The organism is Bradyrhizobium aeschynomenes (genome assembly GCF_013178945.1).
GTDB lineage: Bacteria > Pseudomonadota > Alphaproteobacteria > Rhizobiales > Xanthobacteraceae > Bradyrhizobium > Bradyrhizobium aeschynomenes.
Genome location: NZ_JABFDM010000009.1, coordinates 56,381 through 114,051, shown reverse-complemented (window position 1 = coordinate 114,051; position 57,671 = coordinate 56,381). Strand labels below are relative to the sequence as shown.

The window sequence follows — 57,671 nt, the reverse complement described above, 5'->3', positions numbered from 1 at the left end:
CTCGAGGCCGGCATGCGCATCGACGTGATGGTCGTCGATGCCGTCCCCCGCGGTGTCGACACGCCGGCCGATCTCGAAACCGCGCGCCGGCTGCTGTCACAGACCTAAGCTGCTACAAGGCCCCACATGAGCAAGATCTTGAAAATCGCATTCCAGGGCGAGCCGGGAGCCAATTCCCACATCGCCATATCCGAGGCCTATCCGACCGCCGAGGCCATGCCCTGCCCGACCTTCGAGGACGCGCTGGCCGCGATCTCCTCCGGCGAGGCCGATCTCGGCATGATCCCGATCGAGAACTCGGTGGCGGGGCGCGTCGCCGACATCCACCATCTGCTGCCGGGCTCCGGCCTGTACATCATCGGCGAGTGGTTTCTGCCGATCCGCCACCAGCTGATGGCGCTGAAGGGTACCAAGCTCGCCGACATCAAGACCGTCGAGAGCCACGTCCATGCGCTCGGCCAGTGCCGCCGCATCATCCGCCAGCTCGGCGTCCGCCCGATCGTCGCCGGCGACACTGCCGGCAGCGCGCGCGACGTGTCGCAGCGGGGCGACAAGAGCGTTGCCGCGATCGCCTCGCGGCTTGCCGCAGACATCTATGGCCTCGACATTCTGGCCGAGGACATCGAGGACGAAGCCCACAACACCACCCGCTTCGTCGTGCTCGCCCGGGAGCCGCAATGGGCCGAGCAGAATTCAGGGCCGCTGGTGACGAGCTTCGTGTTCCGCGTCCGCAACCTGCCGGCCGCGCTGTACAAGGCGCTCGGCGGCTTCGCCACCAACGGCGTCAACATGACCAAGCTCGAAAGCTACATGGTCGACGGCAATTTCTTCGCCACGCAATTCTATGCCGACGTCGACGGCCATCCCGAGGACAAGGGCCTCGCGTTCGCGCTGGAGGAGCTGAAGTTCTTCTCGCGCGAGCTGCGCATCGTCGGCGTCTATCCGGCGCATCCGTTCCGCGCGACGTTCAGCGAGCGCCTGGAAAGCTAATTTGTTACGCCGTCATTCCGGGATGGTCCGAGGACCAGACCCGGAATCTCGAGCGCCGCAACTCACTGCGAGATTCCGGGTTCGAGGCCTGCGGCCCCGCCCCGGAATGACGGCGAATGTGGCATCTAGCCCTCGAGATAGGCGGCGAGCTCGGCTGGCGTGCCTGTCGGGAATGCGTCTTTCAAGTGATCGAGGAACGCCGACACACGCGCGCTCAACAGCCGACGCGATGGATACAGCGTCCAGAGCGCGACCGGCGGGGCGTCGAGATCGGCCCAGTGCACCAGACGGTCCGCCGCGATATCGTGGCTGGCGAGCGACAGCGGCAGGCAGGCTGCGCCGACGCCAGCGCGTACGGCATCGCGGACCATCATCAATGAGGACAGCCGCAGGACCGGATCGATCGCGATCCGCGATCGCCCGGTGAGGGTCGTCACCTCCCAGAACGACGTCTCGTCCGTGCTGCGGACAACAGCAGGAACGATCGCGTCAGGCGCCGGCCGGCCCAGCCCGGGACTTGCGACGACCACGAGCTGATCGCGCAGGAAGATGCGCCCGACCAGGCTGTCATCGGGGTCGGGATTGACCCGGATCACCAGGTCGTAGCCCTCCTCGACCATGTCGACCGCCCGGTCGTCGGTGATCACGTCCAGCCTGACTTCGGGATATCGGAGCGCAAATGCGGCGGCGAGCTTGCCCATCACGGTCTGCGAGAACAGCAGCGGTGCGCTGATGCGCAAGCGGCCGCGCGGCTTCTGACCGCCCGACGAAATCGCACCCACAGTCTCATCGAGCTCGGTCAGCAGCGCGCCCGTCCGCTCGAACAGCGCCCGGCCCTCTTCGGTCAGCTTCATCGCGCGGCCACCGCGCTCGATCAGCCGGATGTCCAGGCTCGCCTCAAGCTCCGCGACCCGGCGGGACAGCGTCGCCTTCGGCCGCCCGCTGGCCCGGGCGGCGCGGCCAAAGCCGCCGTGACGGGCGACGAGGGTGAAGTCGGCAAGCGCCAGCAGATCCATCTGTTCCACCAATGAGACGACCTGTCCAAATATAACGTCTATTGGCTCACATGTGGATCGCTATTTTCGGGGCATCGCTTCATCCAACCCGGAGAACCCACAATGACCATCCTCGTCACCGGCGCCACGGGCACCGTCGGCCGCCATGTCGTCGACCAGCTCGTCAAGCGCGGCGTCGATGTCCGCGCCCTCGTCCGCGATCCCGCCAAGGCCGATCTTCCGGCGGGTGTCGCCCTCGCCAAGGGCGATTTGCTCGACGTCGATTCGCTCCGCTCTGCCGTCTCGGGCGTGTCAACGCTGTTCCTGCTCAACGCCGTCACGCCAGATGAAATCACCCAGGCGCTGATTGCGCTCAACATTGCCCGCGAGGCTGGCATCGAGCGCATCGTCTACCTCTCGGTGATCCACAGCGACGTCTACGTCAACGTGCCGCACTTCGCCGGCAAGTTCGCGGTCGAGCGGATGATCGAGCAGATGGGCCTGAACGCCACCATCCTGCGGCCGGCCTACTTCATGAACAACGATCTCACGATCAAGGATGTCGTCACTGGCCATGGCGTCTATCCGATGCCGATCGGCGCCAAGGGTCTTGCCATGATCGACGCCGGCGACATCGGCGAGATCGCCGCCATCGAGCTGATCCGCCGCGAGCAGTCCGCAGCACCGTTGCCGCTGACGCGCATCAATCTGGTCGGCCCGGACACGCTGACCGGCGCGGACGCCGCCGCCGTCTGGTCCGAGGTGCTCGGGCGTCCGATCGGCTATGGAGGCGACAACGCCGCGGGCTTCGAAACCAATTTGCGGCAGGTCATGCCGAACTGGATGGCGTTCGACATGCGGCTGATGGCCGAGCGCTTCCTGAGCGACGGCATGGTGCCGGACGAGGGCGATGTCGCGCGTCTGACCGCGCTGCTCGGCCGTCCGCTGCGCTCCTATCGCGACTTCGTGGCCGAGATCGCCGCAGCCTGAGCCGAGCCGTTCTCATCATCAACCGAAATCGAATGCGGGGCGCTTCCACGAATGCGCCCTGCCTCACAAACGGAGGTCATCATGACCGATCAGAGTAGCAATGACGTCACCATCATCAGGTCCAACATCCTCGTTCTTGGCGGCACCGGACAGCTGATCATTCGCGACAGCGCGCCCCGCGATGCTCAACGACAGGCCGGGCGGCCAGGCGGTTCGTGCACTGACGGACCTCACCGGTGTCGATGGCGGCACGATCGGGCGGGCCGATGTCCGCGCGCTTCGTGGTGAACCAGGTGAGCGACGACAGTTTTCTGCGTCGCGCGCCGCTGATTACATGGTGAGCTGGACAAATAGCTACGCCGCCGCCTGCCGCTGCAGGCCGAAGGCGTCAGCCAGCAGGGTGTAGGAGCGCTTGCGGGCCTCGTGGTCGAAGATCGCGGTGATCACCATCAACTCGTCGGCCTGGCTCGCCGCGATCATCGGATCGAGCTTGGCGCGGACCGTCGACGGCGAGCCGACGAACAGCCGCGAGCGGTTGCGGGCGATCGAGGCGCGCTCGGCGTCCGAATACGGATAGGCCGCGGCCTCTTCCGGGCTCGGCAGCGGCAGGAACTGGCCGCGGTCGCGGCGGAGACGGTTGAGGTCCATCGACGACGCCAGCCGTTCGGCTTCAGCGTCGGTTTCCGCCGTCACCACGGCCACCGCCAGGATCGCATGCGGCTGCGAGCGCCAGCGCGAGGCGGTGAAATGGGCGCGATAATTGGTCATCGCGTCGATCGCATCGTGATTGGCGAAATGATGCGCAAAGCCAAAGCCCATGCCCATCTGCGCCGAGAGCTCGCTGGAATAGTCGCTGGAGCCGAGCAGCCAGATCGGCGGCAGCTGCGCATCGTCGGGCATTGCGATGACGTTGTTGTAGGGATGGCCGGCGGGAAACTCGCGCGTCTCCCACAAGGTCAGCTCATGCAGCCGCTCCAGGAAATCGTCGCCCTCGCGGCGATCGAGCCGGCTCCGCAGCGCATACGCCGTGGTGCCGTCGGTGCCGGGCGCGCGGCCCAGGCCGAGATCGATGCGGCCGGGGAATAGCGCCTCCAGCATCTTGAATCGCTCGGCGACCACCAGCGGCGCGTGATTGGGCAGCATCACGCCGCCGGAGCCGACGCGAATGTGCGTCGTCACGGCCGCGATCTGCCCGATCATGATGTCGGGCGCCGGGCTCGCCACCGAAACGAGGCTGTGGTGCTCGGCGAGCCAGTAGCGGACATAGCCGAGCTGGTCGACGTGTCGGGCCAAGTCGATGCTGTTGCGCAGCGCCGCTGAGGCCGGCGTGGCTGTGGTCGTGACGGAGAGGTCGAGGACGGAAAGCGGGATCATGGCTTCAACCTAGTGACTGCGTGGCGGCCCACAATGGCCGAACTGCGTCGGTGACCTGCCGGAAACGCAGAGATAACGGCTGGACAGGGAATGGGATGAACACCCTGTATACAGCGCAGAAATCCACCTGTCCCACCTCTGCATCCGCTTTCCAGCAATCAACTAACTCGTCATCATTTGATTTTACTTCATTTTCTCTGCCCACGATACGATCCACTCACGCCAGAAAAATGATCGTCAATCAATCGATTGTGGGCTAAATCCCATTTCCAGTGGGCTGTTTATTGCGACGCACTTCCCCTATCTTGGCACATCCGAGAGGTGAGCCCCCTCTCAAGTTGAAATTTACGCGCCATCGGGAACCTGCGCCGCCATGACCGACCTCGCCACCGCCATCACTGACGGACATTCCGCGATCATCCGGCCGAAGATCTCGTTCGAGTTCTTCCCGCCGAAGACCGAGGAGATGGATCGGACGCTGTGGACCTCGATCGAGCGCCTGGCGCCGCTGGAGCCCAGCTTCGTCTCGGTGACCTACGGCGCCGGCGGATCGACGCGCGAGCGCACCCACGCCACCATCGCGCGCATCCTGAAGGAGACCGCGCTGCTGCCGGCGGCGCATCTGACCTGCGTCGGCGCCTCGCGCCAGGAGATCGACGAGGTCGTCGACCGCTATCACGAGGTCGGCGTCCGCCACATCGTGGCGCTGCGCGGCGATCCGCCCGGCGGCATCGGCACGCCCTATCACACCCATGCCGAGGGCTATCAGACCTCGCCCGAGCTGATCGCCGGCATCAAGAAGCGGCATCCCGACATCGAGGTCTCGGTCTCGGCCTATCCGGAGAAGCACCCGGAGAGCCGCGACTTCGACGCCGATATCGACATGCTCAAGGCCAAGGTCGATGCCGGCGCGACCCGCGCGATCACCCAGGTGTTCTTCGACAACGATCTCTACTTCCGCTATCTCGACCGCGTCCGAGCCCGCGGCATCGACATCCCGATCGTGCCCGGCATCATGCCGATGCACAATTTCAAGCAGGCGCGCGGCTTCGTCACCCGCGCCGGCACGACGGTGCCGGACTGGCTGGCCGAGAAGTTCGACGGCCTCGACGACGATCCCGAGACCCGCAAGCTGGTTGCGGCGACCGTCGCCGCCGGCCAGGTGCACAAGCTCGCCAAGCATGGCGTCGACACCTTCCATTTCTACACCATGAACCGCGCCGACCTCGTGTTTGCGATCAGCCATCTGCTTGGCATCCGGCCGAAGTCCGTCAACAAGGTCGCCGCCTGATGTCCCCTCCTGTTTCCAATACGCGTACCGCCTTCCTGGCTGCAGCACGCCAGCGCATCCTGATCCTCGACGGCGCCATGGGCACGATGATCCAGGCGCTGCAGTTCGACGAGGCTGCGTTCCGCGGGCCACGCTTCAAGGATTTTCATCGCGACCTCCGCGGCAACAACGACCTGCTGATCCTGACGCAGCCGGAGGCCATCGAGGACATCCACGCGCAATACCTGCGCGCCGGCGCCGATATCGTTGCCACCAACACCTTTTCGGCGACGTCGATCGCACAGGCCGACTACGATCTGTCCGATATCATCTACGAGCTCAATCGCGAGGGCGCGCGGCTGGCGCGAAACGCGGCCACGCGTGTCGCGGCCGAGGATGGCAAGCCGCGCTTCGTCGCCGGCGCGATGGGCCCGACCAACCGCACCGCCTCGATCTCGCCCGACGTCTCCAATCCCGGCTATCGCGCGGTCACCTTCGACGATCTGCGCATCGCCTATGGCGAGCAGGCGCGCGGACTGCTGGACGGCGGCGCCGACATCCTGCTGGTCGAGACGATCTTCGACACGCTGAACGCCAAGGCGGCACTGTACGCCATCGCCGAGCTCTGCGAGGAGCGCGGCATCGACGTGCCCGTGATGATCTCCGGCACCATCACCGACAAGTCCGGCCGCCTGCTCTCCGGCCAGATGCCGGAGGCGTTCTGGAATTCGGTGCGTCATGCCAAGCCGCTGACCATCGGCTTCAACTGCGCGCTCGGCGCCGAGGACCTGCGCGCCCATGTCGCCGACATCGGCCGCGTCGCGGATACCTTGGTCTGCGCCTACCCCAATGCCGGCCTGCCCAACGAGTTCGGCCAGTACGACGAGACGCCCGCCTATATGGCGCGGCTGATCGGCGAGTTCGCGTCCGCCGGCCTCGTCAACATCGTCGGCGGCTGCTGCGGCACCACGCCGGATCATATCGCGGCGATCGCCGCCGCCGTCGCCCCGCACAAGCCGCGCGTCGTGCCGGAGATCGCGCCGCGGCTGCGGCTGTCGGGCCTGGAGCCATTCGAGCTGACGCCCGCGATCCCCTTCGTCAATGTCGGCGAGCGCACCAACGTCACGGGCTCTGCCAAATTCCGCAAGCTGATCACCGCCGGTGACTACACCGCCGCGCTGCAGGTCGCGCGCGACCAGGTCGAGAACGGCGCCCAGGTCATCGACGTCAACATGGACGAGGGGTTGCTCGATTCGGAAGCCGCGATGCGGACCTTCCTCAACCTCGTCGCCGCCGAGCCTGATATCGCGCGCGTGCCGGTCATGGTCGACTCCTCGAAATTCCACGTCATCGAGGCCGGCCTGAAATGCGTGCAGGGCAAGCCGGTCGTGAACTCGATCTCGCTGAAGGAAGGCGAGGAGAAGTTCATCCACGAGGCGAGGATCGCGCGCCGCCACGGCGCCGCCGTCGTCGTCATGGCGTTCGACGAGACCGGCCAGGCCGACACCTACAAGCGCAAGACCGAGATCTGCGCCCGCGCCTACAAGATCCTGGTCGAGACGGTCGGCTTCCCGCCGGAAGACATCATCTTCGATCCGAACATCTTCGCGATCGCCACCGGCATCGAGGAGCACAACAACTACGGCGTCGACTTCATCGAGGCTGTCAGCTGGATTCGCCAGAACCTGCCGCATGCGCACGTCTCGGGCGGCGTCTCCAATCTCTCGTTCTCGTTCCGCGGCAATGAGCCGGTGCGCGAGGCCATGCACTCGGTGTTCCTGTATCACGCCATCAAGGCCGGCATGGACATGGGCATCGTCAATGCCGGGCAGATGATCGTCTATGACGACATCGACCCCGAGCTGCGCCAGGTGTGCGAGGATGTCGTGCTCAACCGCGACCCCGGCGCCTCCGAGCGGCTGCTGGCGCTGGCGGAGAAATTCCGCGGCCAGGGCAAGCAGACCAAGGAGGCCGATCTCGCTTGGCGCGAATGGCCGGTCGACAAACGCCTCTCCCACGCGCTGGTGCACGGCATCACCGAATACATTGAGCAGGACACCGAAGAGGCGCGGGCCGCGTCGACGCGGCCGCTCGACGTCATCGAAGGCCCGCTGATGGCCGGCATGAACGTGGTCGGCGACCTCTTCGGCGACGGCAAGATGTTCCTGCCGCAGGTGGTGAAGTCGGCGCGCGTGATGAAGCAGGCGGTCGCCTATCTGATGCCGTTCATGGAGGCCGAGAAGGCCGCCAACAAGGGCCGCGCCAACGAACGCTCCAATGCCGGCAAGATCGTGCTCGCCACCGTCAAGGGCGACGTCCACGACATCGGCAAGAACATCGTCGGCATCGTGCTCCAGTGCAACAATTTCGAGGTCATCGACCTCGGCGTCATGGTGCCCGCGGCCAAGATCATCGACACCGCCAAGGCTGAGAATGCCGACATCATCGGCCTCTCCGGCCTGATCACGCCCTCGCTCGACGAGATGGCGTATCTCGCCTCCGAGATGGAGCGGCAGGGGCTGAACGTGCCGCTCTTGATCGGCGGCGCGACCACGAGCCGCGTGCATACCGCCGTGAAGATCGACCCGAACTACCAGGGCGGCCCGGTGGTACACGTCAACGACGCCAGCCGCGCCGTCGGCGTGGCCTCCTCGCTGCTGTCGGCAGAGCGCAAGGACGCCTATGCGGCCGACATCCGCGGCGAGTATCAGAAGATCGCCGCCGCGCATCTGCGCGGCCAGGCCGACAAGAAGCGGCTGTCGCTGAAGGACGCCCGGGCAAACGCGCCGAAGATCGACTTCGCCAAGACCAGGCCGGTGAAGCCGACCTTCCTCGGCACGAAGACTTTTGTGGACTACGACCTCGCCGAGCTCGTGCCCTATATCGACTGGACGCCGTTCTTCCAGACCTGGGAGCTCGCCGGCCGCTTCCCGGCCATCCTCGACGATGCCAAGGTCGGTGAGGCCGCGCGGGCGCTGTACGACGATGCGCAGAAGATGCTGAAGCAGATCGTCGACGAGAAGTGGTTTTCGGCGCGCGCCGCGATCGGCTTCTGGCCGGCCAACGCCGTCGGCGACGACATCGTGCTGTATGCCGATGACAACCGCAGCAAGGCGATCGCGACGCTGCACACGCTGCGCCAGCAGCTCGAAAAGCGCGAGGGCCGCTTCAACACCGCGCTGTCCGACTTCGTCGCGCCCGCGGGCTCCGGTGTGCCGGACTATGTCGGCGGCTTCGTCGTGACGACGGGGCTCGGCGAGGATGCGGTCGCCGACCGCTTCAAGAACGCCAATGACGACTATTCCTCGATCCTGGTCAAGGCGCTGGCCGACCGCCTCGCCGAAGCCTTTGCCGAACGCCTGCACGCCCGCGTGCGCCGCGAGTTCTGGGCCTACGCCCCGGACGAGACGCTCTCCCCCGACGATCTGATCCTGGAGAAGTACCAGGGCATCCGCCCTGCCCCCGGCTATCCGGCGCAGCCGGATCATACCGAGAAGGCGACCTTGTTCGAACTGCTCGATGCCGAGAAGACCGCCGGAGTCACGCTCACCGAAAGCTATGCGATGTGGCCGGGATCGTCGGTCTCGGGCCTCTATTTCGCCTCGCCGGAGAGCTTCTATTTCGGCGTCGGCAAGATCGAGCGCGACCAGGTCGAGGACTACGCCGCGCGCAAGGGCATGACGGTCGCCGAAGTCGAGCGCTGGCTGGCGCCGATCCTGAACTACATCCCGGCAAGGGGTGGACAGCCGACCGAGACGCCCCGCCCGGTCGCCTCGCCCGCGCCCGCCAACGACGCCGCCCCCGCCGAGCTCGCCAGCCACCCCGTGGGCTGCACCTGCGCGGTGCATCTGGCGTGGCGCAAGAAGGCGGTCGGCGCGTAGCTGCTCGCACTGCCTCCACACCCACCATCGTCGTCCCGGCGAACGCCGGGACCCATACCGCCGGATGCATCCGTAGTCCGCGGTGGTTGAGACCGAGCGCATCATTGGGCCCTGTGGTTATGGGTCCCGGCGTTCGCCGGGACGACACCTTTTATGACGCGCGGCCGTCGGTACACGACACGAAGCGTCGCAGACGTGCCTCCTCATCCTCGCCGCGCATTGCGCCCGAGTTGATCCGGCAGGTCCGCCCTCGAATTGATAGGAGGGCGCAGGGAAGGCCGGGAGCTCGCCGCCCCCATGGCCCGCCTGCAACAAGAAAAGCAGGCGGCAGTCACCACAGGTTTGGCTGAGACATCCCGGCCTTCCCTGCGCGATGGGCTTCCGCCTTATACGGGCTCTCCCCGGGGACCGGCTGTCTTGCCCCCGTCACCAGCGGATCATCACCACCGCCGGCTTGGCCTCAGCGTCGGGAGGCCAGGACCACACGATTTCGGCGTCCGCCGCCTGCCGTTCGTCCGTGCGAGACACACTGCGGCAGATGACGTCCATCGCTCCCCGCGTCCGACGTTCGTGACGATCGCGATCCGCCCCTCCAGGGGACACGGGATGCCGCATCTGGACATGAATTCCGTAAAAGCGAAATAGAAATCTTTTTGCGCTGGGGACTGGACAGGGCAAATAAGCCTGATACGGCTCATAAATCGGTTTTTCGGCGCACACGCCCGCCTGCCCCCCCGAAAGGCTCGCCGGCCTCCTGCGCGGCACGTGGGCTCCTTGACGCGAGGCCTGATTTGCCTCGCCGGGCACCGCCATGGCGCGCGTCAGAGCTTGCGCCGCCCGAACTCTCGGGCCGCGGGAGCATCGTGCTGTGGCCACGCCACGCTCGCCGGATCAGTGCCTCCAAAGCGATCGGCCTTCGCCGAGGAGGCCGCGATGAAGCGCGAGATCAGCCTGGCATGGGCGGCCAGTTGGGCGATGATGCGCGGGATGAGACTGGGGTTCGTGACACAGATGGCGACAAGGACGAACAGCCATGCCCAAAGCGGCGTCGAGTTCGACTTGCGGCTCTCGACTGCCGCAGACAGCTGATCGGACGCACCGGCTGTCCGCGGAGCAGCGAACGTACCGGACAAATTGCCGCCGCGACTCGCCGGCTGGCTCACTTCGGACGGATTCGCCGGGCCGGTCTTGGCCGGACATCTTCCGTCCGGATAGGACGAGCCGATGCAGAACGGACCGGACTGCGTGATGCGGGCCATCTCGACCAGGCTGGCCGGACTGTACAGATTGACGAGCGTGGAGAGGTTGCCGTCCTTCGGCCAATAGAAATAGACCGCGCCGAAACTGCCGATGACGAGCATGACGAAGACGAGGGGCGCCACGCCGATGACGTTGCGGCGCTCGTCGAGCTTCCGCTCCTCCCAGGCGATCGAGGCGTTGTGCCAGGCGCGAAACGTCTCGCGGTCAAACAGATACAGCATCAGGAGGTTGGTCTCGGGCTGCGCCGGCTTCTCCAACGGCCGGCCCGAAGCGTCGAGCGGATAGAGCGACAGGGCCGAGCGTGGACGGCGTCCGAAACGCGGCGCCGACGGCACACGGCTGTCACGCCGCCGTCGTGCCGGACTCATCAGCTCGCGGCCGAGCGCGGCGATGGCGTCGAGCCGCTCGGCGATGCTGGGATGGCTGCCGCCGGCGTGATCCGCAGGTCCGTCGAACAGGAGGCCCTCGACCCGCGCGCTGCCGTGGAACATGCCGCGACCGCCGATCTTGCTGATGGCGCTGAGCAGCGCTTCGGGAAAATGCGTGACCCTGATCGCCTCGCCATCGGCGATATGGTCGCGCCCGAGCTTCAGGCTGCGCCGCGCGGCGCCCGCGAGCCGCAGCGAGGTCACGGTCGCGATGCTGCTGGCGAGCAACAGCGGCAGCATCGGCGGCACCAGCACGGCCACCAGGATCTGGCGCCAGTGCTCGAAGCGCAGCGGATTGTTCATCTGCAGGATGACGGCGGTCCGCATCAACGCGTGATTCGCGGCGAGCAGCCTGGTGTCGCCATGACGGATATGCGACGCCTCATGCGCGAGCACCGCCGCCAGTTCGTCGTCGTCGAGCTGATCGAGCAGGCCGCGCGTCACCGCGATCAGACCCGCCTTCGGCCCCTCGCCCACGGTGACGGCGTTGGGCTCGCTCGCCTCGATGACGCCGAAGCGCGGCAGGCGGACTCCGAGCGCGGTGCACTGATCCTCGGCAATGGCGACGAAGCGCGGTTCCTCCTGGCGCGAGACCAGCCGCACGCCGAGCGTCTCCATTACCGCCTTCGCATGGCCGCGATACATCCACCAGAACATGAAGCCGGTGGCGAGCGCGATCGGCAGCGCGTAGCGGACGGCATAGCCGGCCGGGTTGGACAGGATGGTGTGCTCATGGTCGGCGACGAGCAGATAGATCGTCAGCGCGAACGTGCCGATCACCTCGAACGACACGACGTAGGCCAGCATCAGCAGGGCCGTGCAGCGCCGGTTGTAGGCGGCGTGCGTGACGTAGCCGTGGACGGCCATGGCGCCCGCTCCTCAACGCATCACAGGCTGATCTTGACCGGACCGGCGAACTCGGAGCGGCGCTCGCCGAGCGTGAACTTCTCGCGCACGGTGCTCCCGCACAGCCAGGCGATGACGTTGCTGGGGAACGCGCGGCGGACCGAGTTCAGCTCCTCCACCGCCAGATTATAGAACTTGCGCGCCGCCGTGATGCGCTCCTCGATCCGGATCAGATCGCTGCGCAGCGTGCTGTAATGCGCGGCGCTCGCCAGCGCCGGATAGCTTTCGCTGACCGAGAACAGGTTCTGCAGGACATTGGCGATCTGCGCGTCGGCCTGGATCACCGAGCCACCCCCTCCGGTGAGCGCCTCCAGCGCCTCGACGCGGGCCTCCAGCACGTTGCGGATCACGTCGTGCTCCCTGGTCGCGAAGGCGCGGACCACCTCGACGAGGTTGCCGATCAGCGCGTGCCGCTCGATCAAGAGCGCGTCGACATCGCCGAACGCCGCATCCGCTCGCTCGTCAAGCTGACCCAGCAGCGCGTGCTGCGCGCGGATCTTCAGCAGCAGCCAGAGCACCGCGCCGGCGAGCAGCCACGCCCACCAATAGTCCAGCGCGACGTTGGCGGCGCGGGTCATGCGCCCGGAGAAATCGATGGCCTGGAGAAAGTTCTCGACTGAAAAGGAAGACATGAAAGACCCCCGAGACGCGATTTTTCGGCAAGCTGTAAATCTATCCCCTCTAAGACTTTGCGCCGCAGATCGCTCAAGTTGTAGGGAGTTTCACATCCCGTTTGAGATTGCTCCCGGGCCATGCGTCCCGCTGGCGCACGGATGCCGGGCTGCCAAGGAGTAGTCGCGCTGTCTCCACACCACAGATGACCTGCGAACGCCCGGACGACCTCCGTAGCACGCGATCGGCTCACACTTCGGTCTGGGCCGCTGTCCCCTCCGACGTGTCCCCCGCGCCACGGCCGTCCCGAATGACAAAGCGCCACAGCGAACGGGGCCTGATACGGCGTGGACATCGCCGCTATAACCGGCTGAAATGAACCCCGGGGCGCTCGGGTGGTTTTGGTTCATGTCGTTGCAGTTCAGGCTTGCGTCGCGAAACCTGTTCCATGACAGGCTGCGCTTCATTGCGACCATCATCGGCATCATCTTCTCGATCGTGCTGGTGACCGTGCAGATGGGCCTCTATGTCGGCTTCCGCCGCATGGTGACGACCATGATCGACCATGCCCCGGCGCAGCTGTGGATCATGCCGGTCGGCACAAAATGCTTCGAGGATCCCTCGCTGCTCGACGAGCGGCAGCGGTTCCGGGCGCTGGCGGTTCCGGGGGTTGCCGAGGCGACGCCGCTGGTCATCGGCTATGCGCAATGGCGGCTGCCTCAGGGCACGACCACGCCCGTCTTCGTGGTCGGCTCGGAGCTGCGCGGGCTCGGACTGCATCCCTGGAACGTGGTCGAGGGCCGGCTCGACGATCTCTCCGTGCCAGGCGCGGTGGCGATCGACCAGACCTATTTCGAGCGGCTCGGCATAACAGGCGTGGAGCAGACCGCCGAGCTGCGCGACCGCAAGGTGCAGGTGATGGCCGTCAGCAAGGGCATCCGCTCGTTCACGACGACGCCTTACGTGTTCACCGATGTCGAGCGCGCGCGCAGCTACACGGGGACGCCCGCGAGCAAGGCGTCGTACCTGCTGGTGCGGCTGGCGCCCGAGGCCGATCTCTGGAAGGTGCAGCAGGGCTTGCGCGACAGTCTCGGCAATGTCGAGGTGCTGACCGCGAGCGAATTTCGCAACCGCAGCCGCTCGTTCTGGCTGTTCGGCACCGGCGCGGGCGCGGCGCTGTTCGCCGGCGCACTGCTCGGCGTGATCGTCGGCACGGTCATCGTGGCGCAGACGCTCTATTCGAGCACCAAGGACCACATCAACGAATTTGCCACGCTGCGGGCGATCGGCTCGTCCAGCCGCTACATCTACACGGTCATCATCTGGCAGGCGCTGCTCAGCGCCATCGTCGGCTTTGCTGGCGCGGCCGGCATCGGCAAGATCGTCGCGGCCGCGACCGCGGAATCAGCCCTGCCCGTGATCATGACGCCGATGCTGACCGTGGCGCTGTTCCTGCTCACGGTGACGATGTGCGTGGGCTCGGCGGTCGCTGCCATCGTCAAGGTGATGCGCATCGATCCGGCCATGGTGTTCTCGCGATGACCGACGTCGTGCTCGCGGCGACCGATCTCGTCCATCACCTCGGCCAGGGCGCCGGCCGGGTGCAGGCGCTGAAGGGCGTGAGCCTGGCGTTGAAGGGCGGCGAGCTGGTGCTGCTGATGGGGCCGTCCGGCAGCGGCAAGACCACGCTGCTGTCGATCCTGGGCTGCCTGATGACGCCGGACGCCGGCACGGTGCATGTCGGCGGCCACGCCGTCGCCGGGCTCGATTCCGAGGCGCTGGCAAAGCTCCGGCGCGAGCGCATCGGCTTCATCTTCCAGTCCTATCATTTGTTTCCCACACTGAACGCCGAGGACAATGTGCGGCTCGCGCTGGATGTGCGCGGTGAGCGCGCGCGGACAGCAAAGGCTGCGGCGCGCGAGGTGCTGGGCACCGTCGGTCTCGGCCACAAGCGCAAGTCGCTGCCGCGGGCGCTGTCCGGCGGCGAGCAGCAGCGCGTCGCGATCGCCCGCGCCATCGTCGGCAAGACCCAGGTCATTCTTGCGGACGAGCCCACCGGCGCGCTCGATACCGCCAATGGCCAGGCGATCATGACCTTGCTGGCAGATATCGCCAAGGATCCATCGCGCGCGGTGCTGGTGGTGACGCACGATCCGCGCATCCTGCCATTCGCCAGCCGCGTCGTTCATATCGAGGACGGCCGCATCGTGCGCGAGGAGGCTGTTACAGAATCGATGAAGAAGGTTTCGAACGCATGACATCGGCAGTTTCACATCGCGCCGCGCTCGGGCTGGCCGCGGCGGCCGTCCTCGCGCTCGCCGCTGCATCGGCCTGGGTCACGCCAGCGGCGCGCGCGGCCAATGCCCAGGAGGAGCGCTGGCTCGCGGTGGCGCCCGGCCGCGTCGAGCCGGCGTCCGGTCTCGTCAAGCTCGGCGCGCCCGTGGTGGCGCCGATCCAGGAGGTGCTGGTCAAGCCGAACGAGACCGTGTTCGCCGGCCAAGCGCTGCTGCGCCTCGCCGATGCCGAGGCCCGTGCCCAGCTCGCCAGCGCCGAGGCGCAGGCTGCGATGCGCAAGCGCGTGCGCAACAAGGAATCGACGCCGTCGGGCGCGGGGCCGCGGCGCCGCGCCGAGGATGGTCTCGCCGACGCGCAGGCCGCGGTGTTCGAGGCGCGCGTCGCGCTCGACAAGGCCGTGGCCGAGCGGCGCGCCGGACGCGGTGCCGATGGCGAGGTCGACAGCGCGCGCACGCAGCTGGCGACTGCGCAGGCCAAGCTGGACCAGCAGGCGGATGAGCTGCGCAAGGTGACCGCCGACGCGCCGCTGCCGATCAACGCCGAGGGCCAGCTCAACGTCGCGCGCAGCGATCTGCAGGCCGCGCGCGCGACGCTGGAGAAGCTCACCATTCGCGCGCCGCTGGACGGCACCGTGCTGCAGGTCAATGCCCGCGCCGGCGAGATCGCCTCGCCGCAATCGACGCCACCGCTGGTGCTGCTCGGCGACATGTCGTCGCTGCGGGTGCGCGCCGAACTCGATCAGCGCGATCTCGACAAGATCAAGCCGGGCCAGCAGGCCGTGGTCCGCTCCGACGCCTTCCGCGGCCGCGACGTCGCGGGCAAGGTCGCGGCGGTCGCGCCGCTGGTCGAAAGCAGCCGCGCGGCTGCGCTCAGCCAGCGCAACATGACCGATGTCGACGTGGTCGAGGTGCTGGTCGATCTCGCAGAGCCTGGCCCGTTCGCGGTCGGCATGAAGGTGGACGTGTACTTCAAGCCGTGACGGCGGGCCCGATCGCAGTGGCAACGACCGCGCGCTTGGCACAGGCCGGGATCGATCTGCTCCTTGCAATCATTTCGGGACGTTGCGCTCGAGATCCTCCAGCCACGCGGTGGCGTTGCCGTCCGAGGGCGCGCGCCAGTCGCCGCGGGGGGAGAGCGCGCCGCCGGCGACGACCTTGGGACCGTTGGGCATCGCCGAGCGCTTGAACTGGCTGAAGGCGAAGAAGCGCTTGAGGAACACTTCCAGCCATTTCCGGATGTCGCCGAGCGCATAGGCGTTGCGCTTGTCGTCAGGGAAGTGCGGCGGCCAGGCGCCAGCGCCTGCATCCTTCCAAGCGTGATGCGCCATGAAGGCGATCTTCGACGGGCGCATGCCGTAGCGCAGCGTGTAGAACAAATTGAAGTCCTGCAGCTCATAGGGGCCGATCGCGGCCTGCGTGCTCTGCGGCGTCTCGCCCTCCTTCACCGGCACCAGCTCCGGCGAGATCTCCGCCGACAGCACCGCCTCGAGCGTCCGATCGACATCGGCCGAGAACTGATGCGAGGCGATGACCCAGCGGATGAGGTGCTGGATCAGGGTCTTCGGCACGCCGGCATTGACGTTGTAGTGCGCCATCTGATCGCCGACGCCATAGGTGCACCATCCGAGCGCCAGCTCGGAGAGGTCGCCGGTGCCGAGCACGAGGCCGCCGCGATCGTTGGCGAGGCGGAACAGATAGTCGGTGCGCAGGCCGGCCTGCACGTTCTCGAAGGTGACGTCGTAGACCTGCTCGCCGCGCCCGAAGGGATGGCCGATGTCCTTCAGCATCTGCGTGGCCGCGGGGCGGATGTCGAGTTCGGCGGCGCTGACCTCGAGCGCCGCCATCAGCGCATGCGCGTAGGACTTGCTCTGCGCGCCCGTGGCGAAGCCGGGCATCGTGTAAGCGAGGATGTTGGTGCGGGGCAGGCCGAGCAGGTCCATCGCCTTGGCGGCGACGATCAGCGCATGCGTGGAATCGAGCCCGCCGGAGACGCCGATCACGATTCGCTTGGTGCCGGTGGCGCGCAGCCGCTGCGTCAGGCCGGCGACCTGGATGTTGTAGGCCTCGTAGCAATCCTGATCGAGCCGCGCGGGATCGCTCGGCACGAACGGAAAGCGCTCGATGCTGCGCATGAAGCCGATGTCGCCCTCGGCAGGCTGCAGCTCGAAGCCGATGCGGCGCCAATGCACGCCCGTGTCTTGCGCGCGCGCATTGTCGTCGAACGTTCCCATCAGCGCGCGCTCCTGGCGCAGCAGATCGAGATCGACGTCGGCGAAGATGGTCTGGCCGGTCTGGCGAAAGCGCTCGCTCTCGGCGAGCAGCACGCCGTTCTCGAAGATCGAGGTCTGGCCGTCCCAGGATAGATCGGTGGTGGATTCGCCGACACCGGCGGCCGCGTAGACATAGGCGGCGAGGCAGCGCGCCGAGGTCGACCGGCACAGCAGCGAGCGCGATTCGGCGCGGCCGACGGTGATCGGGCTGCCCGAGAGATTGGCGAGCACGGTGGCGCCGGCGAGCGCGAGCTCGGAGGCCGGCGTGACGGGAATCCACATGTCCTCGCAGATCTCGACGCCGATCACGAGACCGGCGACGTCGGCGGCGGCGAACAGCAAATCGGTGCCGAACGGCGCCATGGTCTCGGCCACTTCGATCATCTCGCCGCGGATGCCGGCGCCGGAGGCGAAGTGGCGGCCTTCGTAGAACTCACGATAGGTCGGCAGATAGCTCTTCGGAATGACGCCGAGCACCTCGCCGCGATGGATCACGACGGCGCAATTGTAGATGCGATGCGCGAAGCGCAGCGGCGCGCCGACGATCAGCACCGGCATCAGGTCATGCGAGGCTTCGACCAAGGTGAGCAGCCCGCGCTGGACGGCATCGAGCAGCGGATCCTGCTTGACGAGGTCCTCGATCGCGTACCCGGACAAGCACAGCTCCGGAAACACCGCGACCGCCGCGTTCTGGTCGTGACAGGCGCGCGCCGCGGCCAGGATCGCCGCCGCATTGGCTGTCGGATTGGCGACGCTGGAGGCCGTGACGCAGGCGGCGACGCGGGCGAAGCCGTGGCGGTAGATCGAATGGAAATTCATCGGGGCAGTCCATCTCCTGTCGTCTCACCATACGACATGTTCCATGACGGGAGCCATGACAAGGGCGGCAGGTCAGTACCACCGATCCTGCAGGCTGGGCCACCTTGCGGACACCAGCCATTTGATTTGCGCCGGCGGCCCGATGCCGGATAAGTCGGGCTCCGCCATTCGAGCAAACACATGAACCTGTTGGTCATCGGCTTCGGCTACTCCGCCCAGCGCTTCGTCGATCTCTACGGCAGCGGCTTCGCCCGCGTCACCGGCACGGTGCGCGGCGCTGACAAGCGCGCGCAGCTCGCGCGCTACGAGCTAGACCTGTTCGACGGCACGGCGCCCACGGCCGCGACACTGGCGACGGCCGCCGAAGCGGATGTCGTGCTGATTTCGGCGCCGCCCGGGCCTGGTGACGATCCGGCGTTGACGGGGTTCGGCGATGCCGTCACCAATGGTCGCGCAAGGCGCGTGGTGTATCTCTCCACGGTCGGCGTCTATGGCGACCACCAGGGCGCCTGGATCGACGAGGACACGCCGCTGGCGCCGGAGCATGACCGGGTGCAGGCGCGTGTCCGCGTCGAAGAGGATTGGCGGAGCCGGATCGGCGACCGGCTGGCGGTGCTCCGGCTCGGCGGCATCTACGGTCCCGGCCGCAACGCGCTGGTCGAGCTGCGCGCAGGCCGCGCCCGGCGCATCGTCAAGCCGGGCCAGGTGTTCAACCGCATCCATGTCGACGACATCGCCGGCGCCATCATGGGCGCGATCCGGCGCGAGGCCGGCGGCGCCTGGAACATCGTCGATGACGAGCCGGCGCCGCCCCAGGACGTCATCGCCTACGCCGCCAGCCTGATGGGCATCGCTCCGCCGCCGGAGCAGCCGCTCGACAGTGTGGAACTGTCGCCGATGGCGAAGAGCTTCTACGCCAGCAACCGGCGCATCCGGAACACCAGGGCCAAGCAGGACCTCGGCCTCCTGTTCGCCTATCCCACCTATCGTGCCGGGCTCGACGCGCTGTGGACGGCGGGCGAAGGGCGGAGCTGAGCGGCGAACCCGGTTCAGGGGACGCAGGCCGCGCGCAGCCGGCGCCCGATTGCGAGGTCGCAGTCGCCATGGCGAGCTGACCGACATGACGGGCGCGGCGCCGAGCTCCGACGGCGGCAGCGCTGAGATTTTGAAGGACGCCACGAAACCTTTCGCACCATCGGCGATTGCCACGAACAGAGATTGTCATGCGGGTTTGACGCGACTGGACGTCATGCACCCCTCACGCAAAGGATGTTCGACATGCAAGGCGATCAACCCATCAGCTGGCTCATGTTCTTCACGCTCGCCGCGACGATCATCATCGCCGCGGGCGCGTTCCTGGCGTTTCTGCGCTCGCGGCACAACCGTGAGATCGCGGCGGTCGCGCTCGAAGGCGATGGCCGCGGCCGAGGCATGGCGCCATCCGGCGCGCTGCCGGAGCTCGGCGGCATGTTCGTGCTCGCCTTGATCGTCAGCGGCCTTCTGGTGGCCGGTTATCAGAGCGGCGGCGCCACCCGCTTCGCCGGGGGCGACAAGCCGACGCCGGTGCCATCTGCACCGACCAACACCGACCGCGGCACGACGGTGGGCGCAGGCGCGGCGATCACTCCGCCGGAGGCGCCGACCATGACCCAGCCGGCGCGGCCTGGTCCGGACCTGAGGTCCGCCCCGGCATCGTCGCCCACCGGAGCCGGCCCCGAGAGCGGCGGCCATCCGGAGGCCAATCCACCGGCCCGATAAGAACCGACTCCCTGGAAAGCATGAAGGCCGCGCAATGCGCGGCCTTTTTTATTTCTATTCACTGGTGCGGATCACCCAGTTCAGATCGCGGCTGCGACCTTGTCGAGGCCGATGGTGCGGGCAAGCCGCCGGACTTCGTCCTTCTGGTCGTCGCGCAACTGCCAGAGTAGCGGCATGGCAGCCGATTTCAGCTGCTGCACTTCGTCCGAATCAGGATCGATCGTCACCGCGCCAGGCTTGGCGGCGCCCTGGCGGGCCGTATGAATCTTGCGCGCCACGGCGCGCAGCGCGCTCTCGACCGCCGGCCAGTAATATTCCTGGCTCGACGACAGCCGCAGCCGCTCCTTGATGCCGGCAATCTGGGTGTCCGACAGCAGCGAATAGGCCTTTTGCACCTCAGGCTTCAACGGTGCCGGGGCAGGCTCGCTGCGGGCGAGGATTTTGGATTTCGGCACCACCGGCTCGGCAGCAACGACCGCAGCGGCCGACGCCTTGGCCATCTCGGCTTCGGAGGGCGCATAGGCATAGGCCTGGCGCAGCGTCGTCTTGGTTGTGGAACCCTGCTGCTGCACCTCGGGAGCCGCAAGTGTGACCATGGCGAGCCGGTCACCCTTGGCGTCACGATTGGAGGTCGGGCTCTTCGCAACAACAGGCGGCATCATCGCACCAGCCGACGGCACGCTGTCCCGCATCAGGATGCTGGTCACGGCGGCACCTGCGATCAAGACGCCAAGCAAAGCGGCAAAAGCGATCGACTTCGTCACGCAAATCTCCGTATCCCGGCGGAAACACCGCACTTTGCCGAAAAGTGGGAGTTAATTAAGGCTTTACAATGCCACAGAAACACGGGGGCCACCATTCCGCCCTGTGTACATGACGGATAATTTTTTCTCACGCCGCGGAACAGAGTTCAGCGGGCATCTGAAGGTCGTAGGCGGCCTGGATGTCCGCAACGATGTCGGAAGCCTCCCATAGCGCTGCCGGTTCCACCGAGTGCAGGCTGATGGTCCAGTTCCCGCCACGTGCGGTGCGCGGCACGCTCATGATGTCGAACTGGACGTTGCGGCAGAGTGGATGCCGCTGCAGGGCATGTCCGACCCGGATCCGGATCTCCTCGAGCGTCGCGCGCTCCTTGCCCTGCCCCCACTCGATGCCCATCGCGCAATTCCGCCAAGTTCGAACTCGGGCAGATTGTGGGACGGGATGGTTAATGGTGCCTTAAGGACACACCCGGTGTTTCTCATCATACGAAGGCACCGCGCATGGCACCCGCGCGGTCATACTCATCGGCGGTTCGCGCAACCAAGTCCGCGACGGACGGAATGTCCGACACGCCCGACGTTGCATGGCCTGCGCTCCAGATATCCCGCCAGCGCTTCGGCCTGTTCTCGCGCGCACCGATATCGATGTCCGAACCGATCTCGATCGCGCCGCGTGCCGGCAGCGCATCCGGGTCGAGACCGGCGGCGACGATCGATGGCCTGAGCATGCTGGTCGGCAGGCCGGTGAAGGCCGAGGTCAGCAACACGTCGTCGGCGGAGCTGTCGACCAGCATCGCCTTGTAGCGGCCATCCGCCATGCTCTCGCGCGTGGCGATGAACTTGGTGCCCATATAAGCGAGATCGCAGCCCAACACCGCGGCGGCGCGCAGCGCCACGCCATCGCTGATGCCGCCGGCTAGCACGACCGGACCGGCGAAGAACGCCCTGACGGCACGCACGAAGGCAAACGGATTGAGCCAGCCGGTCTGGCCACCGGCACCGGCCGTGAGCAGCACGAGGCCGTCCGCACCGGCCTCCGCGGCACGCTCGGCGTGACGGATCGAGGCGACATCGGCGAACACCAGCGTCCCCGCATCATGCAACGGCGCGATCACCGGTGCCGGGGAGCCGACCGAGGTGATCACGAGCTCCGGCCGATACCGCAGCAGCACGGCGAGATCGTCCTGTAGCCGGGCATTGGAGCGGTGAACGATCAGGTTCGGGCACACCGGCGCGGCGGCCTCGCCGCTCGCATCGTCGGCACGAGCGAGCCTGGTTGCGATCTCGCCCAGCCAGGCTTCGAGCTCGCCGGCCGTGCGGCAATTCACCGTGGGAAACGAACCGATCACGCCGTTCGCACAGGCCGCGCTGACGAGATCGATCCCCGACACCAGGAACATGGGCGCCGCGATCAGCGGCAGACGCAGCCGCGCTCGCAGGCTGGTCATTGAACATCCTTGCACCGCGCACCTCCCAGAGCCTTTGCTTGACTCAGGGATAGCGACGCCGACGTGCGCGATCAATCGTCGCCGAAGAAGCTGAAGCGCGGGCCCTGCATGTCGACCGGCTGCGCGGCATAGGCCCGCGGCGTCGTATCCTCTCGCACCGCCTGTTCGACGGCACGCAGATCCTGCTCGCGGCGCTGCCGGCGACGCTCGACATATTGCCGATGCCGCTCGGCACGGCGCTGCTCCGCGGCACGCTTGCGCTCGGCCTCGCGTGACTGGAGATCGGGATCTGGAGCCTTCTCGGCGGCCTTGTCCTGCCCCTTGTCCACCAGCTTCGCCTGGTCGTCGTCCGGCGTGCCAGCCTGCGACGCGCCCGCCTGTGCATCGGAGGCCGCCGGGGCAGCCACGGCCGTCGCGGTCGCTTCTGCGGCGGCCGCTTGCGGCTGCGGCGAGGCATTGGCCTGCGCAGGTGTCGCAACGGCCTGTGTCGCGGCGGCCTGTGTCGCGGCAGGCGTCACCTTGATCGGAGTCGTCGCAGCCGCCTGCGTGGCAGCGAGGTACGAGGTCGCGGTCGGACTGGGCGACGGCGCGGAACGCTCGAGCTTGGCCGTCTCCACCGGCGCCGATTTCGGATTCATGCCCTCGGCAATCATGAGCCCGCCGCCGAGGCCGACCGCGACGGCGATGGCGACCGTTCCGACTCCTGCAAAAAACGCTGTCGAGGTGCGCATGGCCTTGCTCCGCTATTGTTCGGCCGGGCAACGCGGCGCGCGCAGCGATGTTCCGACCGGCGCCATGACGCGGCTTGAGCGCAAGCGACATTCTGTTAGCGTTCTCGCCAAGCCCCCGTCGCCAAGCCCCTGCGACGCAACAACCAGCGGGACACATCGGGAGGACCATCGCATGACCCATCGGCTCCACGCATTCCCCGTCGTTTGTGAGCAGACCCTGCTGACACTGTCGCGCCATCCATCGCGCACGGCGTTCAGCTGGCCCGGCGGATCATTGACGTATCAGGGCGCCGTCGACCTGATCGGGCGCATGCAAAGCGTGTTCATGCGGCTCGACCTGCCGGCCGGAACGCGCGTTGCGTTCCTCACCGCGAACCGCGCCGACAGCTGGTGCGCCGGCATGGCGGCGCAGCTGTCCCGGCTCGCGATCACCTGGCTGCATCCGCTGGGATCGCTGGAGGATCAGCTGTTCCAGTTGGCGGATTCGGAATCGCAGGTGCTGGTGATCGATGCCGCGGCGTTCCGCGATCGCGGCGGCGAACTGGCGTCGCGTGCCGACGGCCTGCGTCACGTCTTCACCCTCGGACAAGCCGGATACGGCGCGGACCTGCTCGCCGCCCTCGAGCAGGCCGGCCATGCCACGGCGCGCAATTTCGCGACCCCCGACGATGTCGCGACATTGAACTACACGGGCGGCACGACCGGGAAGTCGAAGGGCGCGCTGCGTCACCACCGCGAATATGGCGGTTTCGCCACCGCGATTTTGGCCGACTTCGAGATCCCCGACCGTGCCCGCTATCTGACGGTGGCGCCGATCAGCCACGTCGCCGGCACCAAGGTGCTGCCGACCCTGATGCGCGGCGGCACCGTGCACATGCTCAAGAGCTTCGACCCCGACGCCGTGCTGAAGACGATCGAGCGCGAGCGCATCAACTTCACACTGTTCGTGCCGACCATGATCTACGTGCTGCTCGATCATCCGGTCCTGAGCCGGACCGATCTGTCCTCGCTCGAGCTCGTGCTCTACGGCGCCTCGGCGATGTCGCCGACGCGGCTGGTCGAGGGCATCGAGCGCATCGGCCCGGTGTTCTCGCAGCTCTACGGCCAGACCGAATGCTATCCGGTGTCGGTGCTGCGCAAGGCCGATCACGATCCGAAGCAGCCGGAGTTGTTCCTGTCGTGCGGCTTCCCGATCGCGGCCTGCGAGGTGAAGATTCTCGACGACGCCGATCAGGAGGTTGCGCAGGGCGAGGCCGGCGAGATCTGCGTTCGCGCCCCGCATGTGATGACGGAATATTGGAAGCGGCCGGACATCACCGCCGAGACCCTGAAGAACGGCTGGCTGCACACCGGCGACATCGCCCGACGCGACGAGCGCGGCTACATGTACATCCTTGACCGCAAGAAGGACATGATCGTCTCCGGCGGCTTCAACATCTTCCCGCGCGAGATCGAGGATGTGCTGACGCAGCATGCCGATGTCGCGATGTGCGCCGTGGTCGGCGTGCCCGACGACAAATGGGGCGAGGCCGTGACCGCGATCGTGGTGCCGCGCGCAGGTGCGCAGCCGAATGCGGCGGAGCTGATCGAGCTGGTGAAGGCACGTAAGGGTTCCGCCCACGCGCCCAAGCGCATCGAGTTCGTGCACGAGCTGCCGGTGACCGGCGTCGGCAAGATCGACAAGAAGGTGCTGCGCGCGCGATATTGGGAGGGCCGCGGGCGGATGGTGGGCTGAGATCCCGCGCCGTCATGGAGCGCGATGGCTGGTGTGCGGCGCCGTATTCGTTGCATGCGCGGTGCTTGCCACGTACTCCACCGTCGTCCCGGGGCAAGAGAAGCGCGACCCGGGATCCATGACCTCAGGATGACGTGGTGAGCGCGGCTGTGTCGACCCGCATGCCTCATGCGTCGGCCGGTGATTATGGGTCCCGGCGTGCGCCGGGACGACGCTCCTTGTGTGGCGCACTCGGATCAATGGCACTTCCGCCTCGCGGCGCAGCTGCGTCCGCCTCGTGCTGAAGTCGCGCCTATCGCTTCTTCTTCGATCCGTTCAACGCCACCGCGGCGCGGATCAGGGCCTTGAACGCGGCCTCATCGATCTCATCGCCTTCGTGGATGTCGATAGCGCGGCGGGCGTTGCCGTCGAGGCTGGCGTTGAAGAGGCCGTTCGGGTCGGGCAGCGAGGCGCCCTTGGCGAAGGTGAGCTTCACAGCGGCCTTGTAGGTTTCGCCGGTGCAGATGATGCCGGCATGCGACCACACCGGAACGCCGCGCCATTTCCACTCCTCCACCACCTCGGGGTCAGCCTGCTTGATGAGGTCGCGGACGCGCGCGAGCATCGCGCCGCGCCAATCGGCGAGCTCCGTGATGCGCCGGTCGATCAGTTGCGACGCCTCGCCTGACGTTTGCTTTGACGAACCTTTCGAACTCACCATCGATCTCGCTCCAACCTTGCGGTTCCAAACCGTATTACTACCGGCCCTCCGCTCAGCCCAATTTTAGGGCAAAGTTTAGCTCTTCGGCCGCTAATCACAACAAGCCCCACAACCGATGCCTCAACGGCGAGCATCCAAGGCGCCCGCAACCCGCGGAGCGTCATTCTCTGGGCCTGTCCCATCAATTCTCTCCCGGAACTACCGAAGCTGGAGTCGCAGATGCCGTCGTTTTCCAACCTGTCCATTCGCAACAAGGTCCTGCTCGCGTTCGGCATCGTGCTGATCACGGCGATGGGCCTCGGCGGCTTCTCGATCGATCGTCTGGCGAACGTGAACGGCTCGGCTGCGGAAGTGCGCGACAACTGGCTTCCGGCGACCGGATGGCTCGGCACCATCTCAAAATCGATCGAACAGTATCGCGCCCGGCAAGGCCAGTTCCTGCTGGCCACCACGGCCGAGGAAAAAGCAATCCAGGAGCGTCAGATCGCCGAAAGCATCGAGCTGTTCGACAAGACCTGGCGTCTCTACGAGCCTACGGTCACGACCTCGGAGGAGAAGGCGCTGGTGACCGCGTTCAAGAAGCCGTGGACCGCGTATCTCGACGACAGCAAGCAGTTGCTCGATCTGTCGCGCAAGAATCAGGTCGAAGCCGCAACCGCGCTCTTCATGGGCAAGCTGCGCGACGACTTCGTCCTGGCCCGCAAGGCGCTGGAGCAGGACCTCGCCTGGAACGTCGAGCAGGGCAAGAAGGAGGCCGACAAGGGCGCCGCCGTCTATCTGTCCTCGCGCGCCTGGATCCTGGGCGTGATCGCACTGGCGGCGCTGCTATGCCTCGCGATGGGCTATCTGATCGTGGCCGGCGTGTCGCGCCCGATCACCGCGATGACCGAGGCGATGCGCCGGCTCGCCGGGGGCGACATGGCGGCGCCGATTCCCGGCACCGACCGCAAGGACGAGATCGGCAACATGGCCGGCGCGGTGCTGGTGTTCAAGAACAACGCCATCGAGACCGAGCGCCTCCGTGCCGAGCAGGCCGAAGCCGAGAAGCTCGCCGTCGAGCGGCGCAAGCGCGACATGCACGAACTTGCCAACCGGTTCGAAGGCGCGGTCGGGGAGATCATCAACACGGTCTCCTCGGCCTCGACCGAGCTCGAAGCCTCGGCTACGACGCTGACCTCCACGGCCGAACGCACCCAGCAGCGGACCACGACGGTGGCAGCGGCCTCGGAGCAGGCGACCGCCAACGTGCAGTCGGTGGCGTCGGCCACAGAGGAGCTGAGCTCGTCGGTCACCGAGATCAGCCGCCAGGTGCAGGATTCCGCGCGCATCGCGACCGAAGCTGTCGACCAGGCCCGCAAGACCAATGATCGCGTCAGCGAGCTCTCCAAGGCGGCAGCGCGCATCGGCGACGTGGTCGAGCTGATCAACACCATTGCCGGGCAGACCAACCTGCTCGCGCTCAACGCAACCATCGAGGCCGCGCGCGCCGGCGATGCCGGCCGCGGCTTCGCCGTGGTCGCAACCGAGGTCAAGGCTCTCGCCGAGCAGACAGCGAAGGCGACCGGCGAGATCGGCCAGCAGATCGCCGGCATCCAGGCCGCGACGCAGGAGTCGGTGGGCGCCATCAGGGAGATCAGCGGCACGATCGAGAAGCTGGCGGAAATCTCCTCCACCATCGCCGCCGCGGTCGAGGAACAGGGCGCCGCCACGCAGGAGATCTCGCGCAACATCCAGCAGGCCGCGCAAGGCACGCACGAAGTGTCGTCCAACATCACCGAGGTGCAGCACGGCGCCAGCGAGACCGGCTCCGCCTCGACACAGGTGCTATCGGCCGCGCAGTCGCTGTCGCAGGACAGCAACCGGCTGAAGCTGGAAGTTGGGCGGTTCCTGAGCACGGTACGGGCTGCGTAAGCATTGCGCCTTGTAGGAAGAGGCCGCTTAGTCCTCGGCTAGCGGAGCCGTCGCGACAAAGACGGTCGACTCCCTCTCCCCGTTCTTCACGGGGAGAGGGTCGGGGTGAGGGGCAGCCGCACGGGTGGTGTGAGTAGAGACGCCCGTAAGCAGGAGCGAATAGCTTGCGTCACTGGGTGTGGCTGCCCCTCACCCCAGCCCTCTCCCCGTGAAGAACGGGGAGAGGGAGCGCACCGGCCGCACCGCGATGCTTGTGACTTTCAGGCACATTGCAGATGAGCGCAACTCATTAGTCCCGTTTCGTCACCGCTTCTCGATCACCAGGCTCTGCACCACACGGCCGAAGTAGCCCTTGGCGTCACCGAGCCGCGCCATCGCCAGCCCTGCACCGTCCGGGCCGATCCAGCTTTCGGCGTCGAGCAGGATCCAGTCGCCGACCGGCTCGCGCGCCATGTTGACGGTGAGGTCGGCGTTGAGGAAGGTGTAGCTGTGGAAATCGAGCGCGGCGGAGGTGCCGTTGCAGAAGTCGCTCGCGACCACCGCGCGCATCGCCTGTGAGACGGCGTGGCCCTCGACCAGCGGCCAGTCGACGCGATACCAGATCGCCCCCGGACCCCTGACACCGAAGCGGCCGCGCGCGGCGCGCAAGGTCATGCCGCGCACGAACGGGCTGGTGGAGAAGTCCGCCGGTTCCGGCTGCGCGTCTTCCGGCCCGACGAGATCGATCGGCAGCTCGCGCACGTCGTCCGGCAGCGGCACCGCGTCCTGCCTGATCTTCAGCACGGTCGCCGTGACCACCACGGTGTCGCCAGCACGCAGGCGCACCGCGCAGAGCTGGATCTTGCGGCCCTCGCGCAGGACCTCGGTCTCGATGGTCAGTTCGGCGAGCGGCACCGGCCGCATCAGGTCGATGGTCACGCGGGCGATGCGCATCGGCGACTTCGTCGGAATGCGCTCCGCCGCCCACACGGCCAGCGCCGAAGGCGCGGACCCGTGCTGCATGGTCGGATCCCACGGTCCCGCGGCATCGGGACTGACGGCCACCTGATTGTCCGCGACGCGGAAGATCGGCCGCATCAGCGTTCGCCTTCCCACGCGTCAGCCGGCGCTGGCAAAAGCGCGATCGGCGCCATTGGGCAGTTCGATGTCGACCTCGAGCGTCGAGACATGCTTCCCCCGGTCCATGCGGACGATGACCTTGTCGGGATCGAGTACCACATGGCGCGAAACCACCGCGAGGATTTCCTCGCGCAACTGCATCAACAGATCGGGGTGGCCACGCAGGCTCCGCTCATGCGCGAGCAGGATCTGCAGCCGCTCACGCGCGACCGGCGCCGAGGCCGTACGCCCCGTAAAGAGCCGCAGCACGCTCATGCAGCCCTCCGTCCCAACAGCAGGTTCATCAGGCCCTTGCGTTCGCTCGGGATCTGCATCTCGACGTCCTCGCCGAGCAGACGGCGCATCGCATCATGATAGGCGCGCGCCGGCGCGCTCGCCGGACTGTTCAGGGTGACGGGGCAGCCGACGTTGGACGCGCGCAGCACGTCCTGGCTCTCCGGCACGATGCCGAGCAGCGGCGTCGCCAGGATCTCCAGCACGTCCTCGATCGACAGCATCTCGCCGCGCGCGGCACGGCCGGCATCGTAGCGGGTGATCAGGATGTGCTTCTCGACGCGCTCGCCATTCTCGGCGCGCACGGTCTTGGAATCGAGCATGCCGATGATGCGGTCGGAATCCCGCACCGACGACACCTCCGGATTGGTGACGATGATCGCCTCGTCGGCATAGCGCATCGCGAGCATCGCGCCGCGCTCGATGCCGGCCGGGCTGTCGCAGATCACCCAGTCGAACGTCTTGCGCAGTTCGTGGATGACGCGGCCGACGCCGTCCTCGGTGAGCGCGTCCTTGTCTTTCGTCTGGGAGGCCGGCAGCAGACAGAGATTCTCCAGCCGCTTGTCGCGGATCAGGGCCTGCGGCAGCTTGGCCACGCCGTGCACGACGTTGATGAGATCGAACACCACGCGGCGCTCGGCGCCCATCACGAGATCGAGGTTGCGCAGGCCGACGTCGAAATCGACCACGACCACCTTCTCGCCGGCCTGCGCCAGCGCCGCGCCCATCGCCGCCGTCGTGGTGGTCTTGCCGACGCCACCCTTGCCCGACGTCACAACAAGTACTTTCGACATGTTACGAATCCTCCTGCTACTCAGTTCAATGCAACGATCTTCATGGAATGCCCTTCGAGCCGCGCCTGCGCGGCCTTGCCGCGCAAGGTGGCGTCGATCTGCTCCGCGGTCTGGTAGTAGCCGTCGATCGCGACCAGCTCGGCTTCGATCTTCTGGCAATAGATGCGCGCCGCCGCGTTGCCGTTGATGCCGGCCATCGCACGGCCGCGCAGCGCGCCGTAGACATGAATCGAGCCGCCGGCGACGATCTCGGCGCCCGACGACACCGCGCCGAGCACGGTGACGTCACCGTCGGGGAAGACGATCGATTGTCCCGAGCGCACCGGCTGGTCGAGCAGCAGCGAGTTCGGCTGCTGCAGAGACGGCTTCTCCGGCTCGATCTCCTGCACGGCGCAGTGACGTCCGCCGGACAACAAGGGCGGCATGCCGAGCGACAACCGCCCCTGCTCGACGCCTTCGAGACCGAGCACGCGGATGTTGCGCGACTCGATGCTCTTGATGAGGTGGGTAATGGCGAGCGGGCTCAGATCCACCGCGGAGAGATCGAGCACGATCGGCTTGCCGACGAAGAAGCCGGGCGACCCTGCGAGCGTCGCGTCGAGCTCGCTGAGCCAGTCGGCAATGGGTACCACCGGCGAGAACACGAAGGCGACGTAGGAGCGCCCGCGCAGACGAATAAGAGGACGTACCGTTTCAGCGCTGGCACTCATGACCATCCGACCCAACCCTTCTTAGTGATTGGTTAACTGTCGGCGCGAGATGGTTAACGGATGGTTAAATCGACGCTAAGCCGCTCGAAAATCGACAGCGGCCCGCCCGACATAGTTCGATGATGATCGAATCGAGGCAGAATCTTGGCGCGATTGAGACGCAAATCATGAGCATCTGCGTCAAGACCTGTCACGCCTCATTTTAATCACATCATGATGATAACTTTAACGTACATATAATTCGGAGCTGACGGGTTTAGACGGTTCCGATCAATTGACACTCGTCAGGGGGCGGGGCATGGGATCGAGAGAGGCGCTGCAGGCACGATCAACGTGTCATGGCGCCTTGCAGGAAAGGGCTTTCGGCGTGCGATCGATGATCGGCGCGAACCGTCTGATTCTGCAAGTGATTCCGTGTGGACTGAAGTGGCAGACACGCTCCCGCTCTTCGTTTGAAACTAGCTCTCATACGACCGTGGCAGAAGCGTATCAGTTTACCGGAATCGAGCGTCAGAGGAGTAGCGTATGAGTTCGTTGAGTGAACAGAATCCGATGAACCCGCAGGACCCGCTGCACTATGCTCCGCGGTGGCTGCGTGAACGACCGGAAGCCGCGCGTCTATCTCTCGTCGGTGACACCGCCAAGGCAGCGGAGGCGGCCGAGCGTCCCGCTTCGGGACAGCAAGGTCCGCTCGACGCTCGCTTGGAGACCGCCGTGTTCGAATCCCTTCGCCAGTCGTTGAATCCGCAAGTGATGCGCGAGCCGCCGGAGTTCGAGCGGGAGCGCGACCGTCGCTCGGTCGTGTTCAAGATCGCCGGCCGCTTTGCAGCCGCCACCGGCGTCGCCGCCGTCGTCGCGCTGTTCTTCGTCAACATCGTTCCGGTGTGGCGCCAGCCTGATGCGAGCTCGTCCTTCGTCGCTGCCGTGCAGTCGATGAAGACGCTGCCGCCGGTCGCAGCCGATGCCCAGGACGCCAAGGCCGACCAGACCAGCGCGCTGCCGGAGCGTGTCGAGGCTCAGGCCCCGGCGCTGTCGCAGTTCAAGTCGCTGCTCGCGGACGCTCCGGCGCCGACGGCAGAGGCCGATACGCCCGAAAAGCCCATGCTGCAGCAGTTCATGCAGTGGAACCAGAAGACGGGTCAGATGGAGCGGGTTCGCTAATCCGCATCGACTGAGCCGACATCCAACATCTTTCAAGGCGATCATGATCGACGTCCTACCGCAGAAAGCGGCAGCACGCGGTCCGTTAGCTCACGCCCGCATTGCAGTGATCCTGCTCGGGAGCATCGTGGCAAGCGGAGCCTTTGCCGTGACCGGCGTTGCCCAGGCAGCGCCGGGCGAGAATGTGAGCGTGGCGCGCCAGCTCGGCAGCCGCGTCGGACCGATCATCGGCTCGGCGCTCGCCTGCCGTGACATCGCACGGCCGCGCATCCAGGCGATCATCGAGAAGTTCCAGCTCGTCATCCGCGAGGCCGCCACCGGCGAAGCCGATCGTGACGAATTGACGCGCCTGCTGGACCGCTATGTGGCCGAAGGCCGCAGCCTGGTCACCTCGGGCCGGATGGATTGCCGCAGCGCCGACCGCCAGCTCGCCGACCTCGAACAGTCCATTGCGGCCCCCACCCCGGCGCGCTCGGCGCTGCCGGGCGTGACGATTGCGCCGTCCAGCGCCGTGGCCGCGATCGCGCCGGCGCAGATCCTGCCGCCCGTGGTCGAGACCCGCGGCGTCACCCAGAACGACATCAAGTTCGGCATGGTCATCCCCCAGGGCGGCCCCGTGAAGGAAAGCGGCCGACAGCTGAAGATCGGGGTCGAGGCGGCGTTCAACCGCATCAACGAGGCCGGCGGCGTCAATGGCCGCGTGCTGAAGCTCGTGACCGCAGACGACGGCTATGATCCGTCGCGCACGCTCGATGCGATGAAGCAGCTGTATGAAAAGGACCAGGTGTTCGGCTTCATCTGCAATTTCGGCTCGGCCACGGCGGCCGTCGCCATTCCCTATGCGCTGGAGCGGCGCGCGCTGTTCTTCGCGCCCTACACCGGCGCCAATGTGGTGCGCCATGATCCGCCGGACCGCTACGTCTTCAACTACCGGCCGAGCTACGCCGAGGAGACCGACACGCTGGTCCGCTATCTCGTCAAGATCCGCAAGCTGCAGCCGCGCCAGATCGTCGTGTTCGCGCAACACGACGCCTTCGGCGATGCCGGCTTCGCCGGCGTCTCCAAGGCCTTTCGCGCGCTCGGTGCCAATGAGAACGCGATCGTGCGGGTCAACTATCCGCGCAACAGCGTCGAGGTCGACGACGCTATCAGTCAGCTCCGGCTGCTGAAGACGCCGTTCCGCGCCGTGATCATGCTCGCCACTACGCGCGCCGCGGCAAAGTTCATCGAGAAGGCACGCGACGTCTTCCCTGGTGCGATCTTCGCCAACATCTCGGCGGTGGACGGCTCCGCGCTCGCCGGCGAGCTGACGCTGCTCGGCCCGCGCTACACCGAGAACGTCATCGTCACCCAGACGGTGCCGGGCGTATCGGGCTACTCCAGCCTGGTGCTGGACTACAAGAACGCGCTGGCGAAGTACTTCCCGGGCGAGCAGGCCGACTACATGTCGCTCGAAGGCTACATCTCGGCGAGCATCCTGATCGAAGGCTTGAAGCGCGCCGGCCGCAGCTTCGACACCGAGCAGCTCGTCGACACCCTGGAGACGATGCGCGACCTCGATCTCGGACTTGGCGTCCGGCTCGGCTTCGATCGCTCCGAACACCAGGCCTCGCACAAGATCTGGGGGACCGCGCTCGACGAAAACGGCAGCTATCGACCCATCGAACTTGATTAGGATACCGCCGAAACGGAGTCAGCCCCTGCAAGGGCGGATAAAAACACGACAGAGAAACCCGACATTAATTCGAAATGCCACGAATATCAGAGCGGTGAGGATTAGCAGCAGCTCCTAGAGCGAATGGATAGATAGTTCGATGACGGTTCATTGGTCCGCCTTGATCATCGGGAGCCTGTTAGCGGCTTCCACCAGCTCCGCTTTTGCGGCGGCAACCGACGTCGTCAAGGATCTCGCCGGCCGGGTGGGACCGATCGTAGGACAGGCATCGGCCTGCCCGGACATTGCTCAGGGCCGCGTCCAGACCATCGTCGACAAATTCCGCGAAGCCATCCGCCAGTCGACCACGAATGATGGCGAGCGCGATCAGCTGACCCGCAGCTTCAACGGCTACATTGCCGAAGGCCGCAGCCGCACCGGCGGCTCGCAGGCGAACTGCGCCGTGGCCGAGCGGCAGCTGACCGATCTCGAGCGCTCGCTCAACCAGCCGGCCGCAGCCGGACCGGGGACGGCGACCAGAGCCGAAGCAACCACCGGCGCCGTCACCTCCGGACCCACGCGCGGCATCACCGATCGCGAGATCCGGTTTGGCATGGTGCTGCCGTTCTCGGGCATCCGCAAGGAAACCGGACGCCAGATGCGGCAGGGCATCGAGGCCGCCTTCTCGCGCGCCAACGACGCCGGCGGCATCAACGGACGCACGCTGCGGCTGGTGGCTGCCGATGACGGCTACGATCCGAACCGCACGCTCGCCGCGATGACGCAGCTCTACGACAAGGAGCAGGTGTTCGGCTTCATCGGCAACGTCGGCACCGCCAATGCGCAGGTGGCGATTCCCTATGCGCTGGAGCGGCGTACGCTGTTTTTCGCGCCGAACACCGGCGCGGCGGTGGTGCGGCGCGATCCGCCGGACCGCTACGTCTTCAACTACCGGGCGAGCTACGCTGAGGAGACGGCTGCGCTGGTGCGCTATCTCGTCAAGATGAAGCGCATCGCGCCCAAGCAGATCGCCGTGTTCACGCAGCAGGACGCGTTCGGAGATGACGGTTTCGCCGGCGTCGCGAAAGCCTACCGGCAGCTGAACATCCCCGATCCGGTGACGCGCATCAACTATCCGCGCGCGACGATGGACGTGGAAGAGGCCGTCAATCAGGTGAAGGCGCACAAGCCCGGCCTGAAGGCCATCATCATGGTTGCGACCGATCGGGCCGCCGCGAAGTTCATCGAGAAGACGCGCGACGCGGTGCCGGGCCTGATCTATGCCAACGTCTCCGCCGTCGGATCGACCTCGCTGGCGACCGAGCTGAAGCTGCTCGGGCCGCGCTTCACCAACGGCGTCATCGTGACGCAGGGCGTACCTGCCGTTTCCGGCTATTCGAGCCTCGTGCTCGACTACAAGAATGCACTCGCCAAATACGCTCCGGGCGAGGCGCCGGACTACACATCTCTCGAAGGCTACATCGCGGCGACGATCCTGATTCAGGCGCTGAAGCAGACCAACCCGCTCGACACCGAACGGCTGGTCGACACGCTCGAATCCATGCGCAGCCTCGATCTCGGCCTCGGCACTCCACTTGCATTCGGACGCGCGGAGCACCAGGCCTCTCACAAGATCTGGGGCACCGCGCTCGACGAGAACGGCACGTATCAGGCAATCGAACTTGAGTAGAGTTAGCGTCAAAGGGGAATAACTGGTGAAGACGCTTCGTTAGCAGGTTCTAAAGTATGATCGGAAAAAGGCGTGTCGGGTTACCGAAATGGTCATGCTCTTAGGAAAGGCTGGTCTGTGCATGGTGACGGTCTTATGTCTTCTCCGTCGCAGACACGGCGTCAATTCACCAGGCGGAAGACCTGGATGGGGTCCATAGTGGGATAGTGGCAATGAGCTTTCGTTCTAGCGTGTTCTTGGTTGCGGCATTGCTCGCAACGCCCGCCAGCGCGGCGGGCACCAATGCGGATGTGGTGCGTAATCTTGCGAGCCGGGTCGGGCCGATCGTGGGAGCAGCATCCGCCTGTCAGGCGATCGACCAAGGCCGCGTTCAGGCCATTGTCGACAAGTTTCGCGAGGTGATCCGGGAGGCCTCCACGGGCGGCTCGGATCGCGACGAGCTCACGCGCGTGTTCAACGGCTATGTCGCCGACGGCCGCAATCGGGTCGGCGCGGCGCAGACCGACTGCAATACGGCCGGCCGCCAGCTCGCCGAGCTCGAGCGCTCGCTCGGGCAGACCGCACCGAGCCAGACGGCCACCAGCCTCGCCGGCGTGATCGCGCCGTCGGCGGCGGTTGCCGCGACGGCGCCGACCGCAACGCTGCCGCCTCCGACCGCCAACAACGTTCAGGGCGTCACTCCCAACGAGATCCGCTTCGGCATCGCCGCTCCGTTCTCCGGCGCAGCCAAGGAGCTCGGCCGGCAGATGAAAATGGGAATCGAGGCCGCCTTCAACCGCGCCAACGACACCGGCGGCATCAACGGACGCTCGCTGCGCCTGTTCTCCGCCGATGACGGCTACGAACCGTCGCGGACGCTGGACGCAATGAAGCAGCTCTACGAGAAGGACAAGGTGTTCGGCTTCGTCGGCAATGTCGGCACGCCGACCTCGGCCATCGCGATGCCCTATGCCCTGCAGCGCCGGGTGCTGTTCTACGGAGCGTTCACCGGCGCCAACATTCTGCGCAATGATCCGCCGGATCGCTACGTGTTCAACTATCGCGCCAGCTACGCCGAAGAGACCGACACCGTCGTTCGCTATCTCGTGAAGCTGCGCCGCATTCCGGCCAAGGATATCGCGGTGTTTGCTCAGCAGGATTCCTATGGAGATGCCGGCTTCTCCGGAGTCGCCAAGGCTTTCCGATCGCTGGGCCTTGCCGATACGTCGATCCTGCGCCTCAACTACAAGCGCAACACCGTCGACGTGGACGACGCAGTCAATCAGCTGCGCGCTCTCAAGAATCCGCCCAAGGCGATCGTCATGGTCGCAACCTACCGGGCGGCCGCGAAGTTCATCGAGAAGACGCGCGATCTGTTCCCGCATCTGATCTACACCAACGTCTCGTTCGTCGGCTCGACCGAGCTGTCGGATGAGTTGATGCTGCTCGGCCCGCGTTATGCCAGCGGCGTGATCGTCACCCAGGTTGTGCCGGCGGTCGGCGGCTATTCCAGCGCCGTGCTCGAATACAAGAGCGCGCTGGAGAAGTACTTCCCGGGCGAGGCTCCGTCCTATGTCTCGTTCGAGGGCTACGTCGCAGCCAACGTGCTGGTTCAGGCGCTGCGAAAAGTCGGACCGCAGCTGGACACCGAGGCTCTGATCGACACGCTGGAAAACATGCAGAGCGTCGATCTCGGCCTAGGCGCCAAGCTCGGCTTCGGCCGCGCAGAGCACCAGGCCTCGCACAAGATCTGGGGTACGGCGATCGACGAGCGTGGCAAGTTCCAGGCGATCGAGCTCGAATAGCCGGACGGCCCATCAATACGGCGTTCAAGAGGCGCGGCAGCTCGGTCTGCCGCGCCTTTCGCGTTTTGGTGACAGCTCGAAAGCACGCGAGCTTCAACGGCGACGACGGCCTTTTTCCCTCTTGAAGTAGAGACCGGCAGGCCGCTCGGCGATTTGCCGCGTCTCCCGCCCGGCCGAGAGACGACGGAGGTGTAGAGCCCTGCGCCCATCGCCGCCTCCGACGCTGGCGGCCATCAACTGAAAGTTGTCTCTCCCTCGCCCTCGACGACTTGTGTTCCAAGCGGAACCGCGTGATCCTACGCAGCGGTATTTATTGAATTGGATTCCGCCTTTGCCCGACCACGACAGCGGCAGACATGCTGCGCCTGCGACAAGCAGCCGTGTCTTCTCGCCGCGCTCGGCCCGCGCGGCGCAGCGGAGCAATTCCGCTCTCTTGGTTGAACCCCGATGGAAGGGCAGCAAGCAATGATGTCGCCACCCAACCTCACCTCCGACGATTGGCGGGCGATGCTGGCCCTGGTGGGGGAGATCGGCGAGCTCGGCGCCACCCCTGGGGAGGCCTGTGTGCATCTGATGGCCCGCTTGGCAGATCTGATCGGCTCCGGTCCGGTCTGGTGGAGCGTAATCGGAGGGGCCGCCAGCGGCGAAGGACAGGCGAACGATGGGGCCGACGTGATGCGCTCGCGCGTCCATGGGCTGGATCACGCAACCCTGCAGAGATGGGAGCGGGACTATCTGCAGGCGCGGGTCTATGGCGAGCACCCCATGTGGGAGAAGGCCTTTGCCGCACCTGGCCGTCCGCGAAGCTTCCTGCGGCGGGACATCGTGGAGGACGGTGTCTGGTATCGCAACCCGCACGTCACCGACTACGTCCGGGGCTTCGGCGCTGACGATATCGTTGCGGCCATCGTCCCGACCGGCGACGGAACTGAGCTTTGCGTCGCAGCCATGCGATCCTGGGGCGACGTCGGCTTCACGGCGCGGGAACGCGAGATCATCCAGCTGCTGGCGGCCAACACCGCATGGCTGGCGCGGCGGCCGGATCCGCTCGCCAGCATCGCCAACGGCCACGTTCGGGCCCCTGTCACGATCGCGGACCTTGCGCCGCGTCATCGCGGGGTGCTTGAGCTGCTGGTCGCCGGCCACAGCGAGAAGCGAATCGCGGCGACGCTGAACATCAGCCCCCGCACGGCGCACAAATACATCGAGCAGATCTACCGCGCCCTCGACGTTTCCAGCCGAGCCGAGCTGATGGCGCGATTCATTGCGCGCTGACAACACTTGCACACAAACGGCCGGAAGTAGCCAATTGGCTACGCTGACCGCCGGCTGGTCTCACCGGTAGCGTGATCGGGTGCCGTGCTGCGCCGCCCCGTCGGCGCCGCCCAAAGCGTTCAGCTCCGGAGACTGGAATGCCTGCCCCCTCGACCCGCCGTGCCGTGATGGCCTCCACGGCGGTGACCACCCTCATACTGGCTTCGAGCATGCTGGCACCGATACGGCCCGCCACGGCTCTGGACGGCACCTGGGAAGCGACTCCCGCCACGGGCGACTTCAATTCCGGAGCCAACTGGAGCACCGGTAACGTGCCGACCGGCACCGCCATCTTCGGCGCCTCCGGCACCACCAACCTGACGATCACGAGCAGCGCCACGCTGGGCGAGCTGGTGTTCGACATCGGCGCGTCGAACTACACGTTCTCGACCAACTTGCAGACCCTCACCTTGGCCGGGACCGGCATCGTCATCAACGGCGGCAGCGCCACGTTCAATATGACCGGCGGCATGTTCGTGGCGATGTCGTTCTGGAACAGCGCCTCGGCCGGAACGGCCACCATCACGGGCTCCGGATTGAGCTTCTTCGGCAACAGCACCGCCGGCTTCGCCAACATCACCAACGACTCGGTCTCCTTGAGCAACAGCGCCACGCTCGGCCATGCCACGTTCAACAACCTGGGCAGCCTGGTGTTCTTCAACTCGACCACGGCCGGCAACGCCACCATCGACAATCATGGGACGGCGGAGTTCTACGACACCAGCACGGCCGGCAGTTCGACGATCACCAATCAGATCGGCAGCACCCTCAGCTTCTTTGGCCAGAGCACCGGCGGGGATGCGACCATCGTCAATGGCGGCACGGTGAATTTCGCCAGCTCGAACGGGCCGGCCAGCGACGGCAAGCTGAGTGCCGGATCTATTGCCGGCGCCGGCAACACCATTCTCGGCGCCAACGAGCTCACCGTCGGCAGCAACAACAGCTCGACCAGCGTGAGCGGAATCATCTCCGGCGCCGGCTCGCTGGCCAAGACCGGCACCGGCACGCTGACGCTCTCCGGAGCCAACACCTATGCGGGCGGTACCACTTTCACCGGCGGCACGATCAGTGTCGCCTCCGACGCCAATCTCGGCGGCGCGCCCGGCGGCCTGACCTTCAATGGCGGCACGCTTCAGGTCACCGGCACCTCGTTCACCTCGACGACGCGCACGATCAATTGGGGCGCAGGCGGCGGCGGCTTCGACATCGCCGATCCCGCCAACACCTTCACGGTGAGCCAGGCGCTCGGCGGCGGTGGTGGGCTCACCAAGCTGGGAGGCGGCACGCTGACGCTGTCCGGCCTCAATTCCTACACCGGTGCAACGGCCGTCAATGCCGGCAGGCTGGCGGTCGACGGCTCGATCGCGGCCTCCAGTGGCCTCACCATCGCCAACGGCGCCATGGTCGGCGGTACCGGCCAATTGCCCGGCGTCACCGTCAACGCCGGCGGCACGCTCGCGCCCGGCAACTCGATCGGCACCCTGACCATCATCGGCAATCTGCAGTTCGACGCCGGCAGCACCTACCAAGTCGAGGTGTCGCCGAGCACCGCGGACCGCACCAATGTCACTGGCACCGCGACACTGACCGGTGCCACTGTGAACGCCGTGGCACTTCCGGGCAGCTTCCAGCGGAAGACCTACACGATCATCAACGCGACCGGGGGGCTCGGCGGCACGGAGTTCGCCGGGTTCAACGTCACCGGCAGCTTCAGCCCGGCGCGAAACCCGCATCTCACTTACGACCTCAACAATGCCTATCTCGTGCTCGACCCCAACACCCTGACGCTGGCCTCAAACGCCAGCGTCAATCAAGCCAACGTCGCCAACGGCCTCAACCGCGCGGTCAGCGGCGGCGTGACGCCACCGGCAGGGTTCGACACCCTGCTCAACATGCCGACCGACGCCGTCGGCCGCGCCCTCGACCAGCTCTCCGGCCACAGCAGCACCCCGGCCCAGAGCGGCGCCAATCAACTCGGCGGTGCGTATCTGACGCTGCTGTCGAGCCCGCCCGCTCAGGCTGGCGGCAACACCTCGGCGCCACTCGGCTATGCCGGCGAGCGCCGCAGCGCGCCTGCGGCCGTGCGCGAGGCCTTTGCGGCGTTTGAATCGCCGGACCGCCTCGATGCGTGCTGGAACGTCTGGGGCACCGGCTTCGGCGCCGGCAACCGGCTGTCCGGCGATGCCGCCATTGGCAGCCGCGACAACGCTGTCCGCGCCGGCGCGGTCGCAGCGGGCGCGGACTATCGCTTCGCGCCGAACACGCGGGCCGGTTTCTCGCTCGCCGGCGGCGCCATGAGCTGGTCCGACGGCAATGGCGGCGGCAGCGCCGATCTCATGATGGCCGGCATCTATGGCAAGCACGAGATCGGACCGACCTACATCAGCGCCGCCGCGAGCTACGCCAACTACTGGATGTCGACGACGCGCACCGTCACGGCCGCCGGCCTCGACCAGCTTGGCGCGCGCTTCAACGCGCAGAGCTTCGGCGGGCGCATCGAGGCCGGACACCGCCTCCCGGTGCCGTTCCTCTCGGCGCGCTGGACGCCCTATGGCGCGATCCAGGCGCAGGGCTTCCGCACCCCGGCCTATGCCGAGACCGCCTCGCTGGGCTCGAACCAGTTCGCCCTGACCCATGCCGGGCGCACCGCGACCGCCTTCCGCGCCGAGCTCGGCGTGCACACGGACCGGACCATCGCGATCGAGCATGGCGGTCAGCTGACCTTGTTCGGCCGCACCGCCTACGCCCATGACGTCGTCAGCAATCCGTCCGTGACCGCCAACTTCGCCGCGCTCGGCAGCACCAGCGGCTTCACCGTGTTCGGCGCCAAGCCATCGCAGAACTTGTTGCTGACTTCATCCGGCGCCGAATGGCAGCTCGCCAGCGGCGTCTCCTTCATGGTCCGCGCCGACACCGAATGGGGCGAGCGATCGCGGACCTGGTCCGGCACGGGGCGCATCCGCTATACGTGGTAGTCAGTGGAGATGAGCCTGCGCGGGGTGGCGAGCGAGGCTACGCGCAATTCACGGCGATCGTCGCGAAAATGATCCCCGCTCTCCCCTTCGTCATTCCGGGGCGTGCGCAGCACGAGCCCGGAATCCATCTCACGGCGGATCACGCGGCCCAATGGATTCCGGGCTCGCCGCGCTGGCGCGCGTCGCCCCGGAATGACACCGGCATTGTAGTTGTCGCCGGGGGCACCAAATGCGAGGGCACGCCCGAGCAGCTCAAAGCCGCTGCGATCGCAACGAACTGATCGCCATTCCCTCCTTCGTCATTCCGGGGCGTGCGCAGCACGAACACGGAATCCATCTCACGACAGCGCATGCGGCCCAATGGATTCCGGGCTCGCCGCGCTGGCGCGCGTCGCCCCGGAATGACACCGGCATTGTAGTTGTCGCCGGGGGCACCAAATGCGAGGGCACGCCCGAGCAGCTCAGAGCCGCTGCGATCGCAACGAACCGATCGCCGTTCCCTCCGGCGTCATTCCGGGGCGTGCGCAGCACGAGCCCGGAATCCATCTCACGGCGGATCACGCGGCCCAATGGATTCCGGGCTCGCCGCGCTGGCGCGCGCCGCCCCGGAATGACATCGAGTTTGAAGCACGACCGCAGGCCGCCGCCTCACAGCGGTGGATCGATCGCCTCGTCGTATTCCTTCTTGAACCGGGCGATCAGCTCGACGGCGGGCAGCACGTCCTTGATGGCGCCGATGCCCTGGCCGGAGCCCCAGATCTCCTTCCACGCCTTCGGCTTGGCGCGCTCGCCGGAGGCATCGGTGCCGAAGCTCATCTTCGACGGGTCCGACGTCGGCAGATTGTCGGGGTCGAGACCGGCGGCCACGATCGAGGGCTTCAGGTAGTTGCCGTGCACGCCGGTGAACAGGTTCGAATAGACGATGTCGTCGGCACCCGACTTGGTGATCATGTCCTTGTAGGCCTCGACGGCATTCGCCTCCTTGGTGGCGATGAAGGCCGAGCCGACATAGGCGAAGTCGGCGCCGAGCACGCGCGCGGCGCGGATGGCGCGGCCATTGGCGATCGCGCCCGACAGGGCGATCGGGCCATCGAACCAGCTGCGCGTCTCAGCCACGAAGGCGAACGGCGAGATCGTGCCGGCATGGCCGCCGGCGCCGGCCGCGACCAGGATCAGGCCGTCGGCGCCCTTCTCGATCGCCTTGTGGGCGAAGAACTGATTGATCACGTCGTGGAAGACGATACCGCCCCAGCGATGCGCGGCCTGGTTCAGCTCCTCGCGCGCGCCGAGCGAGGTGATCATCATCGGCACCTTGTACTTCTCGCACAGTGCCAGATCCTGCTCGAGCCGGTTGTTGGAGCGGTGCACGATCTGGTTGACCGCGAACGGCGCCGACGGACGCTCCGGGTGCGCACGGTCATAGGCGGCGAGCTCCTCGGTGATGCGCGCCAGCCATTCGTCGAGCAGCGCGGCAGGCCGCGCGTTGAGCGCCGGAAACGAGCCCACCACGCCGGCCTTGCACTGCGCGATCACCAGATCGGGCACGGAGATGATGAACAGCGGCGAGCCGATGACCGGAATCGACAGGCGCCCCTTGAACAAGGCAGGCATGGACATGGATGGGAATTCCTCGTTGTGAAATGCGGAAACGCTCGTGATGGCGAGCATGCCCGACATCATGCCGTCATGGCAATTCGTCCGCAGAGGGACCGGAAAAGCCCGTGGATGGTCTTGCGTTGAGACGCTGACGACCTATTGGCAGAGCGCAGAGGTGACAAACGTGTCGGTGCGACAGTCGTCCGGTTTGCGCTGCCGGCCCGGGATCAGCACCTTGGCCGAGCAGGTCTCCGCCGAATCGGTGTTGAGGCTCTTGCCTTCCTTGTAGCCCTTGCCCTGGCACAGCCTGTCCGCGCCGAGCTTGCAGTCCGGCGTGCCGTTGGCGGCGAGCGGGCAGACGATGCGGCCCGAGATCATCGTGGACGGCTTGGCGAGGCGCGAGAGCGTCTCGCCGGTGTCCTTCAGCACGCTGGCCGGATCGTCGCCGGCCTTTGGTGCTGGCTGCCGGGGCGGCTGTTGCGCCTGATCAGCAGGAGCCGCCGCCGCTTTCCCGTCCGTCGCCCGCTCGCCATCGGCCTCGCTTGGACGCTTCAGCGGAATGATCGCCATCTTCTCGAACAGCTTGCCGAGCTCTTCCACCAGACCGGGATTGCCGGGCGGCGACGCCGGTTCTGCGGCGGGCGCCCGCTGCGGCGGCTGTTGCGGCGCCTCGCGCAAACCCAGCGGCGGCTCCGATTGCGCCCATGCCGTGGCGGCGCAGAGCACGATGACGAACGGCGCCAACGCTGCAACCAGCCCTCGGCGCCGCGGCCACATCAGATCAGCTTCAATGCGACGACGAAGCCGGCGACCAGCACCGCCGCACCGATCGCCACCCACAGACCGAGATGCTTCTCGATATGCACCCGGATCCACTCGCCGTAGCGGTTGAGCACGATCGCGGCGATGAAGAAGCGGCCGCCACGGGCCACGATCGAGCAGACGATGAACAGGAACAGGTTGTAGCCGGCAAAGCCGGACGTGATCGTGACCAGCTTATAGGGGATCGGCGTCAGCCCCTTGAGCAGGATGATGACGGCCCCCCACTCGGCATAGGACGCACGGAAGGCTTCGACCTTGTCGCCCAGGCCATATAGATGGATCAGCCACTGGCCGAGCGAGTCGTAGAGCAGCGCGCCGATCGCATAGCCGACCACGCCGCCGGCGACCGAGGCGGCCGTGCAGACGCCCGCGAACAGCCAGGCGCGCTGCGGCTTGGCCAGCGACATCGGGATCAGCATCACATCCGGTGGCACCGGAAAGAACGAGCTTTCGGCAAAGGCGATCGCCGCCATGATCCAGAGGGCATGCGGCTTGTGGGCGGCGTCGATACACCAGTCATAGATCCGTCTGAGCATGGTCCGCGATGAAGCAAACCAGGCAGCGTTTGTCCATGGGCGATGTGCCGGTCGTGTGCCGCGTCAATGCCGCTTGCGGATCGTCCGGCCTTCGGCCGCGACGATCGGTCGCCCCGGCAAGCGTCCAGGCGCGGCCTTGACGACCTTCGCCGGGGATTTCGGCAGCTTCTCGGCGATGCCGAGCATCAGCTCGCGCCGCTCCATCTCGCGCCAGACGTCGTCGGGCTGGATGCCGAGCTCGGCCCAGAGCACGGCGAGATTGTAGAACAGGTCGGCGCTCTCCCGCACCACGGCCTGGGCATCACCGCCGACCGCGTCGATTGCGACCTCGATGGCCTCCTCAGCGAGCTTCTTGGCCATCTTGCCCGTGCCCTGCTGCATCAGCTTGGCCGTGCGCGAGCGCGCGGGATCCAGGTCCCTCGCTGCCAAAATTGCACGATAGAGCCGCTCGATCGAATCGGTCATTGGGCCACAATAGTAAAAGTCGATGGCTTCCGTGTTAACGACTGCGGCAGACATGAAAAAATCCGCCGGCGCTGGGGCCGGCGGATCGCTTCGGATGATCTGCGATCACCAGTGCGGGTGATGGTAGCCGCCACCGTAATACGGTCCGCCGCCATAGTAGCCCTGGCCATAGCCGCCGTAATAGGCCGGACGGCCGTAGTAGTAATGGTCCTCGTAATAGGAGCGGCGGTTCTGGGCCGCGGCAATCGCCAGGCCCGTGCCGACGATACCGGCGAACGCCGCAGCTGCTGCCGCGCCGCCATTGCCGCGATAGTGCCGACGGCGCGCGCTGACGTCGGTCAGGCCGCCATCATTGGCCGTCTTGGCGACCACGCCCTTCTCAGCCGGAGCAGCGCCGGCGAAGGCGAGCGTCGGCTGAACGGCCGTCAATGTCACCGCGGCCACCGTCGCCAGGACGGTAGCACGGCCAAAGCGTGAAAAACTTCCGTGCTGTGCGATCATGTGGATCCTCCGTACGATCAAATCTCGCGAACCAACTCCTCAACTGGGGTAACAGTTCCCCCGGCGAAACCAGGAGTCGAAGCCGCAAATCGCCGCAGGTCTTGCTCATGGACCGTTCAGATTCGATCGGACATGATCAGGCGCCCGCCGGCCCCAGCGCTCCGTCACGAAATTGACACGCAGGAGGCCGTGAACTGATTAGGATACCGGTGAGACAACGCCGGTGTAACCTCGGACGATGTGACCTCGTGCCTTCCTGCGTGACCTGATGCGTATGCGACGACCCGTCACCCTGCTTGCCCTGGCGCTGCTCGCGGCGGTCACGGCACCTGCGTGTCTGTCGCAGAAGGCGTCCGCCGAGGAGACGAAGCGTGCCGTCGCCGTCATGTTCGCGCTCGACCGTCCGATCGATGGCAGCATGGCGCCGATCGTGCTCGCGGCCGGCCGCGGATTGTTCGGCACCGAGGGAGTGACCGTCACGACGACGATCGCCAAGGGCTCGCCTGATGCGATCGCCCGCGTCGCCTCGGGCGAGGCCGACATGGCGCTCGCCGACATCAACGAGTTGATCCGCTATCGCGACACCCAGGGCAGCCAGCCGGTGAAGGCCGTATTCGTGCTGTTCAACAAGGCGCCCTACGCCATCATCGCCCGCAAGAGCCGCGGCATCAACGGGCTCGCCGACCTCGAGGGCAAGACGCTCGGTGTGGCCGAGGGCGACCTCTCGATCCGGCTATGGCCGGCGGTCGTCAAGCACAACCACCTCAAGTCCGAGACGATCAAGCTGTCGCGTGTCGGCGCGGCCGTGCGCGAGCCGATCCTGTCGGCCGGCCAGGTCGATGCCGTCAGCGGATTTTCCTACCTCTCGGCGCTCAATCTGCGCGACCGCGGCGTACCCGCCGCTGATCTGGCGGTGCTGCGCTTCGCCGATTATGGCTGCGAGGCCTATGGCCACGCCGTGATCGTCAGTCCCGGCTTTGCCGCCAAGCAGCCCGCGGCCGTGAAAGGCGTTCTGCGGGCGCTGACATCCAGCCTGCAGCTCGCGATCAAGGACCCTGCCGGCGCCATCGCCGACGTGGTGGCCCGGATGGACGATGGTTCGCGCGAGTTGGAGCTGGAGCGGCTACAGACGGTGCTCGCCGACAACGTGCTGACCTCGGACGTCCGCCGCGACGGCATCGGCGGCATCGATCCCGCCCGCTTCGAGCGGGCCCTCGACCAGCTCGCGCTGGATGGCAAATTTCGCCACAAGCGGCCTCTGCCTGCGGACATCTTCGACGACGGCTTCCTGCCACCCGCCGACAGCCGCCTCGTCAACTGAGCGCTCGCCGCAGCAGCCTTTCCCTTGATAACATGCGCCCGCGCGCCAGCCGGCGCGATTCCACCTCTTCCGACACAAAGCGCCCGCCATGTCCTTGCTCCGCATCTATGCCCGCGTGCTCCAACTGCTCGGAAAGGAGGCGCGGCTGGGCTGGATCGTCGCAGTCGCCAACCTCGCCCTCGCGGTAGCGCAGTTTGCCGAGCCCGTGCTGTTCGGGCGCATTGTCGATTCGCTGTCAGGCAACGCCTCGACCAGCACCGCCTGGCCGCTGCTCGCGGTGTGGGCGGCGTTCGGGTTGTTCACGATTGGCGCCAGCGCGTGGGTCGCGCTTCAGGCCGACCGGCTCGCCCACCGCCAACGCCATGCGGTGCTGACCAGCTATTTCGAGCACATCCTGCAGCTGCCGCTGACGTTCCATTCCGGCACGCATTCCGGCCGGCTGATGAAGGTCATGATCAACGGCACCGATGCGCTGTGGAAGCTGTGGTTGTCGTTCTTCCGCGAGCATTTTGCAGCGATCATGTCGGTGCTCGTGCTGCTGCCGCTGTCGCTGTACCTGAACTGGCGGCTCGCGATCCTGCTGTTCGTCCTGTGCGTGGTGTTCACGGTTCTCACGACCCTCGTGGTGCGCAAGACCTACGGCATGCAGAGCGAGGTCGAGGAGCACTACAGCGATCTCTCCGCGCGCGCCTCCGACGCGCTCGGCAACGTCGCGCTGGTGCAGAGCTTCGTTCGGATCGATGCCGAGGTGCAGGGCCTGCGCACGGTCGCCGGACAATTGCTGTCGGTGCAGATGCCGGTGCTCGGCTGGTGGGCGCTGGTGACGGTCATCACCCGTGCCTCGACCACCATCACCGTGCTCGCGATCTTCACGCTCGGCATCGCCCTGCATCAGACCGGGCTGACCTCCGTGGGCGAGATCGTGATGTTCGTGTCGTTCGCGACGATGCTGATCCAGAAGCTGGAGCAGGTCGTGTCCTTCATCAACAACGTGTTCATGGAGGCGCCGCGGCTGGCCGAGTTCTTCACCGTGCTCGATGCCGTGCCGGCCGTCCGCGACAGACCCGACGCAATCGAGGTCAGCCGCCTGTCGGGTCTCGTCGAATTCAACGACGTGTCGTTCTCCTATGACGGCAAGCGCCCGGCCGTGGAGGATCTCACCTTCACCGCGCTCCCCGGCCAGACCATCGCGCTGGTCGGCCCGACCGGTGCCGGCAAGTCGACGGCGATCGCGCTGTTGCATCGCGCGTTCGATCCGCAGTCCGGCTTCATCAAGATCGACGGCATGGACGTGCGCGGGTTGAAGCTGGCGGCCTTGCGCCGGAACATCGGCGTCGTGTTCCAGGAGGCGCTGCTGTTCAATCGCTCGATCCGCGAGAACCTGCTCGTCGGCAAACCCGACGCGACCGATGAGGAGCTGCGCACCGCCGCCGCCCGTGCCCAGGCGCTCGACTTCATCGATCGCGCCGAACAGGGCTTCGAGACCAATGCCGGCGAGCGCGGCCGCATGCTGTCGGGTGGCGAGCGCCAGAGGCTGTCGATCGCGCGCGCGCTGCTGAAGGATCCGCCGATCCTGATTCTCGACGAGGCGACCTCCGCGCTCGATGCCGTCACCGAGGCCAAGCTCAACGCCGCGCTCGACGAGGTGATGAAGGGGCGTACGACCTTCGTGATCGCGCACCGGCTCTCGACCATCCGCAACGCGACGCGCATCCTGGTATTCGAGAACGGGCGCGTGATCGAAAGCGGAACGTTCGATGAACTCGTGAGCAAGGGCGGACACTTTGCGGAACTCGCGAAAGCCCAGTTCATGGTGCAAGACAAGGCTCGCGCGACTCTGCCCGCACCGGACGGTGACGAGACCACCGTCAAGGCCTGATCGCGGGACGCTTTCATCGTGGAATTGAATGGCTCGCCCCTGTTCTGGAGCGTCGAGCCGGTATAGGTTCGCGACCTGCCGCAACCGCAGCGGCACCGGACACGCTTGAAACCCGAAAGCCCGTTTGCCCACCTCACGTTGCGAGGCGGGTTCTCAAAGGACCGGACCAGACCAGTGCAGACGCTTCGCCTGTTGTTCCGCAAGACCCCTATCAAGATCGTTGCTCTCGCCGCTGCCCTCGTGCTTGCGCCTCGCTTGGCCGGCGCAGAAGCGCTGCTGCTCGTCGAAGCCGACACCGGCAAGGTGCTGGAGGCGCAGAACGCGACCTATCCGTGGTACCCTGCCTCCGTCACCAAGCTGATGACGGCCTATGTGACGCTGAAGGCAGTGAAGGACGGCAAGGCCTCGCTCGACACGCTGCTGACGGTCTCGCCGACCGCAGCGTCGCAGTCGCCGTCGAAGATGGGCTACCGGCCGGGCACGCAGGTCACGGTCGACAACGCGCTGAAGATGATGCTGGTGAAGTCGGCCAACGACATGGCGGTGGTGCTGGCGGAAGGCATCGGCGGCTCGATCGACGGCTTCTCGATCATGATGAACGAGACTGCCCAGAAGCTCGGCATGACCCAGACGAGCTACGTCAATCCGAACGGCCTGCCCGCCGATGGCCAGATCACCTCGGCGCGCGACCTCGCGATCCTGGCGCGCGCCATCATCCGCGACCTCCCGGAATACGAGTACTTCGTCCACATCCCCTCGATCCGCTATGGCCGCCGCGTCGTACAGAACTTCAACCGGCTGATCGGGCGCTATCCGGGCGCGGACGGCTTCAAGACCGGGTTCATCTGCGCCTCCGGCTACAATCTGGTCGCATCCGCCACCCGCAACGGCAAGCGCCTGATCGCGGTCGTGCTCGGCGCGAGCTCGGGCCAGATGCGCGCCGTGCGCGCGATCCAGATGCTGGATCGCGGCTTCAACACCAACCAGCTCACCTGGCTGAAGGCGCCGCTCGGCAATGTCGAGCAGCTCGTTCCGGTCGACGCCACCCCGCCGAATCTGCGCGACGACATGTGCAATGGCCGGCGGCACCGCCCTGCGAGCGATGACGACGGCGAGGAGACGATCGCGGGCGCCGAGGGTGAAACCACCGCCGGCACGCTGCTCGCCGGACTTCAGGCTCCGGCGCTGAAGCCGTCGGAGATCCTCGCGGCGGCGCCGGTGCCGTCCGAGCCGGTGCTCGTCTATACCGGCCCGACCCGCACCGGTGCGGCCCTGATCGCCGCCGTGGCGGCGGACGCCGATGCCCAGGCCTCGGCAAGACACCGCGGCAAGAAGGCGCATGCCGCTGCCAAGAAGGACGCCAAGCCCGCAGCCCGGACCGCGGCCAAGAGCGACGGCGACGCCAAGGCCGGATCCAAGACGGCCGCCAAGCCTGCTGAGGCAAAGGCTTCCGACGCCAAGCCCACTGCCGTGCGCTCCGTCGCAGCCAAGCACGAAGCCGCCCCGAAATCAGCGGAAAAACCCGGATCCGACGCCGCCAAGCCCGGCAAGCCCAAAGCGGCCGCCAAGCCCAAGACCGCCGGCAAGCCGGCGCCAAAGGACGGCTGATACTGCGCCGCACGCCGGGGGCGGTTTAGCCGTCCATGGCCGGCGTCCGCAGCCTTTACCCTGCCTCTTTCGTCTACGCCCCGGCCGCTTGCCTTGCTCGGCCGGAAATTCGATATTGGCCGCCGAATGCCGCCCGGCACTGACCGGAGCCGCAGACACGTCAAGCGACCATAAGAGACGATCAGAGAGGAAGGTTCATGGAGCGCATCTGGCTCAAGCACTATCCAGCCGGCGTTCCCGCCGACATCGATCCCAGCAAGTACCAATCGCTGGTCGATCTGCTGGAGGAAAGCTTCAAGACGTTCGCTGACCGCCGCGCCTTCATCTGCATGGACAAGGCGATCAGCTACCGCGAGCTCGACGACATGTCGGTCGCGATGGGCGCCTACCTGCAGGGCCTGGGGCTCGCCAAGGGCGCGCGCGTCGCGTTGATGATGCCGAACGTGTTGCAATACCCGATCGCGATCTCGGCCGTGCTGCGCGCGGGCTACACCGTCGTCAACGTCAACCCGCTTTACACGCCGCGCGAGCTCGAGCACCAGCTCAAGGACTCCGGCGCCGAGGCGATCATCGTGCTGGAGAACTTCGCTCACACGGTGCAGCAGGTGGTGGGCCATACCAGCGTCAAGCACATCGTCATCGCCAGCATGGGCGACCTGCTCGGCTTCAAGGGCGTCATCGTCAATCTTGTCGTCCGGCGCCTGAAGAAGATGGTGCCGGCGTTCTCGCTGCCGGGCGCGGTGCCCTTCAACGAAGCGCTGGCCGCTGGCCGCAGCAAGCGCTTCCAGAAGCCTGCGATCGGCCCCGACGACGTCGCCTTCCTGCAATATACCGGCGGCACCACCGGCGTCTCCAAAGGCGCCACGCTGCTCCATCGCAACGTCGTCGCCAACGTGCTGCAGAACGACGCCTGGCTGCAGCCGGTCATGGACCGGCCGCCGCATGTCGATCAGCTGCTGATCGTCTGCGCGCTGCCGCTGTACCACATCTTCGCGCTGACCTGCTGCTTCCTGCTCGCGGTGCGCGCCGGCGGCGCCAATCTGCTGATCCCCAATCCGCGCGACATTTCCGGCTTCATCAAGGAGCTGATGAAGTACCAGGTCAACACCTTCCCGGCGGTCAACACGCTCTACAACGGCCTGCTGCACCACCCTGATTTCAAGAAGCTCGACTTCTCCAAGCTGAAGGTCTCCAACGGCGGCGGCATGGCCGTGCAGCGCCCTGTGGCCGAGCATTGGAAGCAGGTGACGGGCTGCAGCATCGCCGAGGGCTACGGCCTGTCGGAGACTGCACCGGTGCTGACCTGCAACGTGCCGACCTCGACCGAGTTCACCGGCACGATCGGCTTGCCGCTGCCCTCGACCTGGCTGTCGATCCGTGACGATGACGGCAACGAGGTGCCGCTGGGGCAGCCCGGCGAGATCTGCGCCAAGGGCCCGCAAGTGATGGCGGGCTATTGGAACAGGCCCGACGAAACCGCCAAGGTGATGACGGCAGACGGCTTCTTCCGCACCGGCGACGTCGGCGTCATGGCCGCGGACGGCTCGGTCAAGATCGTGGACCGCAAGAAGGACATGATCCTGGTCTCCGGCTTCAACGTCTATCCGAACGAGGTCGAAGAGGTCATCGCCACCCATCCGGGCGTGCTGGAGACCGCCGTGATCGGCCTGCCGGACGAGAAGACCGGCGAGGTCGTCAAGGCGTTCATCGTCAAGAAGGATCCCAACCTCACGCCCGAGGACATCATCAAGCACTGCCACGAGCAGCTGACCAACTACAAGGTGCCGAAGCAGATCGAGTTCAGAACCGAGCTGCCGAAGACCAATGTCGGCAAGATCCTGCGCCGGCAGCTGCGCGACGAGAAGAAGTCAGCCGCGGCAGCTTGAGACCATTGTCGCGGCAATGCCGGGCGTGCGATGACGGACACGTGAACACGGCGGACCGTTGCCGTTTCTGGCCCGCCGAATAGTGTGGTCCGTCTCGCGCGCCACACATCCAGGGGAAGGAGTAATTCAATGACCATTCAGGTAGGCGACAAGCTGCCGGAGGCCCAGTTCCGCGTCATGACCGGCGAAGGCCCGCAGGTCAAAACCACCGACGACATCTTCAAGGGCAAGAAAGTGGCGCTGTTCGCGGTGCCCGGCGCCTACACCGGCACCTGCCACAAGATGCATCTGCCCAGCATCTTCCTCAACGCGTACGCGATGAAGGACAAGGGCGTCGACACCATCGCGATCGTCTCGGTCAACGACGCCTTCGTGATGAACGCCTGGAAGCGCGACACCGACCAGCGCGACGAAGCCGTGTTCCTGGCCGACGGCAATGCCGAATTCACCAAGGCCATCGGCATGGAGCTTGACGCCTCCGGCGCCGGACTCGGCATCCGCTCCAAGCGCTACTCGATGCTGGTCGAGGACGGCAAGGTGACGAAGCTCAACCTCGAAGCCGCCCCCGGCAAGGTCGAGGTCTCCGGCGGCGACACCCTGCTCGGGCAGCTGTGAGCCAGCTTTCCTGACCTGGTCCGAAAGCCCGCGGCGCCCCCGCGGGCTTTTTTTCTGCTTCGATCGAGCCGGCGTTCGACCACGAGAAGAGCAAAGCAGCCGTCGCAGCGCCAATCATCGGTGAACAAGAGCCGCTCGGACGCGTTATAGGCCCCGGTTCTTGAAACAATGGGAGGCCAGCATCTTCAGCGAGCAGACCGAGCAACTGGCGCAGGAAGATGTCCGCAGCGCGCGCCCGCCATGGGCGCATGCACCTTCGTTTCCGATGGCCGCCGTCGTTTCGAACTTCCGTTGCGATATCCTGATCATTGGCGCCGGAATTACCGGCGCGATGATGGCCGAACGGCTGACCCGTCAAGGCCGCGACGTCGTCGTGATGGATCGCGAAAAGCCCTGCCGCGGCAGCACGGCTGCGAGCACGGCCATGCTGTTGTGGGAGATCGACCGGTCGCTGAGCGAGCTGTCGGTGATGATCGGCTTCGAGCGCGCTGCGCGGTGCTATCAGGCGAGTCTGCGGGCGGTGAACGAATTGATGCGTTTGGTCGGGGAGCGCAGGCTGCCTGGCGAGCTGCGGTCGAGACAATCGCTCTATCTTGCGCGAGAAGATGATTCCCGCTCGCTGCGGGAAGAGCTGGAGCAACGCGTTCGGGCCGGCCTACCCGGCACATTCCTCGATCACCGAACCCTGCTCGAGAATTTCGGGTTCGCCCGCGCCGGGGCGATTCTGTCTCCCGGCGCGGCCGAAGCCGATCCGGTCAAGCTCGCAAGTGGTCTGCTGTCCCTCGCGCTGTCGCAGGGCGCGCGCCTGGTCCATGGTGATGCGGTGGCTTTTGACAGCGGCAAGGCCAGTGCCACGGTCGGCCTCGACAGTGGACATGAGATCGAAGCCCGTCACATCGTCCTGGCGACAGGATATGCGATGCCATCGATCATCAAGCCGACGATCCATCGTGTCGCGTCGAGTTGGGCCGTCGCCACCACGCCCCAGCCACAGAATCTCTGGCGAGACGACGTGCTGATCTGGGAGAGCAGCGAGGACTATCACTATGGCCGGACCACGGCTGACGGGCGCATCATTTTCGGGGGAGAGGACGATGAGGACCTCATCGAGCCCGAAGCTCGCGACCGCGCCATTCCGGACAAGTCGCGGCGGCTCGCCGCAGAACTCTCGGCGCTGTGGCCGCGCGCGATCGTCGATTTCGACTATCAGTGGTCCGGAACGTTTGATACGACCGATGACGGGCTGCCTCTGATCGGCCCCGTTCCGCGCGCTCCCAACATCTATGCAGCCTACGGATACGGCGGCAACGGGATCACCTTCAGCTATCTCGCCTCCGAGCTGATCGCAGCCTTGATCGAAGGCCGCAGTTCACCGCTCCTGGACGATTTTGCCATCGAGCGGAGTTCGCCCGGGCATCCGTAATGGTGCCGCGACGTCAGCTGCGCACGTTCTTCTGCATCCGCGCCATCGCCACGCCGTCGCGCGCCAATTGATCGGCACGCTCGTTCTCGGGGTGGCCGGCGTGGCCCTTCACCCAGTGCCAGTTGACCTTGTGCGGCTTCAGCGCCTCGTCCAGACGTTGCCATAGCTCGGCGTTCTTGACCGGCTTCTTGTCGGCCGTCTTCCAGCCGTTGCGCTTCCAGCCATGAATCCAGCCAGTGATGCCCTGCCGGACATATTGGCTGTCGGTGTAGAGCTCGACCTGGCACGACTTCTTCAACGCCTCCAGCGCCGAGATCGCCGCCATCAGCTCCATGCGGTTGTTGGTGGTGTGCGGCTCGCCGCCCTTCAGCTCTTTTTCCTTGTCTCCAAAGCGAAGAATCGCGCCCCAGCCGCCCGGCCCCGGATTTCCCGAGCAGGCCCCATCGGTGTAGATGCTGACGACCGGATGCTCACTCACGCGGCGGCTCCTCCAATGCCATAGTCGCGCACGCTGGCGACGTTCTGATGGAAGCGCAGCTTGCGGACATATTCGAGCGGGTCCTTCGGCTTCACCAGCGCCCCCGGCGGCACGTTGAGCCAGTCGACCAGCCGCGTCAGCAGGAAGCGGATGGCGGCGCCGCGCGCCAGCAGCGGCAGCGCCTGCAGCTCGGCGTCTGACAGCGGCCGCGCGCGGCCATAGGCATTGAAGAACGCGCGCGCCTTGGTGACGTTGAGCGAATGATCGGCCTCGAAGCACCACGCATTGAGGCAGATCGCGACGTCATAGGCGAGGATGTCGTTGCAGGAGAACGGGAAGTCGATCAGCCCCGAAAGCTTGTCCCCGAGAAAGAACACGTTGTCGGGAAACAGGTCGGCATGAATGACGCCTTCCGGCAGGTGCGTCGGCCAGGAGCGCTCGAGATGGCCGAGCTCGGTCGAGAGCAGCGCCGAGAGACCGGCCTGCACCGTATCGGCGCGATCGGCCGCCTGGGCGAACAGCGACTTCCAGCCGGACACCGAGAGCGGATTCTTGCGCACCAGCGGGAAATCGCGGCCGGCCAGATGCATCCGCGCCAGCGCTTCGCCGACGCCAGCGCAATGCATAACGTTCGGCTTGCGCGGCCACATCCCTTCCAGAAAGTTGATGATCGCCGCGGGCCGGCCCGACAGACTCGAATAGACCGCACCGTCGCGGTTGCGCGCCGGCTGCGGACAGCTGACGCCGCGCTCGGCGAGATGCGCCATCAGGCCGAGAAAATAGGGCAGGTCATCCACCGCCACGCGCTTCTCATAGAGCGTGAGGATGTAGGCGCCCTTGGTGGTGTGGAGCAGGAAGTTGGAGTTTTCGACGCCTTCGGCGATGCCCTTGTAGGAGAGCAGCTCGCCGATGTCATAGGTCTTGAGGAAGTCCGCAAGCTCGTCGGCGGCGACATCGGTGTAGACCGCCATGCGCTATCCCAGTGATCGAAGTTCGCCTGCCCCCGCCTCTCCGATGCGAACTTCGTCATCGAACAGGCCCGTTGCGCCTTTCATCGCGCATGCGGGCGCCGCGTTCAAGGCCGATGGGCCGTCGAGGGCGGAAAAGACGGCGCCCGATTTACTCGGCCGCAGCTTCCGGCCGCAGCGAGCGCGGCAGCGGGAAGAACTCGTTCTCCTCAGCCGCCGAGACCGTCTCGACATGGAGCACGTAGCGCTCGGCAAAGGCGCCCATGATCTCCTCGACGATCACCTCCGGCGCCGAGGCCCCGGCGGTGATGCCAAGGCTCTTGATGCCCTCGAAGCGCGCCCAGTCGATGTCCGAGGCGCGCTGCGCCAGCACGGCGATCGGACAGCCCTCGCGCTCGGCGACCTCGCGCAGGCGCTGCGAGTTCGACGAGTTCGGCGCGCCGACCACGATCAGCGCGTCGACCACCGGGGCCACCTTCTTGACCGCCAGCTGGCGGTTGGTGGTGGCGTAGCAGATGTCTTCCTTGTGCGGGCCCGAGATGTTCGGGAAACGACCCTTGAGCACGGCCACGATGTCGGCAGTATCGTCGATCGACAGCGTGGTCTGGGTGACGAAGGCGAGGTTGTTCGGATCCTTCGGCGTAAAGGTCGCCGCGTCCTCGGCGGTCTCGATCAGGGTCACGGCGCCCGCAGGCAGCTGCCCGACGGTTCCGACCACCTCGGGGTGGTGGGAATGGCCGATCAGCAGGATCTCGCGACCACGCTTGAAATGGATGGCGGCTTCGCGGTGGACCTTGGTCACCAGCGGGCAGGTCGCGTCAAGCGAGAAGAAATTGCGCGCCTGGGCCTCGGCGGGAACCGACTTCGGCACGCCATGGGCCGAAAACACCACCGGTGCATTGGTACTGTCGGGGATCTCGGCCAGCTCCTCGACGAAGATCGCGCCCTTGGTCTTCAGGCTGTCGACGACGTATTTATTGTGCACGATCTCGTGGCGGACATAGACCGGGGCGCCATAGATGGCGAGCGCCCGCTCCACGGTATCAATGGCGCGGACCACGCCGGCGCAGAAGCCGCGCGGCGAACAAAGCACGATTTTGAGGTCTGGTTTGGCTGCCATGGGCTGATCTAAGGGCCTGATCTGTGCGGGCTTGTTGCGGCGACCGGAGCACCCCGGGCCGGCAAGCGGGGGCGGTCGAGACGTCACGGCTTCGAGCTTAAACGCGTTTGAGTAGGACTTGGGACTGCTTTCGAGCGCTGTCAAGGCCGTTTTCGTCAGGCCATTGCGCCCCGCCCCCGGGACGGCTTATATAGGGCGAATTCCCCGTCATCGCCGATGACCGCAGGTTTCGCCTCCCAGGGCCGGGGCGGAGCACAAAGGAGATTTGCCATGAGCAACGCCCCGCTGATGCCGAAGGCAACTGCCGTGTGGCTGGTCGACAATACCGCGCTGACCTTCGACCAGGTCGCCGATTTTACCAAGATGCACCCGCTGGAGGTGCGCGCCATTGCCGACGGCGACGCCGCCCAGGGCATCAAGGGCATGGACCCGATCTCGACCGGCCAGCTCACCCGCGAGGAGATCGAAAAGGCGGAGCGCGACCCGAATTACCGGCTCCGGCTGCAGGAGAGCAAGGTCGTGCTGCCGCCGCAGCCCAAGCGCAAGGGGCCGCGCTATACCCCGGTGTCGCGCCGCCACGAGCGCCCGAGCGCCATCCTGTGGCTGGTGCGGAACCATCCCGAGCTCAAGGACGCCTCGATCATGCGCCTGGTCGGCACCACCAAGAGCACCATCGCCAGCGTGCGCGACCGGACCCATTGGAACGCGCAGACGCTGACGCCGATGGATCCGGTGACGCTGGGCCTGTGCTCGCAGATCGAACTCGATTTCGAGGTGCAGCGCGCCGCCAAGGAGAAGCCGCTCGACGCCAATTACAGCGGCGCCACCCTGCTGCCGGCCTCCGAGACCACCCGCAAGGACGAGTACGAGCCTGCGGGGCGCGACGAGGACGACCTCAACGTCGACGCCGTGTTCGCCAAGCTCAAGACCATCGGCGGCAAGAAGCACGACGAGGACGAGGAATAGGACGCGGGGCGCGTCCGGCTCTCTCGCTTCACTCGCGGGCGCTAGCCCAGCCTTCGGTGTCGTCCCGGCGAACGCCGGGACCCATGACCACCGGCTTGGGTTACGGTCCGAGATGGTTGTGACTCAGCGCCTGGTTCCTCACTCCCGCTGCGGCGTATGGGTCCCGGCTCAAGGCCGGGACGACGGTGGTGCTGGGGCGAGAGACGCGCGACAAACTCAGCTTCGGGACACTCAAACCTTCCCAACCTTCCCAAAAAAATGGCGCCGGGGATGCCGGCGCCATCGCAGTCTTGGGAGGAACGCAACAAATCAGAACTTGTAGGTGATGCCGGCGCCGACCAGCCACGGGTCGATGTTGGCGCGGCCTGTGACGGGAATCGCCCCGTTGACGGTCGCCGAGTAGTTCGGCTGCAGCCACAGCTTCTTGACGTCGACGTTGAAGCCCCAGTGCTTGTCGAGCATGTAGTCGAAGCCGAACTGGACCGCGGCGCCCCACTGGTTCGAGATGTGCAGGTTGGTGACGGCGAGGCCGTTGAACACCTGATTGGCCGCGCTCTGGTTGAAGAACACCGTGTAGTTCACGCCGGCGCCGACATACGGCTTGAACGCGCCGAAATCGGTGAAGTGATATTGCAGCGTGAGGGTCGGCGGCAGCAGCCAGGCCTTGCCGACATTCAGACCATCCAGCGTGCCGGTGCCGCTGATCGAGTGACGCGTGACGCCGAGGATCAACTCGGCGGCGATGTTCCTGGTGAAGAAGTAGCTGATGTCGAGCTCGGGCACGACCTGATTGGAGATCTTCAGGCCCGAATTCGGCGACGACAGCGCCGGCACGCCGGTGACGTTGACGGTCGAGCCGCCGGCATCCGGAAGCACGCCC

General features: G+C 66.3%; 48 protein-coding genes (2 of these 48 running past the window's edge). 25 read left to right on the top strand and 23 right to left on the bottom strand.

Annotated features, from left to right (window positions below; genetic code table 11):
* Together HL666_RS24390 and HL666_RS24385 are read left to right on the top strand one after the other, a co-directional pair.
* Window positions 1-108, top strand: the 3' end of a protein-coding gene (locus HL666_RS24390; protein ID WP_172110105.1) for a 3-deoxy-manno-octulosonate cytidylyltransferase. Its footprint begins 633 nt before the window's first position; only the last 108 of its 741 coding nucleotides appear in the window; its start codon lies off the left edge, out of view; its stop codon occupies window positions 106-108.
* Between the two features lie 18 nt (window positions 109-126).
* Complete coding sequence (locus HL666_RS24385) at window positions 127-990, top strand: prephenate dehydratase (protein WP_172110106.1); 864 nt, start codon at window positions 127-129, stop codon at window positions 988-990.
* 125 nt (window positions 991-1,115) lie between these two features.
* Here the strand turns inward: HL666_RS24385 and HL666_RS24380 are convergent, their stop codons facing one another.
* Window positions 1,116-2,006: a LysR family transcriptional regulator gene (locus tag HL666_RS24380; protein ID WP_172110107.1), complete on the bottom strand. Its 891-nt coding sequence runs from the start codon at window positions 2,004-2,006 to the stop codon at window positions 1,116-1,118.
* 102 nt (window positions 2,007-2,108) lie between these two features.
* Here HL666_RS24380 and HL666_RS24375 point away from each other — a divergent pair, with 102 nt between their 5' ends.
* Window positions 2,109-2,975 carry an SDR family oxidoreductase gene (locus HL666_RS24375; protein WP_172184061.1) on the top strand — a complete coding sequence of 289 codons (867 nt, stop codon included), beginning with the start codon at window positions 2,109-2,111 and terminating at the stop codon, window positions 2,973-2,975.
* Window positions 2,976-3,329: 354 nt separating this feature from the next.
* Here HL666_RS24375 and HL666_RS24370 read toward each other — a convergent pair whose 3' ends face one another.
* The gene (locus HL666_RS24370; RefSeq protein WP_172184059.1) at window positions 3,330-4,349 is read right to left on the bottom strand and encodes an LLM class flavin-dependent oxidoreductase; all 1,020 of its coding nucleotides are present in this window, start codon (window positions 4,347-4,349) and stop codon (window positions 3,330-3,332) included.
* A gap of 373 nt (window positions 4,350-4,722) precedes the next feature.
* On the opposite strand from HL666_RS24370, the gene metF reads away from it, so the two are divergent.
* The gene (gene metF / locus HL666_RS24365; protein ID WP_172110110.1) at window positions 4,723-5,640 is read left to right on the top strand and encodes a methylenetetrahydrofolate reductase [NAD(P)H]; all 918 of its coding nucleotides are present in this window, start codon (window positions 4,723-4,725) and stop codon (window positions 5,638-5,640) included.
* Window positions 5,640-9,500, top strand: coding sequence for a methionine synthase (metH, locus tag HL666_RS24360; RefSeq protein WP_172184057.1), 3,861 nt, complete (start codon window positions 5,640-5,642; stop codon window positions 9,498-9,500). The genes metF and metH overlap by 1 nt, the downstream gene beginning before the upstream one ends.
* 821 nt (window positions 9,501-10,321) lie before the next feature.
* Here the strand turns inward: metH and HL666_RS24355 are convergent.
* Together HL666_RS24355 and HL666_RS24350 are read right to left on the bottom strand one after the other, a co-directional pair.
* Complete coding sequence (locus HL666_RS24355) at window positions 10,322-12,055, bottom strand: M48 family metalloprotease (protein ID WP_172184049.1); 1,734 nt, start codon at window positions 12,053-12,055, stop codon at window positions 10,322-10,324.
* 20 nt (window positions 12,056-12,075) lie between these two features.
* Window positions 12,076-12,726 carry a LemA family protein gene (locus HL666_RS24350; RefSeq protein ID WP_172110113.1) on the bottom strand — a complete coding sequence of 217 codons (651 nt, stop codon included), beginning with the start codon at window positions 12,724-12,726 and terminating at the stop codon, window positions 12,076-12,078.
* Between the two features lie 388 nt (window positions 12,727-13,114).
* Between HL666_RS24350 and HL666_RS24345 the strand changes: the two genes are divergently transcribed.
* The 3 genes from HL666_RS24345 to HL666_RS24335 are packed head-to-tail and all read left to right on the top strand — an operon-like array spanning window position 13,115 to window position 15,980.
* A complete protein-coding gene (locus HL666_RS24345; RefSeq protein WP_172184047.1) occupies window positions 13,115-14,248 on the top strand; it encodes an ABC transporter permease in 1,134 nt (377 codons plus the stop codon).
* The gene (locus HL666_RS24340) at window positions 14,245-14,964 is read left to right on the top strand and encodes an ABC transporter ATP-binding protein (RefSeq protein WP_172184045.1); all 720 of its coding nucleotides are present in this window, start codon (window positions 14,245-14,247) and stop codon (window positions 14,962-14,964) included. Before HL666_RS24345 ends, HL666_RS24340 begins: the two co-directional genes overlap by 4 nt.
* Complete coding sequence (locus HL666_RS24335; protein ID WP_172184044.1) at window positions 14,961-15,980, top strand: HlyD family secretion protein; 1,020 nt, start codon at window positions 14,961-14,963, stop codon at window positions 15,978-15,980. The genes HL666_RS24340 and HL666_RS24335 overlap by 4 nt, the downstream gene beginning before the upstream one ends.
* Before the next feature lie 69 nt (window positions 15,981-16,049).
* Here the strand turns inward: HL666_RS24335 and HL666_RS24330 are convergent, their stop codons facing one another.
* Window positions 16,050-18,089 carry an NAD(+) synthase gene (locus HL666_RS24330; RefSeq protein WP_172184042.1) on the bottom strand — a complete coding sequence of 680 codons (2,040 nt, stop codon included), beginning with the start codon at window positions 18,087-18,089 and terminating at the stop codon, window positions 16,050-16,052.
* A gap of 180 nt (window positions 18,090-18,269) precedes the next feature.
* On the opposite strand from HL666_RS24330, the gene HL666_RS24325 reads away from it, so the two are divergent.
* Window positions 18,270-19,124, top strand: a complete 855-nt coding sequence (locus HL666_RS24325) for an SDR family oxidoreductase (RefSeq protein WP_172184040.1) — start codon at window positions 18,270-18,272, stop codon at window positions 19,122-19,124.
* A 243-nt stretch (window positions 19,125-19,367) separates the two neighbouring features.
* On the top strand, window positions 19,368-19,847 hold the full coding sequence (locus tag HL666_RS24320; RefSeq protein ID WP_172110119.1) for a hypothetical protein: 480 nt from the start codon (window positions 19,368-19,370) through the stop codon (window positions 19,845-19,847).
* 80 nt (window positions 19,848-19,927) lie between these two features.
* On the opposite strand, the gene HL666_RS24315 is transcribed toward HL666_RS24320, so the two are convergent.
* From HL666_RS24315 to HL666_RS24300, 4 genes are all read right to left on the bottom strand, one after another.
* Entirely contained in the window at window positions 19,928-20,554 is a 627-nt protein-coding gene (locus tag HL666_RS24315) for a hypothetical protein (protein WP_172133835.1), read from the bottom strand.
* 184 nt (window positions 20,555-20,738) lie between these two features.
* Complete coding sequence (locus HL666_RS24310; RefSeq protein ID WP_172110120.1) at window positions 20,739-21,005, bottom strand: hypothetical protein; 267 nt, start codon at window positions 21,003-21,005, stop codon at window positions 20,739-20,741.
* An 85-nt stretch (window positions 21,006-21,090) separates the two neighbouring features.
* Complete coding sequence (locus HL666_RS24305; protein ID WP_172184038.1) at window positions 21,091-22,056, bottom strand: NAD(P)H-dependent flavin oxidoreductase; 966 nt, start codon at window positions 22,054-22,056, stop codon at window positions 21,091-21,093.
* Window positions 22,057-22,127: 71 nt separating this feature from the next.
* Window positions 22,128-22,787: a hypothetical protein gene (locus HL666_RS24300; RefSeq protein WP_172133750.1), complete on the bottom strand. Its 660-nt coding sequence runs from the start codon at window positions 22,785-22,787 to the stop codon at window positions 22,128-22,130.
* Between the two features lie 172 nt (window positions 22,788-22,959).
* On the opposite strand from HL666_RS24300, the gene HL666_RS24295 reads away from it, so the two are divergent.
* Window positions 22,960-24,522: an AMP-binding protein gene (locus tag HL666_RS24295; protein WP_172184036.1), complete on the top strand. Its 1,563-nt coding sequence runs from the start codon at window positions 22,960-22,962 to the stop codon at window positions 24,520-24,522.
* Between the two features lie 292 nt (window positions 24,523-24,814).
* Here the strand turns inward: HL666_RS24295 and HL666_RS24290 are convergent, their stop codons facing one another.
* Entirely contained in the window at window positions 24,815-25,222 is a 408-nt protein-coding gene (locus HL666_RS24290) for a DUF1801 domain-containing protein (RefSeq protein ID WP_172184034.1), read from the bottom strand.
* Between the two features lie 219 nt (window positions 25,223-25,441).
* Here HL666_RS24290 and HL666_RS24285 point away from each other — a divergent pair, with 219 nt between their 5' ends.
* Window positions 25,442-27,133, top strand: coding sequence for a methyl-accepting chemotaxis protein (locus tag HL666_RS24285; RefSeq protein ID WP_172184032.1), 1,692 nt, complete (start codon window positions 25,442-25,444; stop codon window positions 27,131-27,133).
* A gap of 303 nt (window positions 27,134-27,436) precedes the next feature.
* Here the strand turns inward: HL666_RS24285 and HL666_RS24280 are convergent, their stop codons facing one another.
* From HL666_RS24280 to minC, 4 genes are read right to left on the bottom strand one after another with little or no spacing between them, the layout of a single operon-like run.
* Complete coding sequence (locus HL666_RS24280; protein ID WP_172110126.1) at window positions 27,437-28,210, bottom strand: thioesterase family protein; 774 nt, start codon at window positions 28,208-28,210, stop codon at window positions 27,437-27,439.
* A gap of 21 nt (window positions 28,211-28,231) precedes the next feature.
* Window positions 28,232-28,507, bottom strand: coding sequence for a cell division topological specificity factor MinE (gene minE, locus HL666_RS24275; RefSeq protein ID WP_172110127.1), 276 nt, complete (start codon window positions 28,505-28,507; stop codon window positions 28,232-28,234).
* Window positions 28,504-29,319: a septum site-determining protein MinD gene (gene minD / locus HL666_RS24270; protein WP_172110128.1), complete on the bottom strand. Its 816-nt coding sequence runs from the start codon at window positions 29,317-29,319 to the stop codon at window positions 28,504-28,506. The genes minE and minD overlap by 4 nt, the downstream gene beginning before the upstream one ends.
* 20 nt (window positions 29,320-29,339) lie before the next feature.
* Window positions 29,340-30,035 carry a septum site-determining protein MinC gene (gene minC / locus HL666_RS24265; RefSeq protein ID WP_172110129.1) on the bottom strand — a complete coding sequence of 232 codons (696 nt, stop codon included), beginning with the start codon at window positions 30,033-30,035 and terminating at the stop codon, window positions 29,340-29,342.
* A 708-nt stretch (window positions 30,036-30,743) separates the two neighbouring features.
* Here minC and HL666_RS24260 point away from each other — a divergent pair.
* The 6 genes from HL666_RS24260 to HL666_RS24235 all read left to right on the top strand — a co-directional run bounded on the left by HL666_RS24260 (window position 30,744) and on the right by HL666_RS24235 (window position 40,607).
* Entirely contained in the window at window positions 30,744-31,190 is a 447-nt protein-coding gene (locus tag HL666_RS24260) for a hypothetical protein (RefSeq protein ID WP_311976267.1), read from the top strand.
* A 43-nt stretch (window positions 31,191-31,233) separates the two neighbouring features.
* Window positions 31,234-32,865 (top strand): ABC transporter substrate-binding protein, encoded by a 1,632-nt coding sequence (locus tag HL666_RS24255; RefSeq protein WP_172184030.1) that lies wholly within the window; start codon window positions 31,234-31,236, stop codon window positions 32,863-32,865.
* 139 nt (window positions 32,866-33,004) lie between these two features.
* A complete protein-coding gene (locus HL666_RS24250; protein WP_172110131.1) occupies window positions 33,005-34,534 on the top strand; it encodes an ABC transporter substrate-binding protein in 1,530 nt (509 codons plus the stop codon).
* 212 nt (window positions 34,535-34,746) lie between these two features.
* The gene (locus tag HL666_RS24245; protein WP_246739098.1) at window positions 34,747-36,318 is read left to right on the top strand and encodes an ABC transporter substrate-binding protein; all 1,572 of its coding nucleotides are present in this window, start codon (window positions 34,747-34,749) and stop codon (window positions 36,316-36,318) included.
* 507 nt (window positions 36,319-36,825) lie between these two features.
* Entirely contained in the window at window positions 36,826-37,593 is a 768-nt protein-coding gene (locus tag HL666_RS24240; RefSeq protein ID WP_172184028.1) for a helix-turn-helix transcriptional regulator, read from the top strand.
* A gap of 137 nt (window positions 37,594-37,730) precedes the next feature.
* Window positions 37,731-40,607, top strand: a complete 2,877-nt coding sequence (locus HL666_RS24235; RefSeq protein ID WP_172184026.1) for an autotransporter outer membrane beta-barrel domain-containing protein — start codon at window positions 37,731-37,733, stop codon at window positions 40,605-40,607.
* A 648-nt stretch (window positions 40,608-41,255) separates the two neighbouring features.
* Here HL666_RS24235 and HL666_RS24230 read toward each other — a convergent pair.
* From HL666_RS24230 to HL666_RS24210, 5 genes are all read right to left on the bottom strand, one after another.
* Entirely contained in the window at window positions 41,256-42,224 is a 969-nt protein-coding gene (locus HL666_RS24230; protein ID WP_172184016.1) for an NAD(P)H-dependent flavin oxidoreductase, read from the bottom strand.
* Between the two features lie 135 nt (window positions 42,225-42,359).
* Complete coding sequence (locus tag HL666_RS24225) at window positions 42,360-42,980, bottom strand: hypothetical protein (protein WP_172184015.1); 621 nt, start codon at window positions 42,978-42,980, stop codon at window positions 42,360-42,362.
* Window positions 42,980-43,561: a YqaA family protein gene (locus HL666_RS24220; protein WP_172110136.1), complete on the bottom strand. Its 582-nt coding sequence runs from the start codon at window positions 43,559-43,561 to the stop codon at window positions 42,980-42,982. Before HL666_RS24220 ends, HL666_RS24225 begins: the two co-directional genes overlap by 1 nt.
* Before the next feature lie 63 nt (window positions 43,562-43,624).
* Window positions 43,625-44,026: a phosphoribosyl-ATP diphosphatase gene (gene hisE / locus HL666_RS24215; RefSeq protein ID WP_172133758.1), complete on the bottom strand. Its 402-nt coding sequence runs from the start codon at window positions 44,024-44,026 to the stop codon at window positions 43,625-43,627.
* 105 nt (window positions 44,027-44,131) lie between these two features.
* The gene (locus HL666_RS24210; RefSeq protein ID WP_172110138.1) at window positions 44,132-44,527 is read right to left on the bottom strand and encodes a hypothetical protein; all 396 of its coding nucleotides are present in this window, start codon (window positions 44,525-44,527) and stop codon (window positions 44,132-44,134) included.
* 268 nt (window positions 44,528-44,795) lie between these two features.
* Here HL666_RS24210 and HL666_RS24205 point away from each other — a divergent pair, with 268 nt between their 5' ends.
* The 6 genes from HL666_RS24205 to HL666_RS24180 all read left to right on the top strand — a co-directional run bounded on the left by HL666_RS24205 (window position 44,796) and on the right by HL666_RS24180 (window position 53,259).
* On the top strand, window positions 44,796-45,848 hold the full coding sequence (locus HL666_RS24205; RefSeq protein WP_172110139.1) for an ABC transporter substrate-binding protein: 1,053 nt from the start codon (window positions 44,796-44,798) through the stop codon (window positions 45,846-45,848).
* 88 nt (window positions 45,849-45,936) lie between these two features.
* Window positions 45,937-47,727 carry a glucan ABC transporter ATP-binding protein/ permease gene (locus HL666_RS24200; protein ID WP_172184013.1) on the top strand — a complete coding sequence of 597 codons (1,791 nt, stop codon included), beginning with the start codon at window positions 45,937-45,939 and terminating at the stop codon, window positions 47,725-47,727.
* A gap of 174 nt (window positions 47,728-47,901) precedes the next feature.
* Window positions 47,902-49,335, top strand: a complete 1,434-nt coding sequence (locus HL666_RS24195; protein WP_172110141.1) for a D-alanyl-D-alanine carboxypeptidase family protein — start codon at window positions 47,902-47,904, stop codon at window positions 49,333-49,335.
* A gap of 197 nt (window positions 49,336-49,532) precedes the next feature.
* The gene (locus tag HL666_RS24190; protein ID WP_172110142.1) at window positions 49,533-51,221 is read left to right on the top strand and encodes a long-chain fatty acid--CoA ligase; all 1,689 of its coding nucleotides are present in this window, start codon (window positions 49,533-49,535) and stop codon (window positions 51,219-51,221) included.
* 129 nt (window positions 51,222-51,350) lie between these two features.
* Window positions 51,351-51,836, top strand: a complete 486-nt coding sequence (locus tag HL666_RS24185) for a peroxiredoxin (protein ID WP_172184011.1) — start codon at window positions 51,351-51,353, stop codon at window positions 51,834-51,836.
* Window positions 51,837-52,167: 331 nt separating this feature from the next.
* Window positions 52,168-53,259 (top strand): NAD(P)/FAD-dependent oxidoreductase, encoded by a 1,092-nt coding sequence (locus tag HL666_RS24180; protein ID WP_246740006.1) that lies wholly within the window; start codon window positions 52,168-52,170, stop codon window positions 53,257-53,259.
* Window positions 53,260-53,272: 13 nt separating this feature from the next.
* On the opposite strand, the gene rnhA is transcribed toward HL666_RS24180, so the two are convergent.
* The 3 genes from rnhA to ispH form a co-directional block, all read right to left on the bottom strand.
* Window positions 53,273-53,737: a ribonuclease HI gene (gene rnhA, locus HL666_RS24175; RefSeq protein WP_172110145.1), complete on the bottom strand. Its 465-nt coding sequence runs from the start codon at window positions 53,735-53,737 to the stop codon at window positions 53,273-53,275.
* On the bottom strand, window positions 53,734-54,708 hold the full coding sequence (locus HL666_RS24170) for a homoserine kinase (protein ID WP_172110146.1): 975 nt from the start codon (window positions 54,706-54,708) through the stop codon (window positions 53,734-53,736). The genes rnhA and HL666_RS24170 overlap by 4 nt, the downstream gene beginning before the upstream one ends.
* Window positions 54,709-54,856: 148 nt before the next feature.
* A complete protein-coding gene (gene ispH / locus HL666_RS24165) occupies window positions 54,857-55,825 on the bottom strand; it encodes a 4-hydroxy-3-methylbut-2-enyl diphosphate reductase (RefSeq protein ID WP_172110147.1) in 969 nt (322 codons plus the stop codon).
* A 270-nt stretch (window positions 55,826-56,095) separates the two neighbouring features.
* Between ispH and HL666_RS24160 the strand changes: the two genes are divergently transcribed.
* A complete protein-coding gene (locus HL666_RS24160; RefSeq protein WP_172110148.1) occupies window positions 56,096-56,791 on the top strand; it encodes a DUF1013 domain-containing protein in 696 nt (231 codons plus the stop codon).
* A 309-nt stretch (window positions 56,792-57,100) separates the two neighbouring features.
* Here the strand turns inward: HL666_RS24160 and HL666_RS24155 are convergent, their stop codons facing one another.
* A protein-coding gene (locus tag HL666_RS24155; protein WP_172110149.1) for an OmpW/AlkL family protein crosses the window boundary here: on the bottom strand, window positions 57,101-57,671 show its 3' portion. 161 nt of this gene lie beyond the right edge of the window; the window shows 571 of its 732 coding nt (coding positions 162-732); its start codon lies off the right edge, out of view; the stop codon is at window positions 57,101-57,103.

What these genes read in the sequence shown, in the direction of transcription:
- HL666_RS24375 (WP_172184061.1), top strand. Translation starts at nt 2,109, where the DNA reads ATGACCATCCTCGTCACCGGCGCCACGGGCACCGTCGGCCGCCATGTC.
- HL666_RS24170 (WP_172110146.1), bottom strand. Translation starts at nt 54,708, where the DNA reads ATGGCGGTCTACACCGATGTCGCCGCCGACGAGCTTGCGGACTTCCTC.
- minD (WP_172110128.1), bottom strand. Translation starts at nt 29,319, where the DNA reads ATGTCGAAAGTACTTGTTGTGACGTCGGGCAAGGGTGGCGTCGGCAAG.
- HL666_RS24220 (WP_172110136.1), bottom strand. Translation starts at nt 43,561, where the DNA reads ATGCTCAGACGGATCTATGACTGGTGTATCGACGCCGCCCACAAGCCG.
- HL666_RS24200 (WP_172184013.1), top strand. Translation starts at nt 45,937, where the DNA reads ATGTCCTTGCTCCGCATCTATGCCCGCGTGCTCCAACTGCTCGGAAAG.
- minC (WP_172110129.1), bottom strand. Translation starts at nt 30,035, where the DNA reads ATGGTCATGAGTGCCAGCGCTGAAACGGTACGTCCTCTTATTCGTCTG.
- HL666_RS24350 (WP_172110113.1), bottom strand. Translation starts at nt 12,726, where the DNA reads ATGTCTTCCTTTTCAGTCGAGAACTTTCTCCAGGCCATCGATTTCTCC.
- HL666_RS24240 (WP_172184028.1), top strand. Translation starts at nt 36,826, where the DNA reads ATGCTGGCCCTGGTGGGGGAGATCGGCGAGCTCGGCGCCACCCCTGGG.
- HL666_RS24305 (WP_172184038.1), bottom strand. Translation starts at nt 22,056, where the DNA reads ATGACCAGCCTGCGAGCGCGGCTGCGTCTGCCGCTGATCGCGGCGCCC.
- HL666_RS24340 (WP_172184045.1), top strand. Translation starts at nt 14,245, where the DNA reads ATGACCGACGTCGTGCTCGCGGCGACCGATCTCGTCCATCACCTCGGC.
- HL666_RS24280 (WP_172110126.1), bottom strand. Translation starts at nt 28,210, where the DNA reads ATGCGGCCGATCTTCCGCGTCGCGGACAATCAGGTGGCCGTCAGTCCC.
- HL666_RS24310 (WP_172110120.1), bottom strand. Translation starts at nt 21,005, where the DNA reads ATGGGCATCGAGTGGGGGCAGGGCAAGGAGCGCGCGACGCTCGAGGAG.
- HL666_RS24355 (WP_172184049.1), bottom strand. Translation starts at nt 12,055, where the DNA reads ATGGCCGTCCACGGCTACGTCACGCACGCCGCCTACAACCGGCGCTGC.
- metF (WP_172110110.1), top strand. Translation starts at nt 4,723, where the DNA reads ATGACCGACCTCGCCACCGCCATCACTGACGGACATTCCGCGATCATC.
- HL666_RS24295 (WP_172184036.1), top strand. Translation starts at nt 22,960, where the DNA reads ATGACCCATCGGCTCCACGCATTCCCCGTCGTTTGTGAGCAGACCCTG.
- HL666_RS24235 (WP_172184026.1), top strand. Translation starts at nt 37,731, where the DNA reads ATGCCTGCCCCCTCGACCCGCCGTGCCGTGATGGCCTCCACGGCGGTG.
- HL666_RS24325 (WP_172184040.1), top strand. Translation starts at nt 18,270, where the DNA reads ATGAACCTGTTGGTCATCGGCTTCGGCTACTCCGCCCAGCGCTTCGTC.
- HL666_RS24320 (WP_172110119.1), top strand. Translation starts at nt 19,368, where the DNA reads ATGCAAGGCGATCAACCCATCAGCTGGCTCATGTTCTTCACGCTCGCC.
- HL666_RS24330 (WP_172184042.1), bottom strand. Translation starts at nt 18,089, where the DNA reads ATGAATTTCCATTCGATCTACCGCCACGGCTTCGCCCGCGTCGCCGCC.
- ispH (WP_172110147.1), bottom strand. Translation starts at nt 55,825, where the DNA reads ATGGCAGCCAAACCAGACCTCAAAATCGTGCTTTGTTCGCCGCGCGGC.
- HL666_RS24300 (WP_172133750.1), bottom strand. Translation starts at nt 22,787, where the DNA reads ATGCGCACCTCGACAGCGTTTTTTGCAGGAGTCGGAACGGTCGCCATC.
- HL666_RS24185 (WP_172184011.1), top strand. Translation starts at nt 51,351, where the DNA reads ATGACCATTCAGGTAGGCGACAAGCTGCCGGAGGCCCAGTTCCGCGTC.
- HL666_RS24385 (WP_172110106.1), top strand. Translation starts at nt 127, where the DNA reads ATGAGCAAGATCTTGAAAATCGCATTCCAGGGCGAGCCGGGAGCCAAT.
- HL666_RS24205 (WP_172110139.1), top strand. Translation starts at nt 44,796, where the DNA reads ATGCGTATGCGACGACCCGTCACCCTGCTTGCCCTGGCGCTGCTCGCG.
- HL666_RS24335 (WP_172184044.1), top strand. Translation starts at nt 14,961, where the DNA reads ATGACATCGGCAGTTTCACATCGCGCCGCGCTCGGGCTGGCCGCGGCG.
- HL666_RS24210 (WP_172110138.1), bottom strand. Translation starts at nt 44,527, where the DNA reads ATGATCGCACAGCACGGAAGTTTTTCACGCTTTGGCCGTGCTACCGTC.
- HL666_RS24290 (WP_172184034.1), bottom strand. Translation starts at nt 25,222, where the DNA reads ATGGTGAGTTCGAAAGGTTCGTCAAAGCAAACGTCAGGCGAGGCGTCG.
- HL666_RS24380 (WP_172110107.1), bottom strand. Translation starts at nt 2,006, where the DNA reads ATGGATCTGCTGGCGCTTGCCGACTTCACCCTCGTCGCCCGTCACGGC.
- HL666_RS24225 (WP_172184015.1), bottom strand. Translation starts at nt 42,980, where the DNA reads ATGTGGCCGCGGCGCCGAGGGCTGGTTGCAGCGTTGGCGCCGTTCGTC.
- HL666_RS24230 (WP_172184016.1), bottom strand. Translation starts at nt 42,224, where the DNA reads ATGTCCATGCCTGCCTTGTTCAAGGGGCGCCTGTCGATTCCGGTCATC.
- HL666_RS24255 (WP_172184030.1), top strand. Translation starts at nt 31,234, where the DNA reads ATGATCGACGTCCTACCGCAGAAAGCGGCAGCACGCGGTCCGTTAGCT.
- HL666_RS24160 (WP_172110148.1), top strand. Translation starts at nt 56,096, where the DNA reads ATGAGCAACGCCCCGCTGATGCCGAAGGCAACTGCCGTGTGGCTGGTC.
- HL666_RS24285 (WP_172184032.1), top strand. Translation starts at nt 25,442, where the DNA reads ATGCCGTCGTTTTCCAACCTGTCCATTCGCAACAAGGTCCTGCTCGCG.
- HL666_RS24250 (WP_172110131.1), top strand. Translation starts at nt 33,005, where the DNA reads ATGACGGTTCATTGGTCCGCCTTGATCATCGGGAGCCTGTTAGCGGCT.
- HL666_RS24190 (WP_172110142.1), top strand. Translation starts at nt 49,533, where the DNA reads ATGGAGCGCATCTGGCTCAAGCACTATCCAGCCGGCGTTCCCGCCGAC.
- HL666_RS24180 (WP_246740006.1), top strand. Translation starts at nt 52,168, where the DNA reads ATGATGGCCGAACGGCTGACCCGTCAAGGCCGCGACGTCGTCGTGATG.
- metH (WP_172184057.1), top strand. Translation starts at nt 5,640, where the DNA reads ATGTCCCCTCCTGTTTCCAATACGCGTACCGCCTTCCTGGCTGCAGCA.
- hisE (WP_172133758.1), bottom strand. Translation starts at nt 44,026, where the DNA reads ATGACCGATTCGATCGAGCGGCTCTATCGTGCAATTTTGGCAGCGAGG.
- minE (WP_172110127.1), bottom strand. Translation starts at nt 28,507, where the DNA reads ATGAGCGTGCTGCGGCTCTTTACGGGGCGTACGGCCTCGGCGCCGGTC.
- HL666_RS24370 (WP_172184059.1), bottom strand. Translation starts at nt 4,349, where the DNA reads ATGATCCCGCTTTCCGTCCTCGACCTCTCCGTCACGACCACAGCCACG.
- HL666_RS24345 (WP_172184047.1), top strand. Translation starts at nt 13,115, where the DNA reads ATGTCGTTGCAGTTCAGGCTTGCGTCGCGAAACCTGTTCCATGACAGG.
- HL666_RS24245 (WP_246739098.1), top strand. Translation starts at nt 34,747, where the DNA reads ATGAGCTTTCGTTCTAGCGTGTTCTTGGTTGCGGCATTGCTCGCAACG.